The 55,628-nt window shown below is 50.4% G+C and carries 55 protein-coding genes, 16 tRNA genes and 1 rRNA gene (1 of these 72 cut by a window edge); 58 read left to right on the top strand and 14 right to left on the bottom strand.

From position 1 onward, the window contains the following. The 26 genes from ACR9FF_RS05745 to ACR9FF_RS05870 form a co-directional block, all read left to right on the top strand. A 23S ribosomal RNA gene (locus ACR9FF_RS05745) occupies nt 1-1,843 on the top strand (it extends 1,090 nt beyond the left edge of the window). A 125-nt stretch (nt 1,844-1,968) separates the two neighbouring features. Next, nucleotides 1,969-2,044, top strand: a tRNA-Asn gene (locus ACR9FF_RS05750). Between the two features lie 3 nt (nt 2,045-2,047). Further along, nucleotides 2,048-2,138: transfer RNA gene (locus tag ACR9FF_RS05755), tRNA-Ser, on the top strand. A gap of 39 nt (nt 2,139-2,177) precedes the next feature. Beyond that, nucleotides 2,178-2,252 (top strand) — tRNA-Glu (locus tag ACR9FF_RS05760). 80 nt (nt 2,253-2,332) lie between these two features. Beyond that, a tRNA-Val gene (locus ACR9FF_RS05765) sits at nt 2,333-2,408 on the top strand. Nucleotides 2,409-2,426: 18 nt separating this feature from the next. Then, a tRNA-Met gene (locus tag ACR9FF_RS05770) sits at nt 2,427-2,503 on the top strand. Between the two features lie 34 nt (nt 2,504-2,537). Next, nucleotides 2,538-2,614: transfer RNA gene (locus tag ACR9FF_RS05775), tRNA-Asp, on the top strand. A gap of 15 nt (nt 2,615-2,629) precedes the next feature. Further along, a tRNA-Phe gene (locus ACR9FF_RS05780) sits at nt 2,630-2,705 on the top strand. 26 nt (nt 2,706-2,731) lie between these two features. Continuing rightward, nucleotides 2,732-2,807, top strand: a tRNA-Thr gene (locus ACR9FF_RS05785). 7 nt (nt 2,808-2,814) lie between these two features. Continuing rightward, nucleotides 2,815-2,898 (top strand) — tRNA-Tyr (locus ACR9FF_RS05790). 3 nt (nt 2,899-2,901) lie between these two features. Next, nucleotides 2,902-2,975 (top strand) — tRNA-Trp (locus ACR9FF_RS05795). A 22-nt stretch (nt 2,976-2,997) separates the two neighbouring features. After that, nucleotides 2,998-3,073: transfer RNA gene (locus tag ACR9FF_RS05800), tRNA-His, on the top strand. A 29-nt stretch (nt 3,074-3,102) separates the two neighbouring features. Further along, nucleotides 3,103-3,177: transfer RNA gene (locus tag ACR9FF_RS05805), tRNA-Gln, on the top strand. A gap of 5 nt (nt 3,178-3,182) precedes the next feature. Further along, a tRNA-Gly gene (locus ACR9FF_RS05810) sits at nt 3,183-3,257 on the top strand. A 9-nt stretch (nt 3,258-3,266) separates the two neighbouring features. Beyond that, nucleotides 3,267-3,340 (top strand) — tRNA-Cys (locus ACR9FF_RS05815). Nucleotides 3,341-3,358: 18 nt separating this feature from the next. After that, nucleotides 3,359-3,435: transfer RNA gene (locus ACR9FF_RS05820), tRNA-Arg, on the top strand. A gap of 12 nt (nt 3,436-3,447) precedes the next feature. Further along, nucleotides 3,448-3,529: transfer RNA gene (locus tag ACR9FF_RS05825), tRNA-Leu, on the top strand. Nucleotides 3,530-3,695: 166 nt separating this feature from the next. Beyond that, complete coding sequence (locus ACR9FF_RS05830) at nt 3,696-5,156, top strand: spore germination protein (RefSeq protein WP_435169628.1); 1,461 nt, start codon at nt 3,696-3,698, stop codon at nt 5,154-5,156. Between the two features lie 33 nt (nt 5,157-5,189). Beyond that, entirely contained in the window at nt 5,190-6,392 is a 1,203-nt protein-coding gene (locus tag ACR9FF_RS05835) for a Ger(x)C family spore germination protein (protein ID WP_435169630.1), read from the top strand. 262 nt (nt 6,393-6,654) lie between these two features. Further along, entirely contained in the window at nt 6,655-7,758 is a 1,104-nt protein-coding gene (locus tag ACR9FF_RS05840) for a GerAB/ArcD/ProY family transporter (protein WP_435169632.1), read from the top strand. A 217-nt stretch (nt 7,759-7,975) separates the two neighbouring features. After that, on the top strand, nt 7,976-8,275 hold the full coding sequence (locus ACR9FF_RS05845) for a LiaF transmembrane domain-containing protein (RefSeq protein ID WP_127491065.1): 300 nt from the start codon (nt 7,976-7,978) through the stop codon (nt 8,273-8,275). A gap of 24 nt (nt 8,276-8,299) precedes the next feature. Continuing rightward, on the top strand, nt 8,300-8,986 hold the full coding sequence (locus ACR9FF_RS05850; protein WP_127491063.1) for a PspA/IM30 family protein: 687 nt from the start codon (nt 8,300-8,302) through the stop codon (nt 8,984-8,986). Beyond that, nucleotides 8,974-9,456, top strand: a complete 483-nt coding sequence (locus ACR9FF_RS05855) for a PspC domain-containing protein (protein ID WP_317981688.1) — start codon at nt 8,974-8,976, stop codon at nt 9,454-9,456. The genes ACR9FF_RS05850 and ACR9FF_RS05855 overlap by 13 nt, the downstream gene beginning before the upstream one ends. 2 nt (nt 9,457-9,458) lie before the next feature. Further along, on the top strand, nt 9,459-10,160 hold the full coding sequence (locus tag ACR9FF_RS05860) for a PspA/IM30 family protein (protein ID WP_127491059.1): 702 nt from the start codon (nt 9,459-9,461) through the stop codon (nt 10,158-10,160). 130 nt (nt 10,161-10,290) lie between these two features. Next, complete coding sequence (locus ACR9FF_RS05865; protein ID WP_127491057.1) at nt 10,291-11,304, top strand: sensor histidine kinase; 1,014 nt, start codon at nt 10,291-10,293, stop codon at nt 11,302-11,304. Nucleotides 11,305-11,309: 5 nt separating this feature from the next. Further along, on the top strand, nt 11,310-12,008 hold the full coding sequence (locus ACR9FF_RS05870) for a response regulator (protein WP_308443823.1): 699 nt from the start codon (nt 11,310-11,312) through the stop codon (nt 12,006-12,008). Between the two features lie 106 nt (nt 12,009-12,114). On the opposite strand, the gene ACR9FF_RS05875 is transcribed toward ACR9FF_RS05870, so the two are convergent. Both ACR9FF_RS05875 and ACR9FF_RS05880 read right to left on the bottom strand, forming a co-directional pair. After that, on the bottom strand, nt 12,115-12,780 hold the full coding sequence (locus ACR9FF_RS05875; RefSeq protein ID WP_435169636.1) for a hypothetical protein: 666 nt from the start codon (nt 12,778-12,780) through the stop codon (nt 12,115-12,117). A gap of 75 nt (nt 12,781-12,855) precedes the next feature. After that, nucleotides 12,856-13,239: a hypothetical protein gene (locus ACR9FF_RS05880; RefSeq protein WP_127491053.1), complete on the bottom strand. Its 384-nt coding sequence runs from the start codon at nt 13,237-13,239 to the stop codon at nt 12,856-12,858. A gap of 185 nt (nt 13,240-13,424) precedes the next feature. On the opposite strand from ACR9FF_RS05880, the gene ACR9FF_RS05885 reads away from it, so the two are divergent. From ACR9FF_RS05885 to ACR9FF_RS05900, 4 genes are all read left to right on the top strand, one after another. Next, nucleotides 13,425-14,102 (top strand): YwmB family TATA-box binding protein, encoded by a 678-nt coding sequence (locus ACR9FF_RS05885; protein WP_435169639.1) that lies wholly within the window; start codon nt 13,425-13,427, stop codon nt 14,100-14,102. 123 nt (nt 14,103-14,225) lie between these two features. Beyond that, the gene (gene zwf, locus ACR9FF_RS05890) at nt 14,226-15,770 is read left to right on the top strand and encodes a glucose-6-phosphate dehydrogenase (protein ID WP_435169641.1); all 1,545 of its coding nucleotides are present in this window, start codon (nt 14,226-14,228) and stop codon (nt 15,768-15,770) included. A gap of 39 nt (nt 15,771-15,809) precedes the next feature. Further along, entirely contained in the window at nt 15,810-16,436 is a 627-nt protein-coding gene (locus ACR9FF_RS05895) for a cyclase family protein (protein WP_435169643.1), read from the top strand. A 42-nt stretch (nt 16,437-16,478) separates the two neighbouring features. Then, nucleotides 16,479-18,068: a peptide chain release factor 3 gene (locus tag ACR9FF_RS05900; RefSeq protein WP_127491046.1), complete on the top strand. Its 1,590-nt coding sequence runs from the start codon at nt 16,479-16,481 to the stop codon at nt 18,066-18,068. Nucleotides 18,069-18,127: 59 nt separating this feature from the next. On the opposite strand, the gene ACR9FF_RS05905 is transcribed toward ACR9FF_RS05900, so the two are convergent. Both ACR9FF_RS05905 and ACR9FF_RS05910 read right to left on the bottom strand, forming a co-directional pair. Beyond that, on the bottom strand, nt 18,128-18,514 hold the full coding sequence (locus ACR9FF_RS05905; protein WP_435169645.1) for a TM2 domain-containing protein: 387 nt from the start codon (nt 18,512-18,514) through the stop codon (nt 18,128-18,130). A gap of 9 nt (nt 18,515-18,523) precedes the next feature. Then, nucleotides 18,524-18,865, bottom strand: coding sequence for a TM2 domain-containing protein (locus ACR9FF_RS05910; RefSeq protein WP_127491042.1), 342 nt, complete (start codon nt 18,863-18,865; stop codon nt 18,524-18,526). Between the two features lie 217 nt (nt 18,866-19,082). On the opposite strand from ACR9FF_RS05910, the gene ACR9FF_RS05915 reads away from it, so the two are divergent. The 5 genes from ACR9FF_RS05915 (at nt 19,083) to ACR9FF_RS05935 (ending at nt 24,430) form a co-directional block, all read left to right on the top strand. Beyond that, the gene (locus tag ACR9FF_RS05915; RefSeq protein WP_435172041.1) at nt 19,083-20,087 is read left to right on the top strand and encodes a LacI family DNA-binding transcriptional regulator; all 1,005 of its coding nucleotides are present in this window, start codon (nt 19,083-19,085) and stop codon (nt 20,085-20,087) included. Nucleotides 20,088-20,117: 30 nt separating this feature from the next. After that, entirely contained in the window at nt 20,118-21,287 is a 1,170-nt protein-coding gene (locus tag ACR9FF_RS05920; protein WP_127491037.1) for a Gfo/Idh/MocA family protein, read from the top strand. Nucleotides 21,288-21,317: 30 nt separating this feature from the next. Continuing rightward, nucleotides 21,318-22,019: a ThuA domain-containing protein gene (locus ACR9FF_RS05925; RefSeq protein ID WP_127491034.1), complete on the top strand. Its 702-nt coding sequence runs from the start codon at nt 21,318-21,320 to the stop codon at nt 22,017-22,019. Beyond that, complete coding sequence (locus ACR9FF_RS05930) at nt 22,006-23,106, top strand: Gfo/Idh/MocA family protein (RefSeq protein WP_435169648.1); 1,101 nt, start codon at nt 22,006-22,008, stop codon at nt 23,104-23,106. The genes ACR9FF_RS05925 and ACR9FF_RS05930 overlap by 14 nt, the downstream gene beginning before the upstream one ends. Before the next feature lie 124 nt (nt 23,107-23,230). Continuing rightward, the gene (locus ACR9FF_RS05935) at nt 23,231-24,430 is read left to right on the top strand and encodes an alpha-D-ribose 1-methylphosphonate 5-triphosphate diphosphatase (RefSeq protein WP_435169650.1); all 1,200 of its coding nucleotides are present in this window, start codon (nt 23,231-23,233) and stop codon (nt 24,428-24,430) included. Here the strand turns inward: ACR9FF_RS05935 and sspI are convergent. Next, a complete protein-coding gene (gene sspI, locus ACR9FF_RS05940; protein ID WP_174806517.1) occupies nt 24,427-24,654 on the bottom strand; it encodes a small acid-soluble spore protein SspI in 228 nt (75 codons plus the stop codon). The genes ACR9FF_RS05935 and sspI overlap by 4 nt on opposite strands. 155 nt (nt 24,655-24,809) lie before the next feature. Here sspI and ACR9FF_RS05945 point away from each other — a divergent pair, with 155 nt between their 5' ends. Both ACR9FF_RS05945 and ACR9FF_RS05950 read left to right on the top strand, forming a co-directional pair. Then, nucleotides 24,810-25,475, top strand: coding sequence for a potassium channel family protein (locus ACR9FF_RS05945; RefSeq protein WP_435169653.1), 666 nt, complete (start codon nt 24,810-24,812; stop codon nt 25,473-25,475). A gap of 8 nt (nt 25,476-25,483) precedes the next feature. Then, nucleotides 25,484-26,278 (top strand): TrmH family RNA methyltransferase, encoded by a 795-nt coding sequence (locus ACR9FF_RS05950; protein WP_435169655.1) that lies wholly within the window; start codon nt 25,484-25,486, stop codon nt 26,276-26,278. A gap of 84 nt (nt 26,279-26,362) precedes the next feature. Here ACR9FF_RS05950 and ACR9FF_RS05955 read toward each other — a convergent pair whose 3' ends face one another. Together ACR9FF_RS05955 and ACR9FF_RS05960 are read right to left on the bottom strand one after the other, a co-directional pair. Next, nucleotides 26,363-27,610, bottom strand: coding sequence for an MFS transporter (locus tag ACR9FF_RS05955; protein ID WP_435169657.1), 1,248 nt, complete (start codon nt 27,608-27,610; stop codon nt 26,363-26,365). Nucleotides 27,611-27,678: 68 nt separating this feature from the next. Next, nucleotides 27,679-28,818 (bottom strand): winged helix-turn-helix domain-containing protein, encoded by a 1,140-nt coding sequence (locus ACR9FF_RS05960; protein ID WP_435169659.1) that lies wholly within the window; start codon nt 28,816-28,818, stop codon nt 27,679-27,681. A 284-nt stretch (nt 28,819-29,102) separates the two neighbouring features. On the opposite strand from ACR9FF_RS05960, the gene ACR9FF_RS05965 reads away from it, so the two are divergent. The 7 genes from ACR9FF_RS05965 to ACR9FF_RS05995 all read left to right on the top strand — a co-directional run bounded on the left by ACR9FF_RS05965 (nt 29,103) and on the right by ACR9FF_RS05995 (nt 34,644). Further along, nucleotides 29,103-29,768: a Crp/Fnr family transcriptional regulator gene (locus tag ACR9FF_RS05965; RefSeq protein ID WP_127491020.1), complete on the top strand. Its 666-nt coding sequence runs from the start codon at nt 29,103-29,105 to the stop codon at nt 29,766-29,768. Between the two features lie 30 nt (nt 29,769-29,798). Then, nucleotides 29,799-30,638: an ABC transporter ATP-binding protein gene (locus ACR9FF_RS05970; protein WP_435169662.1), complete on the top strand. Its 840-nt coding sequence runs from the start codon at nt 29,799-29,801 to the stop codon at nt 30,636-30,638. Continuing rightward, nucleotides 30,571-31,335 carry an ABC transporter permease gene (locus ACR9FF_RS05975; RefSeq protein ID WP_201006031.1) on the top strand — a complete coding sequence of 255 codons (765 nt, stop codon included), beginning with the start codon at nt 30,571-30,573 and terminating at the stop codon, nt 31,333-31,335. The genes ACR9FF_RS05970 and ACR9FF_RS05975 overlap by 68 nt, the downstream gene beginning before the upstream one ends. Nucleotides 31,336-31,366: 31 nt before the next feature. Beyond that, on the top strand, nt 31,367-32,428 hold the full coding sequence (locus ACR9FF_RS05980) for an ABC transporter substrate-binding protein (RefSeq protein ID WP_435169664.1): 1,062 nt from the start codon (nt 31,367-31,369) through the stop codon (nt 32,426-32,428). A 22-nt stretch (nt 32,429-32,450) separates the two neighbouring features. Continuing rightward, a complete protein-coding gene (locus tag ACR9FF_RS05985) occupies nt 32,451-33,368 on the top strand; it encodes an MBL fold metallo-hydrolase (RefSeq protein WP_201006033.1) in 918 nt (305 codons plus the stop codon). Nucleotides 33,369-33,447: 79 nt separating this feature from the next. Continuing rightward, complete coding sequence (locus ACR9FF_RS05990) at nt 33,448-33,672, top strand: alpha/beta-type small acid-soluble spore protein (protein ID WP_015842751.1); 225 nt, start codon at nt 33,448-33,450, stop codon at nt 33,670-33,672. A 96-nt stretch (nt 33,673-33,768) separates the two neighbouring features. Continuing rightward, a complete protein-coding gene (locus ACR9FF_RS05995; RefSeq protein ID WP_435169667.1) occupies nt 33,769-34,644 on the top strand; it encodes an ATP-dependent DNA ligase in 876 nt (291 codons plus the stop codon). Between the two features lie 62 nt (nt 34,645-34,706). Here ACR9FF_RS05995 and ACR9FF_RS06000 read toward each other — a convergent pair whose 3' ends face one another. Continuing rightward, nucleotides 34,707-35,786: a copper resistance D family protein gene (locus tag ACR9FF_RS06000; protein ID WP_435169669.1), complete on the bottom strand. Its 1,080-nt coding sequence runs from the start codon at nt 35,784-35,786 to the stop codon at nt 34,707-34,709. Nucleotides 35,787-35,947: 161 nt separating this feature from the next. Between ACR9FF_RS06000 and ACR9FF_RS06005 the strand changes: the two genes are divergently transcribed. From ACR9FF_RS06005 to ACR9FF_RS06030, 6 genes are all read left to right on the top strand, one after another. Further along, nucleotides 35,948-36,316, top strand: coding sequence for an ArsR/SmtB family transcription factor (locus ACR9FF_RS06005; protein WP_435169671.1), 369 nt, complete (start codon nt 35,948-35,950; stop codon nt 36,314-36,316). A 45-nt stretch (nt 36,317-36,361) separates the two neighbouring features. Further along, entirely contained in the window at nt 36,362-36,568 is a 207-nt protein-coding gene (locus ACR9FF_RS06010) for a hypothetical protein (protein WP_435169673.1), read from the top strand. A 230-nt stretch (nt 36,569-36,798) separates the two neighbouring features. Beyond that, nucleotides 36,799-37,725, top strand: a complete 927-nt coding sequence (gene trxB, locus ACR9FF_RS06015) for a thioredoxin-disulfide reductase (protein ID WP_435172043.1) — start codon at nt 36,799-36,801, stop codon at nt 37,723-37,725. 60 nt (nt 37,726-37,785) lie between these two features. Beyond that, a complete protein-coding gene (gene tpx / locus ACR9FF_RS06020) occupies nt 37,786-38,307 on the top strand; it encodes a thiol peroxidase (RefSeq protein ID WP_201006043.1) in 522 nt (173 codons plus the stop codon). A gap of 135 nt (nt 38,308-38,442) precedes the next feature. Next, nucleotides 38,443-38,901 carry a MarR family winged helix-turn-helix transcriptional regulator gene (locus ACR9FF_RS06025; protein WP_201006046.1) on the top strand — a complete coding sequence of 153 codons (459 nt, stop codon included), beginning with the start codon at nt 38,443-38,445 and terminating at the stop codon, nt 38,899-38,901. Nucleotides 38,902-39,045: 144 nt separating this feature from the next. Beyond that, nucleotides 39,046-39,552 (top strand): AAA family ATPase, encoded by a 507-nt coding sequence (locus ACR9FF_RS06030; protein WP_435169676.1) that lies wholly within the window; start codon nt 39,046-39,048, stop codon nt 39,550-39,552. A gap of 38 nt (nt 39,553-39,590) precedes the next feature. On the opposite strand, the gene ACR9FF_RS06035 is transcribed toward ACR9FF_RS06030, so the two are convergent. From ACR9FF_RS06035 to ACR9FF_RS06045, 3 genes are all read right to left on the bottom strand, one after another. Next, nucleotides 39,591-40,238, bottom strand: a complete 648-nt coding sequence (locus tag ACR9FF_RS06035) for a glycosyltransferase (RefSeq protein ID WP_435169678.1) — start codon at nt 40,236-40,238, stop codon at nt 39,591-39,593. Between the two features lie 146 nt (nt 40,239-40,384). Beyond that, complete coding sequence (locus ACR9FF_RS06040; RefSeq protein ID WP_435169680.1) at nt 40,385-41,053, bottom strand: S-layer homology domain-containing protein; 669 nt, start codon at nt 41,051-41,053, stop codon at nt 40,385-40,387. A 138-nt stretch (nt 41,054-41,191) separates the two neighbouring features. Continuing rightward, nucleotides 41,192-41,761: a TetR/AcrR family transcriptional regulator gene (locus ACR9FF_RS06045; RefSeq protein ID WP_201006054.1), complete on the bottom strand. Its 570-nt coding sequence runs from the start codon at nt 41,759-41,761 to the stop codon at nt 41,192-41,194. A 165-nt stretch (nt 41,762-41,926) separates the two neighbouring features. Here ACR9FF_RS06045 and lpdA point away from each other — a divergent pair, with 165 nt between their 5' ends. Further along, nucleotides 41,927-43,309: a dihydrolipoyl dehydrogenase gene (lpdA, locus tag ACR9FF_RS06050; RefSeq protein WP_435169682.1), complete on the top strand. Its 1,383-nt coding sequence runs from the start codon at nt 41,927-41,929 to the stop codon at nt 43,307-43,309. 122 nt (nt 43,310-43,431) lie between these two features. On the opposite strand, the gene ACR9FF_RS06055 is transcribed toward lpdA, so the two are convergent. After that, nucleotides 43,432-44,316, bottom strand: a complete 885-nt coding sequence (locus ACR9FF_RS06055; RefSeq protein WP_435169684.1) for an AraC family transcriptional regulator — start codon at nt 44,314-44,316, stop codon at nt 43,432-43,434. Nucleotides 44,317-44,464: 148 nt separating this feature from the next. On the opposite strand from ACR9FF_RS06055, the gene ACR9FF_RS06060 reads away from it, so the two are divergent. From ACR9FF_RS06060 to ACR9FF_RS06080, 5 genes are all read left to right on the top strand, one after another. Then, on the top strand, nt 44,465-45,379 hold the full coding sequence (locus ACR9FF_RS06060) for a DMT family transporter (RefSeq protein WP_435169686.1): 915 nt from the start codon (nt 44,465-44,467) through the stop codon (nt 45,377-45,379). Nucleotides 45,380-45,491: 112 nt separating this feature from the next. Further along, entirely contained in the window at nt 45,492-46,010 is a 519-nt protein-coding gene (locus ACR9FF_RS06065; RefSeq protein ID WP_435169688.1) for a GNAT family N-acetyltransferase, read from the top strand. Between the two features lie 165 nt (nt 46,011-46,175). Then, a complete protein-coding gene (gene glgP, locus ACR9FF_RS06070) occupies nt 46,176-48,347 on the top strand; it encodes an alpha-glucan family phosphorylase (protein WP_435169690.1) in 2,172 nt (723 codons plus the stop codon). Nucleotides 48,348-48,510: 163 nt separating this feature from the next. Continuing rightward, nucleotides 48,511-49,443 (top strand): glycoside hydrolase family 43 protein, encoded by a 933-nt coding sequence (locus ACR9FF_RS06075; protein ID WP_435169692.1) that lies wholly within the window; start codon nt 48,511-48,513, stop codon nt 49,441-49,443. Nucleotides 49,444-49,633: 190 nt separating this feature from the next. Further along, entirely contained in the window at nt 49,634-50,125 is a 492-nt protein-coding gene (locus ACR9FF_RS06080; protein WP_435169694.1) for a hypothetical protein, read from the top strand. A 42-nt stretch (nt 50,126-50,167) separates the two neighbouring features. On the opposite strand, the gene ACR9FF_RS06085 is transcribed toward ACR9FF_RS06080, so the two are convergent. After that, nucleotides 50,168-50,644: a DUF2663 family protein gene (locus ACR9FF_RS06085; protein WP_127490972.1), complete on the bottom strand. Its 477-nt coding sequence runs from the start codon at nt 50,642-50,644 to the stop codon at nt 50,168-50,170. An 80-nt stretch (nt 50,645-50,724) separates the two neighbouring features. Here ACR9FF_RS06085 and ACR9FF_RS06090 point away from each other — a divergent pair, with 80 nt between their 5' ends. Continuing rightward, on the top strand, nt 50,725-50,958 hold the full coding sequence (locus ACR9FF_RS06090) for an HPr family phosphocarrier protein (protein WP_015842777.1): 234 nt from the start codon (nt 50,725-50,727) through the stop codon (nt 50,956-50,958). Nucleotides 50,959-51,136: 178 nt separating this feature from the next. After that, the gene (locus ACR9FF_RS06095; protein ID WP_248758138.1) at nt 51,137-52,768 is read left to right on the top strand and encodes a response regulator transcription factor; all 1,632 of its coding nucleotides are present in this window, start codon (nt 51,137-51,139) and stop codon (nt 52,766-52,768) included. A 71-nt stretch (nt 52,769-52,839) separates the two neighbouring features. Here ACR9FF_RS06095 and ACR9FF_RS06100 read toward each other — a convergent pair whose 3' ends face one another. Continuing rightward, a complete protein-coding gene (locus ACR9FF_RS06100) occupies nt 52,840-55,572 on the bottom strand; it encodes an alpha-mannosidase (protein ID WP_435169696.1) in 2,733 nt (910 codons plus the stop codon). Between the last annotated feature and the right edge of the window lie 56 nt (nt 55,573-55,628).

The following is a 55,628-nucleotide window of genomic DNA, read 5'->3' on the forward strand; positions in this document are numbered from 1 at the left end:
TGCAAAGACAACCAGGATGTTGGCTTAGAAGCAGCCACCATTTAAAGAGTGCGTAATAGCTCACTGGTCGAGTGACTCTGCGCCGAAAATGTAACGGGGCTAAACACACCACCGAAGCTATGGCATGTACCGTATGGTACTTGGGTAGGGGAGCGTTGAATGCGGATTGAAGTCAGACCGGAAGGACTGGTGGACTGCATTCAAGTGAGAATGCCGGTATGAGTAACGAAAAGACAAGTGAGAATCTTGTCCGCCGAAAGCCTAAGGGTTCCTGAGGAAGGCTCGTCCACTCAGGGTAAGTCGGGACCTAACGCGAGGCCGAAAGGCGTAGTGGAAGGACAACAGGTTGAAATTCCTGTACCACCGTAAACCGTTATGAGCAATGGGGTGACACAGAAGGGCAGTGACGCAGGCTGATGGAATAGCCTGTCCAAGCAGTGAGGCAGAGTTGTAGGCAAATCCGCAACTCGCGTAAGCTAGGCTGTGATGGGGAGCGAAAATTGCAGTAGCGAAGGTCATGTACTCCGGCTGTCAAGAAAAGCCTCTAGCCAGGTGAAGGTGCCCGTACCGCAAACCGACACAGGTAGGCGAGCAGAGCATGCTAAGGCGCGCGGAAGAACTCTCGTTAAGGAACTCGGCAAAATGACCCCGTAACTTCGGGAGAAGGGGTGCCTCGGTAGGGTGAATAGCCCGAGGGGGCCGCAGTGAAAAGGCCCAAGCGACTGTTTAGCAAAAACACAGGTCTGTGCGAAGCCGTAAGGCGAAGTATACGGGCTGACGCCTGCCCGGTGCTGGAAGGTTAAGGGGAGCGGTTAGGAGCAATCCGAAGCTGTGAACCGAAGCCCCAGTAAACGGCGGCCGTAACTATAACGGTCCTAAGGTAGCGAAATTCCTTGTCAGGTAAATTCTGACCCGCACGAATGGCGTAACGACTTGGGCGCTGTCTCAACGAGAGATCCGGTGAAATTTTAATACCTGTGAAGATGCAGGTTACCCGCGACAAGACGGAAAGACCCCATGGAGCTTTACTGCAGCTTGATATTGGACTTTGGTACGATCTGTACAGGATAGGTGGGAGCCTGAGAAGCATGAGCGCCAGCTTGTGTGGAGGCGACGTTGGGATACCACCCTGATCGTATCGGAGTTCTAACCTGCTACCCTGAATCGGGTAGAGGGACCGTGTCAGGTGGGCAGTTTGACTGGGGCGGTCGCCTCCTAAAATGTAACGGAGGCGCCCAAAGGTTCCCTCAGAATGGTTGGAAATCATTCGGAGAGTGCAAAGGCATAAGGGAGCTTGACTGCGAGACCAACAAGTCGAGCAGGGACGAAAGTCGGGCTTAGTGATCCGGTGGTACCGAATGGAAGGGCCATCGCTCAACGGATAAAAGCTACCCTGGGGATAACAGGCTTATCTCCCCCAAGAGTCCACATCGACGGGGAGGTTTGGCACCTCGATGTCGGCTCATCGCATCCTGGGGCTGAAGTAGGTCCCAAGGGTTGGGCTGTTCGCCCATTAAAGCGGTACGCGAGCTGGGTTCAGAACGTCGTGAGACAGTTCGGTCCCTATCTGTCGCGGGCGCAGGAAATTTGAGAGGAGCTGTCCTTAGTACGAGAGGACCGGGATGGACGTACCGCTGGTGTACCAGTTGTTCCGCCAGGAGCACCGCTGGGTAGCCAAGTACGGACGGGATAAGCGCTGAAAGCATCTAAGCGTGAAGCCCCCCTCAAGATGAGATTTCCCAATTAGTAAGACCCCTTGAAGACGACGAGGTTGATAGGTTCGGGGTGGAAGCACAGCAATGTGTGGAGCTGACGAATACTAATCGGTCGAGGGCTTATCCTAAACAACCCCCAAAAAGTGAAGTTAAGCGTTGCAGCTTATTCCGATTACTTTTCGGGGACCCCGCAAGAAACTTAAGGAATTCATAATTTCGCATCCAGTTTTCAAGGCGCAAGCTTTGAATGTATTCCCTGATAGCTCAGTTGGTAGAGCACTCGACTGTTAATCGAGTTGTCACAGGTTCGAGTCCTGTTCGGGGAGCCATATAGAGAGGTGTCCGAGTGGTCGAAGGAGCACGATTGGAAATCGTGTAGGCTCTAACCGGGTCTCGAGGGTTCGAATCCCTTCCTCTCTGCCATAATATTTCTTACATAGCTGATTGCTACGTAATAAGCAAGGCCCGTTGGTCAAGGGGTTAAGACACCTCCCTTTCACGGAGGTAACAGGGGTTCGAATCCCCTACGGGTCACCATCTTTACAAAAAAGAAACAAAAAAGTTCTTGCCAAGCCGACTTGAATGTGATATATTATAAAAGTCGCTCGAGAGAATATGGAGGCTTAGCTCAGCTGGGAGAGCATCTGCCTTACAAGCAGAGGGTCGGGGGTTCGATCCCCTCAGCCTCCACCATATATGTTTTAAAAATGACGCGGGGTGGAGCAGCTCGGTAGCTCGTCGGGCTCATAACCCGAAGGCCGCAGGTTCAAATCCTGCCCCCGCAACCAAAACTTTATCTTCGGTTTTTACCGAGAACGATGTGGAGCTGTGGTGTAGAGGCCTAACATGCCTGCCTGTCACGCAGGAGACCGCGGGTTCGAATCCCGTCAGCTCCGCCATTTAATCAAACATCAGGCTCGGTAGCTCAGTTGGTAGAGCAGAGGACTGAAAATCCTCGTGTCGGCGGTTCGATTCCGTCCCGAGCCACCATGTTAGATGGTTGGAAAAGTTAATATGCCGGTGTAGCTCAGTTGGTAGAGCAACTGACTTGTAATCAGTAGGTCGTGGGTTCGACTCCTATCGCCGGCACCATTTTTACGGAGGGTTAGCGAAGTGGCCAAACGCGGGAGACTGTAAATCTCTTCCTAACGGTTCGGTGGTTCGAATCCATCACCCTCCACCATTTAGGGGCATAGTTTAAAGGTAGAACAAAGGTCTCCAAAACCTTTGGTGTGGGTTCAATTCCTGCTGCCCCTGCCAGATAATTTTTATAGTGAGTATGGCGGTCGTGGCGAAGGGGTTAACGCACCGGTCTGTGGCTCCGGCATTCGTGGGTTCAAGTCCCATCGATCGCCCCATTTTCACTAAAGTTTAAAAAGTTTTCTGTTGGGGATTAGCCAAGCGGTAAGGCAACGGACTTTGACTCCGTCACTCCAAGGTTCGAATCCTTGATCCCCAGCCATTTATGCGGAAGTGGCTCAGCGGTAGAGCATCGCCTTGCCAAGGCGAGGGTCGCGGGTTCGATTCCCGTCTTCCGCTCCATAATTAGGTGGCGCCATAGCCAAGTGGTAAGGCAGAGCTCTGCAAAAGCTTTACCCCCAGTTCGAGTCTGGGTGGCGCCTCCACAATTATTTCAATAAAATGTGCCCTTAGCTCAGCTGGATAGAGCGTTTGACTACGAATCAAAAGGTCAGGAGTTCGAATCTCTTAGGGCACGCCATATTTATCAAATGCCGGTGTGGCGGAATGGCAGACGCGCGCGACTCAAAATCGTGAGGGAAACCGTGGAGGTTCGAGTCCTCTCACCGGCACCAATATTGAAATGATTGCGCTGATTGTACTTTGTACGGTCAGCGTTTTTTGCATGTTTATATACTTTACGAGCACCTGGCGGACTAACCTCCGACGGGTGCTTTTTGTTTATATCGATTGGCGTATGACCATACTGATAATTATCAAATACGGGTGATGTGATGCAGCATGAGTCAGATCGATATTACAACGATTAAAGAAAAACTCGGTAACAGTAACGATATTATTTTTAAAGAATTCCAAATTGAATATGGTGGCAATTCTCGAACAGTGAATTTGTTTTATGCGGATGGACTAGTAAACACGGACTCTGTTCAGGATTTTATATTGGAGACTCTGATGGTGGAGTTTCCGAATCTTAATACGAATCAGCATCCTTTTCTGGACTTGCTGACCGCGGGAGAAATAGAAGAAGTGACATCGACGGATACGATGTACTATAACCTGTTTTCCGGCCATGTCATTCTTATATGGGACAGCAATAAAATATTGTCCATTGCTATGAATGGAATTAAAGACCGTGCGGTTTCAGAGGCCATGACGGAAACGGTAAGCCGCGGCCCCAAAGAGTCGTTTACGGAATCCATTCGCACAAATACGGCACTGGTCAGAAGGAAAATTAAGAATCCCGATTTGTGGCTTGAAAATATGAGAATCGGGAAAATGACCCAGACTAGTGTTTCCATAATGTATATAAAAGGTATTGTGAGCGATAAGATCTTGGAAGAGGTTCGTAACCGATTATCCAGAATAGATATTGACGGGATTCTGGAAAGCGGCTATATCGAAGAGCTGATTCAGGATTCCGCTTATAGTCCATTTCCGACCATGTACAATTCTGAACGGCCGGATGTTATCGCTGCGGAACTGCTGGAAGGCAAAGTGGCGATATTGGTGGATGGAACGCCTCATGTGCTTGTGGTTCCCGCTTTGTTCATTTCCTTCATGCATTCTGCGGAGGATTACTATCAACGCGCCGATATCAGCTCGCTGATCAGGATTCTCCGCTTTGTAGGCATCTTTATCGCTCTGTTAGGGCCATCGCTTTATATAGCCATCACGACCTTTCATCAGGAAATGCTCCCTACTCAGCTGCTCATTGGACTTGCGGCCCAACGGGAAGGGATACCTTTTCCCGCATTTATCGAGGCGTTGATTATGGAGATTACGTTCGAGATCCTGCGTGAAGCCGGGGTTCGGATGCCTAGAACAATGGGTCAGGCTATTTCGATTGTCGGCACCTTGGTTATCGGACAGGCAGCTGTGGATGCGGGGATTGTTTCCGCTGCGATGGTAATAGTGGTATCCATCACGGCTATATCAAGCTTTGTTGTGCCAGCCATGAATATGTCCATTTCCATCCGCATGATCCGATTCGCGTTAATGGGGCTGGCTGCGTCCTTTGGTTTATACGGGATAATTCTAGGCATTTTTGCGCTCGTGCTTCATTTATGCAGTCTCCGTACCTTCGGAGTACCGTATATGAGTCCATTTGGACCGTTTATTGCCGAGGATACGAAGGATACCTTATTCCGGCTACCGCACTGGGCCATGCGGAAACGGCTGCGTCTAATTAGTCAGAATAATATTACCCGAGGCAATAACAAGCTTCCCGGGCCGAAGCGGTAATCGAGAATAAAGGCAACGAGATGAGGAATTGCGATGATGATGCGGAGAATATTAGTTCCCTTATTGTTTGTTTTAATAGTGATGACGCTGACTGGCTGCTGGAATCGCCGCGAGCTTAATGATCTGGCGATTGCCGTGGCAATCGGAATCGATAAGGATGGGGAGAATCAATATCAGGTGTCAGTTCAGGTCGTTGACCCGGGAGAGGTTGCCGCAAACAACAGAACGATGACGCGGACTCCCGTTACGTTTTACCAAGCGAGGGGACGAACCATATTTGAAGCCATACGCAAAATGACTACGGTATCGCCGAGACCTATATATTCTGCCCACCTTCGGATGTTAGTCATCGGCGAGGAGTTAGCCAAAGAAGGGATTGCGGATGCTCTTGAATACATGTCCAGATATTATGAGCATCGCACCGATTTCTACATCACCATTGCAAGAGAGACTACCGCAGCAAGCACGCTGAAAATATTAACCCATTTGGAAGCTATCCCTGCCAATCAGATGTATTCTTCTTTGCTTAACTCGCAGAAGCAATGGGCGCCAACCGCATCGATAACGCTGGATCAGCTCATTATGGATATCGTTAGAAAAGGCAAACAACCGGTTGTCACCGGACTCCGCCTGAGAGGTGACCGCGAAAAAGGCGAAAGCAGGGAGAATGTTGAAAAAATTGCTTCACCCGCACACCTGCAGTATTCGGGCATGGCTGTTTTTAACGAGGATAAGCTTGTTGGATGGTTGAATGAAGGAGAAAGCAGAGGCTACTCTTTTATTCACAACGATGTACATAATACGGTCGGGGTTCTTAAGTGTCCCGAGGGCGGGAGAATGACAATTGAGGTCATTCGTTCGAAAACGACAACCAAAGCCAGGTTTGTAAACGGAGAACCGGAAATACATATAGGGATTCGTACCGAGGGCAGCATTGGCGAAGTGTTGTGTAAAATCGATCTGACTCAAAAATCGTCTATTTATGAGTTGGAGCACGAAAGCGCGGAAGCGATACGGGGGTTTGTACAGAAAACAATCCATCAGGTTCAGGAAAAATACAAAGTGGATATATTTGGCTTTGGAGATGTCGTTCATCGCGCGAATCCTTCCTATTGGAAAAGTGTTGAGAATAATTGGGATGCCGTCTTTCAGAAGATGCCGGTCAAGTTAGACGTTGTGGTAAATATCCGGCAGACCGGTACGGTTAGTAACTCGTTTATGCAAGAAATGAAGTAAGAAGGAATTAGCAACTATGATGAAATATATATGGCTATTCGCAGCCGCAGCTGTAATTATTCTGATTGAAGTGCCGTCATTGAGGAAGAGAAAGCTGAGGAAGGATCTTTGGGTATTCTTTTGCCTGCTGGGGTTAGGTATCTTACTGGTGATTATGAGGTTCCTCAATTTACATATTCCTAATCCGGTAAATGGGCTCGATTATATGCTGCGGCCGCTGGCCGAGGCGATTTTTCAAAATTTAAGCGGGAGGTGATGAAGGATGCTCGAGAAGGGAAAAATAAGTCACCGGCAGCTGACCGTTCTTACGCTTCTGTATACGATTGGCACCTCCATCCTGATCGTTCCTTCCATTATGGCCGTATTCTCCAAACAAGACGGCTGGATTGCATGCCTTATAGGAACAGCGGCCAATCTTCTAACCATATTGATTTATAGCGCGCTGGCCGGCCGCTATCCCACATTAACGCTTGCGGAGTTTAGCGAGAAGATATTGGGGAAGTGGCTAGGAAAGGTTATTTCGTTGTTTTTCCTTTCTTTTATCTTTTTGTTGTCTTCTTTCCTGCTTCGCGTCGTAGGGAATTTCATGACGACCCATATTATGCCGAATACGCCAATCGAAATAACGATTATTTTATTCATGGCTGTGGTGGTTTACGCGGTTCGGCTTGGTATTGAAACAACGGCTAGGGCAGCGGAGATTTTCTTGCCGTTTGTAATCGCATTGTTTCTATTCCTTACTTTCTTCCTGTTGCCCCAGATTAGAATAGATCGGGCTGAGCCTGTTTTCGAGAATGGAATAAAACCAATCCTGCTAGGCGCGTTTTATTATTTTAATCTTCAAGAACAGGTTATTCTCATGATGCTGGTTCCTTATACGAACAGGCCGAAAAAAGCAAGAAGCGCCTTGCTGGCGGGAACCTTGCTCGGCAGCGTGGTTATTATCGTTAGCGTACTGCTGTCGACGCTGGTACTGGGTACCGAATTCACGCAGAGGAATATGTATGCCAGCTATACCCTGGCGAAGCAAATCAGCGTGGGGAACTTTCTGCAGAGAGTCGAGGCCATGCTGGCAATTATATGGTTGATCACGATTTTTTTCAAAACGGTGGTTTGCATGTACGCCGTAACGCTTGGGACAGCCCAGACGCTGAGGTTGAAGGAATACCGTACGCTGACCTTGCCATTTGCCCTGCTGCTTGTTTTCTTGTCTCTCCTTGTCTACGACAATATCGTTAGCTTTATTGCGTTTACGCCTAAGGTTTTCTCCGTGTATGCGACTATCTTTATGGTCCTTATCCCGGCAGGACTATTAGGCATAGATGCGCTGCGTTCCAGCATGAAAGGGAACCAAACCTCATCATGAAGGTGCTGACTCTTGCATAGGGTAAAGCACCTTTTTTGCGTAATAGGACAGGATTCGACCCTTAAGGCGGAAGAGCGACTCGACCTAGGTCTAGCATAGAAACCGTCGTTGGTCCGTTTTAGAAAGTATGGATTCGATCTACAATAGGAACATAAGCAAGAGAGATTCACAAGAAGAGAAAAAACAAAGCAATCTTTGAGAGGCGGTGGAAGAAGCAATGGATGGTAAAAAAGCGTTAGGCTTATTGCTTGCAGTTGCAGGCGGCATCATGGTACTTAAATTCTTCGGCATCCATCTTGGTGCACTGGTGGGTACCCTGTTCGCAATCGTATTAATCGGACTTGGGGTAGTTGCCTGGAGAAGCAATAAAAAGATCATCGGCGGAATCGTTGGCGCAATCGGTATTTTGATGCTGCTGCCGGCATTGTCGAAACTGATTATGCTGGGTATCGCGGTTGTGCTGATCCTGTTCGGTATTTCGATGGTGAAAAAAAATAACAACAATCGACATTTCTAATAAAAAAAGTTGGGAGGGCCATACATGAGCATTATGCGGCGAGTGCGCGACATTACAGTGGCAAGTTTAAATGAAAGACTGGAGAAAGCAGAAGATCCGGTTCGCCTGATTGACCAGTTCCTCTGGTCGACGCGCGAAGAGATTATTCAAGCGGAACGGCTGCACCAGCAATATCTAGGACATAGCAATCATCTCAAAGCGCAATGGCTGCAAGCAGAGCAGCAGAAGGAAAAACGCGAGCAGCAAGCATTGACCGCGCTGAAAGCCGGCGAGGAGCAGCTTGCGCGAATCGCTCTTCACGAGAAGACAACCAGCGAAGAGCGCTCGAATCAATACCGAGAACTGTATGAACAAAGCCGTCAGAATACGGTGGATCTTGAAGATCAGCTTCGCGAAATGCGCAGCGAGTACCAGCTTGTCTATGACAAACGCGAATATTACGCGGCAAGAATGGAGTCGCTCAGACTTCAGCAGCGCATGAATGCGCGGTATACGGAGGGCGGCCAGGCGGGCGGCGTTCAGCCGGGCTCGATGTTCCGCAGATTGGAAGACCGGATCGGCGATATGGAGATGGAAGCAAAAAGTCTGCATGATCTTCGCCGGATGGGCAAAGAGTTCATCAGCGAAGCAGGCAACCAGGTGCAATCCGTAATCGAACGCGAGCTGCAGCAATTAAAGAAGAAACTTGAGAAGGAAGGATGGTCGTCTTGAAAAAACTGTACCGCTCCACCCGCGACAAGAAGCTGTTTGGTCTTTGCGGCGGACTCGCGGAAATGATCAATGTCGATGCGACACTTATCCGTATCCTGCTCATCGTCGTTACCATCTTTACAAGCGGATTCGCAATTCCTGTCTATATCATTGCCGGCCTTATCGTTCCTAAGGAACCAACGTTTTATAACGGTCACGGCTTTGGACCCGGCGGGTTTGGAGGCGGCTACGGCGGCAGCGGGTACGGCAACGGTTATAACGGCGGCCAAGGCGGCTTCGGTTCCTCCTTCGGCGGTCCTTACAAAAACCCGCCGCAAGGACAATGGGATAACTTCTCGCAAGCACGTCCAAGCCAGCAAGCTTCGTCGCAATTCGATAGCATGATGGATGATCTTGAAAAAAAAGCACTTCGTAAAGAAATCGAAGAATTACGCGCCAAATTGGCTAAATATGAGAAGGGAGAGATTTAACAATGGGAATCTTTAAAAGAATGAAGGATCTGACTAAGGCATCGGTGAATGAGGTATTGGATAAAATGGAAGATCCGGTAGTCATGCTGAATCAATATCTGCGCGACATGGAATCGGAAATTCATCAAGCGGAAGTAACGGTAGCGAAACAAATGGCGAACGAACGCCGTCTGAAACAACGTCTGGATGAAGCGGTACGCAGCATTGCCGACCGCGAGTCGAAGGCAGAAGCAGCGCTTCGCGCCGGCCAGGAAGAGTTCGCTCGCAAGCTGCTCGAAGAGAAGCTTTATTTCGACCAGAAGGTGAACGAATACAGCGATCTTCATGCGCAAGCGAAAACGCAAGCCGAAGAGCTGATGCAGCAATTGCACGGCATGAAGGATGAGTTCTACCAGCTTCGCAATAAACGCAATGAGCTGGCATCCCGCGCTCAAATCGCTAAAGCGCAAAAGCAAATGGCTCAAATTTCTTCGAACCATACGATCGACAGCGGTACGGCTTCGAGAGGCTTCTACCGTATGGAAGAGAAAATCATGCAGCTTGAAGCGGAAGCGGATGTTCTTCGCACTCCTTACTCGGCAGCATACAGCGGTACAAGCAACAACACAGGCTCCTTTAGCGCCGCCGATATGGAGAAAAAGCTGAAGGTTGACGAGCAGCTTGAAGCTTTGAAAAGCAAGCTGAACAAACCGGAAGAAGTATAATCAACCAGAAGTATGCAATAACGGGAGAGCGGACCGGGTAACCGCAATTTCATTAAGCTTTAGCTTAATGAAATTGCCGGGGGGATCGGTCTGCTCTTCCCTGCGTACGTATTTGAAGGAGTGGACCTGGATGGCTGAAGGACAAGCGAATGAGCACCATCGTGCGGAGAGGCCCAATAAAGAAGCAAGACGCAAAAATGTGACCGAGACCGTATTATGGCTCATTATTATCGTGAGTCTTGTCATCATTGTGCTGCAAGCGATTGGTTACGTGCGACTGTATACTTTCCAAGGCAAGTGGGCTATCTTAGGACTTACCGTAATCGGAGCAGCAATGGCGGCAGCAGCGATCGTTGGTTTTCTGCAGAATTCCAAGCTTAAGCAGGCCGTTGAACGGCTCAGCGAGCAGCAACGCAGACGCAGCTATCGGGTAACGCTGAATTCGGCGGAGGAGGAAGGCGGTGTTCCGGTGTCCGAACAGGAGCAAAGCGATGCGATCTGGACGGAGAAGGTCAAGTTCTCGGCTGTTATCGAGGAACGCCAGCGGCTTGCAAGAGAGCTGCATGACGCGGTCAGTCAGCAGCTGTTCGCGATCTCGATGACGGCGACGGCTGTCAGCCGTACGATTGAGCGGGACTGGGAGCGGGCGAAGAGACAGGTACAGCTCATCGAAGAGATGGCTTCCGTAGCGCAATCCGAGATGCGCGCCCTGCTGCTGCATTTAAGACCCGTTCATCTGGACGGCAAAAATCTGGCTGCCGCATTAACAGCGCTGGTGGACGAGCTTAAGCAGAAGGTTCCGATGACGATTGATTTGGACGTTGATGACTCGATTACGATGAAGCCCGGGGCCGAGGACCATTTGTTCCGGATCGCTCAAGAAGCCTTGTCGAATACCCTTCGGCACGCAAAAGCGGAAAGTATGGAAATTAAGCTGCATCGGAAAGGCCCCGAAGTACGTATGTTATTAAAAGATACCGGCATCGGGTTCGACCTGGAAGCGAAGAAGCAAACCTCTTACGGATTATTAACGATGGAAGAGCGTGTGAATGAGCTTGGCGGCTATTTACATATGATCTCGAGACCGGGAGAGGGAACAAGCATCGATATCCGGGTTCCGATTGACGGCGAGATAGAGAAATAAGGACCATGTACATGTTGAAGGAAGCGGTGAATAAGGTGGAACCGATCGAGCAACTGAATGAACGGATTAAAGTATTGTTAGTGGATGATCATGAAATGGTGCGTATCGGGCTTGCTGCGGTGCTCGATACGGAAGAAGGTATCGAAGTCGTAGGGGAAGCTAGCAACGGTTATGACGGAATTCGTCTGGCTCAGGCCTACAAGCCTGACATTGTGCTTATGGATCTTGTTATGGACGGCATGGATGGCGTGGAAACAACGCAAAAGCTGCTTGAGCTGTATCCGGAGTGCAAGGTTATCGTATTAACCAGCTTTATCGATGATAGCAAGCTGTATCCGGTTATTGAAGCGGGGGCGTTCAGCTACCTGCTCAAGACGGCCAGAGCAACGGAGATTGCGGATGCGATTCGCGCAGCGGCACGCGGACAGTCGGTATTGGAATCGCAGGTTGCCGCCAAGATGATGAACCGTCTCCGCAAGCCGAAGCAGCCGGTACAGGCCGCGCTTCATGATGATTTGACGGAGCGAGAGATGGACGTGCTGAAGCGGGTAGCGCAAGGAATGTCCAATCAGGAAATAGCGGACGAGCTGTTTATCGGCGTAAAGACCGTGAAATTCCACATTACGAACATCTTTAACAAGCTTGACGTCGAGGACCGTACGCAAGCGGCGATTTATGCGCATAAGCAAGGGATTGCGGAGTAGAATGCATGGTTTTTATCAGATTGGGGCTGGCCTGAAGTTGAACTTTAGGAGAGCCCCTTTTTTCGTCTTACTGCTGGAGGGAGAGACCTGTTTTTGTTAAAATAAGTTAAAGGCGGCGGTTAAGAAGCATTCCGCTAGCAGGAAAAGGCCAATACGTTGCCATGGTATTGTAATAACAGCTATAGGGCTGCAGAAGCGGCATATCCTTGCGCAGCAAATCCAGCACTCTTGCAGAAAGAGGTTCTTCCAGCGCTTTGTGAAGAGAGGTGATCCAGCCTCTTGGCCCCGTAAGCAGCTGAACGGAGGATTCGACCTTGCAGGGGTCGGGGAGCTGGATCTGCCAGGTACCGTTCACAAGCATCAGTCCATATTCAACCGCAGCAGGATGGGACATTGCTTGCTCGATAGAAAGCTTAAGCCGTGGATGAAGGAAGGGTTCAGCCTCTTCGAGGAAAGCAAGCAGTCCGTTTACGGCTGCTGCTACCTTCAGTAGTTCTTCCTCAATGACGGGCAACGTTGGATTTTGTTTGATTTTACGGGCAGAGAGCCGGATCATCAGCTGGGCTTGTCTGCTGTGCAGAAGCCATCCTGCCGCCGTTTCGGCAGCATGACGGTAAGGGACGCCCCAATCGAAGCTGTCAAATAGAGCGGATCCGGGAGGCAGCCTTATCGGCTCTTCTTCACGGAATGTACTTTTGCCGTAAGGGCGAACCGGGGAAACGGCTTGAAGCCGATCGGCTAGCCTGGCAGGGGTTATAGACAACATTGGCATTTAGACTGCCTCCTTTTGCGTCTGGTATGACCAGCATAGTATGCTTTTGCGGCAAAGGCTGGCGAATGGTGTCTGTCAGAACAAAAGAAATAAGAAGGCAACAAGCGCAAAATCAAGCGTGATCAAATCGCGGAACGGATAGTATGGGCGAGGCTCGTAGTAGTAAGGGTCAAACGGATAGGATTGCGTTTGGACGGGTTGTTCCGGCTTGCTTGATTTGGCTTGCTGCTGGAATTTGGATTTCGAGTTTTTTTTGCTCTTTTTCGAAGAAGATTTATCCGGAACAGCCTCCGGTTCATCCGCATCGGAAACGTTAGGATCTCCATTAAGCGTAAGCTTTCCGCCCTTGCATTTGCTCAGCCTGCCGATATGCCTCGATCCATCTTTCATAATGATATACACGGGCATTCCGCAATATCTCGACACGATATCTTCCTCGAGAGGATAAATCTGTTCCATTCAAGCTCCTCCTTATGTTTACTTGCATTAGGCTTTGCAACCAGTGTATTCACCCAGAGGCGAATAGGTATGGTTAAACACCTAGCAGTAATAAACGGTCAAGGGAGGTTATTGTCATCGCAGCGAATCGATTTGTTCAAACGACAGCCGAGCAGTCCAACCGGCGGAAAGCACGGCGAGCGGTTATGTTGGCTGCCGCTGTACTGGCGGTCGGCATCATCTGGGCAGTCTTCAATAGGGATGAGCTCCGTTCCGACGAGAATCCGGGAATCGTTGCCCATGATCTCGCTCTGTTATGGCAGTGGACGGACAAGCTCTACAGCAAAGGCGCGGCGAATGCGGAATGGACAATAAGATGGGACCTTGAAGGGGAAGCAGCTGACCTGGAGCGAGCGGAACAACAGCTTCAGGCGGATGAAAAAGGGCAGAAGCAGGGAACACTGTCCATATTCCCGCTAAACTCGGATCATCAGGCGTTGCTTGTATTTACGACCGGCCAAAAGGCGGACAAAGAGCAGCTGCTTGCCGTTGTAAACCGTACGGAAGCCATCTTAAAGAAAGAGGGCGTTTCCTACTCCGGAGGTATGACGGTTCGGGGCAAGACGGAATATAATAACGCAGCGGAACGTCTGGCCCAAGCCACGGGCGGCAAGCGGGTTGACCGGTATAAGGACGAGAGCGGAACGGTCAGCGAAGCCTACTACTCGGAAAAGCTGTTCTCTTCGGTGGAAGCGGGAGCGGGGAAGAAGGCGAATCTGCAAATTGCCGAGCATCGGGAAACGGAGTCCGGGACGTTGTCTCTGATCGTCGGAACCCCGCTAATTACGGGAGATTACACCGTTTCCGAAGCAGGAAACGATTAGAAGAAATATGATGGCCAATTAGTTTTTTTTATGATTGGATGAATAGCAGTTTAAGGATTAATATGCTAAACTACATAAATAAAAATAAAAAAATATATGGAAAGAATGAGGGAACTAACTGAAATGAACGTTGAATCATCAAATGCGCAAGGCGCTATTTATTATATCTTCGGGGCGACAGGCGATTTGGCGAAGCGCAAGTTGTTTCCTGCCTTGTTCAGCTTATATAAAGAAGGAAAGCTGTCTGAAAATTTCGCCGTTGTAGGCCTCGCACGCAGAGAGCGTACTAACGAGCAGTTCCGCGCCGACCTGTATGAGTCGATCGTGGAATTCTGCCGTTACAAAGCAGATGACGTAGAGCTCTGGAACCGTTTTGCGGAGCACTTCGAATATTTGCCGCTTGATATTAACAATGTGGAAGCATTCCGCGGTCTGGCTACTCTGTCCGATCAACTGGATGCCAAATTCAATATTCCGGGCAACCGTCTGTTCTATCTGGCGCTTGCACCGTCGCTGTTCGGACCGGTATCGTTCAGCCTGCGCGACGGCGGACTGCTCGAATCCAAGGGCTGGCACCGCGTCGTAATCGAGAAGCCGTTCGGCTATGATCTGGAATCGGCCCAAAAGCTGAATGACCAAATCACGCAAGTTTTCAAAGAAGAAGAAATTTACCGCATTGACCACTACCTCGGCAAAGAGATGGTTCAAAATATTCAAGTGATCCGTTTCGCGAATGCGTTTTTTGAGCCGCTCTGGAACAATAACCATATCGCAAACGTGCAAATCACGCTCTCCGAAACGGTTGGCGTGGAAGAGCGCGGCGGTTATTACGACAAGTCTGGCGCCCTTCGCGACATGGGCCAAAACCATATGCTTCAAATGCTGACGATGATCGCAATGGAGCCGCCTAGCCGTCTGCATGGCGAAGATATCCGCGACGAGAAGGTTAAGGTGCTTCGCTCCCTTCGTCCGTACAAATCGAGCGACGAAGTGCGCAACCTGGTTGTACGCGGCCAATACAGCGAAGGCTCCCTCAATGGAAAAGAGCTTCCCGGTTACCGCCAAGAGGACTCGGTAGGCGAGAACTCTACAACGGAAACTTATTTTGCTGCCAAGCTGGCGGTTGACAACTTCCGCTGGGCGGGAGTACCGTTCTACATCCGTACAGGCAAACGCCTTCCGGTAAAAACAACGGAAGTGGTTATCGAGTTCAAATCGATGCCGCAAAACGTATTGTTCGCGCAGCGTCATGACCTGCAGCCGAACCTGCTCGTTATTCGCGTTAACCCGATGGAAGGCATCTATATTAAAGTAAATGCCAAAACGCCGGGCGAAGACAATTCGGTACAGCCCGTAAACATGGAATTCTGCCAAAGCTGCCAAATCGGCATCAATACGCCGGAAGCTTACGAGCGCCTGATCCATGATGCGGTTCGCGGCGATTCGACGTACTTCACCCGTTGGGATGAAGTGGCGCAAGCATGGGAATTCGTTGACCGCATTGCGGCTGCATGGCGCGAAGATTCGGCTGATCTGCAGCACTATCCTGCAGGCTCGTGGGGCCCGGAGAAAGCTGAAAAGCTGCTGGCGCAAGACGGCTTCAAATGGTGGCCGGTTAACGGGCAAGAAGAAGACAATGTGATTTGGGTATCGAATAGCGGCAAGTAATTTATTTCAAGCACACCGCTAACGGAGGGATATGCCTTTATGTTTAAGGTTTACGATATTTCGATGACAATCGAAAAGGGCATGCCGGTATGGGGCAACCATGACGACAAGCAGCCCGAAATCAACTCCCAGCCTACCTCTCCAGACGGCGTTAACGAATCGCGCATCGATATGGATGTCCATTGCGGCACCCATGTCGATGCGCCTCTGCATATGTTGCCGGAGGATGGCTCAACAATCGAAACAATTGGTCTCGAGGAGCTCGTCGGGAATGCCCGGGTTCTGGACTTCACGGACGTGAACGACAGTATCACGAGAGAAGACCTTGAGAAGCATGGCCTGCAAAAGGGCGAGTTCATTCTCGTAAAAACGAAGAACTCATTTACGGATTCCTTTGAATCCGATTTCGTATTCTTGCGGGAGGATGGCGCCCGTTACCTCGTTGAGGTAGGGGTTCGCGGGATTGGTACGGACGGACTTGGGATTGAACGCTCCCAGGCGGAGTATCCAACCCACCGGACATTGTTCCGCAACAATGTCATTATTGTAGAAGGGCTTCGCCTGAAGGAAGTGCCCCCTGGCTCTTATTTCATGGTGATTGCGCCTTTGAAATTGACCGGTATCGAAGCGGCGCCGGCACGCGCGCTGCTGATCGGGAATGGATAAAGGAGCGTTGCCTCGCGGCAACGCTATGAAGGGAAGGCAAGCATGAGCCAAACGTTAAGCAATGAAATTACACAGGAAGTAGATAAGCGCCGTACCTTTGCGATTATCTCTCACCCTGACGCCGGTAAAACCACATTAACGGAGAAGCTCCTCTTATTCGGGGGAGCTATTCGTCTTGCAGGGTCGGTAAAAGCCCGCAAAGCGAGCCGCCACGCTACATCCGACTGGATGGAAATCGAGAAGCAGCGCGGTATCTCCGTTACGTCCAGCGTGATGCAGTTCGATTACCTCGGACATCGGGTTAACATTCTGGATACGCCCGGTCACCAGGATTTCTCCGAAGATACGTACCGTACGCTGACTGCAGCGGATAGTGCGGTCATGCTGATCGACGTTGCGAAAGGCGTCGAGGCGCAGACGATCAAGCTGTTCCAGGTCTGCCGCAAACGCGGTATTCCGATCTTCACCTTTATTAACAAGCTGGACCGCGAAGGCCAAAGCCCATTCGAGCTGATGGAAGAGCTGGAGCGGGTTCTCGGCATTCGTTCGGTGCCAATGAACTGGCCAATCGGCATGGGCCGCGAGCTATGCGGCGTATACGACCGGATGAAAAATCAGGTTGAGCTGTTCCAAGGCAATGACCACAGCACGATCGAGGTTCGCAAAGTCGATGATTACAATGATCCGGTTATTCGAGAAATGGCTGGAGACTACCTGCATGATCAGCTTATACAGGATTTGGAGCTGCTTGACGTAGCGGGCGATCCGTTTGATTTCGATAAAGTGCGGGCAGGCGAATTGACACCGATCTTCTTCGGAAGCGCCGTGAACAACTTCGGCGTTCAAACCTTCCTGGAGAACTTCCTGGAGCTTGCTCCAAAGCCTGCTCCGCGGATGAGCACCAGCGGTTCGGTTGACCCGACAAACGAGAAGTTCTCCGGTTACGTGTTCAAAATCCAAGCCAACATGAACCCGGCGCACCGCGACCGTATCGCTTTCCTTCGGATTTGCTCCGGTCGTTTCGAGCGCGGCATGAGCGTCCGCCATGTCCGCGCGGGCAAAGACATTAAGCTGTCCCAGCCGCAGCAATTCCTGGCGCAGGACCGCGATATTGTCGAGACGGCTTATCCGGGCGATATTATCGGTCTGTTCGACCCGGGTATTTTCCGGATTGGCGATTCCTTATCGCAAGGCTCCGAGGTCGTATTCGACGAGCTTCCTACGTTCTCTCCGGAGATCTTCGCCAAGGTTACCGTGAAGAACGCTTTGAAGCATAAGCAGTATCAGAAGGGGATAGACCAACTGACGGAGGAAGGCACCATTCAGGTGTTCTACTCGGCAAGCGGCTTTGCTGACGAAACGATTCTTGGCGTAGTCGGCCACCTGCAGTTTGAGGTATTCGAGTACCGGATGAAGGGCGAATACGGCGTTGATATTCAGCTGCACCGCATGCCGTTCCAATTCGCGCGCTGGATCATTGACGATAAGATCGATCCTTCGAAGTTCCGGATCAACTCTACCCTTGTGAAGGACAAAAAGGGCAATTACGTTGTTCTCTTCGAGAATGAATATGCGATGCGCACCGCGATGGATAAGAATCCAACCATGAAATTCCTGGAGACTGCTCCATAAAGCGTAAAACGAATAAGAAAATCCCCTGATCGGATGAGATCAGGGGATTTTTTGCATTGCTATTGCCGGTATTGAATAATTTGCTCAATCAAATCCCGTTCGACTTCCTTGTTGTACGCTTTGACCATGCGGGAGATTAAGAAGAGATCCACGATAACCCAGATGAACAAGGCGGCAGCAGGAAGAGCGAATAGGATGGTGCTGATAATTAGCAAAGCCTTTTGTTCAGCTGCGGAAGCAATACTGAGTAATATATAGGCTAGAGTTGCGATGAGGAAAAGAATCAGCTGGATAATGGCCGTTTTCTTGCGCTTCAGATAAAAGCGGTGTACGCCGAGGTGACCGCCAAGAAGCATCAGATAAGCGATAGCCGCCGATTTTTCGCTACTCCGCATCTCGGAGTTGAATACCATCAGTTCATTCAGCGTGAGGTCTTGCCGATTCATGATGACCTCCTAGAATGAGCCACCGTGAAAATGCTTGTGAGCCATAATTTCGTCAATCAGCTGGCCCTCGACTGCGCGGTTGCGGTCTCTCACCCATGTGTGCAGGAGGAAAGCATCCACGATCCACCAGATGGAAGTCACAATCACGCCGATAACGGAAATGGAAAGAATAAGCTGTGCAATCGCGGAGCCTGTACGCCCGAGATAGAAGCGGTGACCGCCAAACATGCCGAGGAAATACCAGAGAACGTAAGCGATGACCATATTCTTGCCACGATCCTTCACCTCTTGCTCCAGCAGAAGTAGCTCCCTGGCGTCTAGTTGGCTTTTTTGCGCGATGTTAAATGACATGTACTGCTCCCCTTTATCTAAATTGTAGTCTACCAGCTAAAGTATAGGGGTTATGTAAAAATCATACAACCCAAATTTTCATAATATTAATGGAAATCTTTATTGGCTTATCCGGTTGACGGAATAGCGCTTTCATGACATAATGTACGCGTGTACATTACAGCTAAACAGCAGCAAAAGACTTAAGTAATAAATGCAATAACAGGAGGCGCCGACTATCAGCAGGAAAGAAGTAGCGAAGCTGGCCGGTGTATCGGAAGCAACGGTATCCCGGGTACTTAACAATGTAGGGCCTATTAAGGAAGAGACACGAATTCGCGTGCTAGAGGCGGCCAAAGAGCTGGGGTATGTGCCTAATGCGCTTGCCCAGCGATTTGCCAGGAGGAAAAGCGGAAACGTTGGCGTCATTCTGCCGTTTGTGCCGAAGGTTCATCTGTTCTCGACCTATTACTTTGCGGAAATATTAAGCGGGATCGGCGAGGCGGCGAAGGCCTGCAACTATGATCTGCTGCTAATCTTCCGGGAGCCGGACAGTCCGCGTGATTACGCAAAGCTGTTCCGGACGCAGAAGGTGGATGCCTGTATCGTGCTGGGCGCTCAAAATGTTGCCGAGGAACGTGCCGCGCTAGCCGAGCTTCAGGAGGAAGGTTATCCATTCTGCCTCGTGAACCAGCGGTTTGACGAGGAAGGATACCTGACCGTCGATGCGGACCATGAGTCGGGAAGCTACGAGGCGGTTCAGCATCTGATTGCAAACGGCTTCAAGCAGATTGCCTTCCTGAACGGTCCGGATGCTTTCTCGAGCAGCGGGGACAGGCTTGCCGGCTATAAGCGCGCGCTGGAGGAATCGGGGATCCGGCACGAGGATGAACGGATATTCACCGGTAATTACAGCAGGAAGAGCGGGTATGAAGCGGCCTCACGGCTATCCGAGGGAATCAGGAGCAAGCGGATTGACGCTGTATTCGCGGCTAATGACCGGATGGCGATTGGTTTGATGGACGGTCTTCGGGAGTACGGCATTGAAGCGGGCAAGGATATCGGCCTGATCGGTTACGATGATTCGGACAGCTCCAGAATCGTAACGCCGAAGCTGTCGACGGTATCGGTTCCTTTTTACGAGATGGGACGACGAGCTGCCATGAAACTGCTGGCAGCGGAAACCGAAGAGCCAGGGAATACGATTCTTCCCGTTCAACTCATTAAGCGAGAAACAACCTAAAATAAGTTATCGAGAGGCGGTAGTTTAAGAATGAGCAAACTTCGTGTCGGAATGGTTGGTTATAAATTTATGGGTAAGGCACACAGCAACGCGTACCGCGCGCTGCCGATGTTTTTCCCGGAAACCGCTGTACTGCCGGAAATGACCGCGATTTGCGGCCGTGATCCGGTAGGTCTCGAGAAGGCGCGGACACAATTCGGCTGGCAGAGCGGCGAGACGGATTGGCGCAAGCTGGTCGCGCGCGAGGATATTGATCTGATCGACATTAATGCGCCAAGCGACGCTCATAAGGAGATTACGATTGCGGCCGCCGAAGCGGGCAAGCATCTGTTCTGTGAGAAGCCGCTTGCGCTGACGCTGGAGGATGCGAACGAAATGCTGGCTGCTGCCGAGAAAGCAGGCGTGAAGCATATGGTTGGCTTTAACTACCGCTTTGCTCCGGCTGTCCAGTTGGCGAAGAAGCTGATCTCGGAAGGCCGTATCGGTAAAATCCATCATTTCCGCGCCGTTTTCCTGCAGGACTGGATTCTTGATCCGGAGTTCCCGCTGGTATGGCGCCTGAAGAAGGAAATCGCCGGTTCCGGCTCGCATGGCGACCTTGGCGCGCACTTGATCGATATGGCCCGTTTCCTCGTTGGCGAGTTCCAGGAAGTTATCGGGATGGAAGAGACCTTCGTCAAGGAACGTCCGGTTTCCGAATCGATGACGGGTCTTAGCGCAACAAAAAGCGGCGCGGACGCGCCGCGCGGGGAAGTAACGGTTGACGATGCAACGCTGTTCCTGACAAGGTTCGAGAATGGCGCGCTTGGCAGCTTCGAAGCTACGCGCTTTGCTGCAGGACACCGTTGCACGAATGCGTTCGAGATTAACGGCAGCAAAGGCAGCATCAAATTCGACTTTGAACGGATGAACGAGCTTGAAGTTTACTTCACGGAGGATGCCGACGATGTGCAAGGCTTCCGCCGCGTACTCGCAACCGATGCTTCCCATGCTTACATGGATGCCTGGTGGCCGGCCGGTCACACCATCGGATACGAGCATACGTTCACTCATGAGGTGCATGAGCTGATGACGGCAATCGCGGAAGACCGCCAGCCGGTGCCGAACTTCCATGACGGCGTGAGATGCCAAGAAGTGCTTGTTGCGGTGGAACGTTCGATTGCGGAACGTCGCTGGGTTGCTTTGAAAGAGTTCCAATAATTCTGCGGGCAGAGGAGACTAACGAAGACGATGAGAAAAGCACTAATCGTATGGGGCGGCTGGGACGGTCATCAGCCGAAGGAAGTTGCGGGTATTTTTGAAGACGTGCTGGTGAAGGAAGGCTACGAGGTTGAAGTGTCGGATACGCTGGACGCGTTTGCGGACGGGGAAAAACTGAAGGGCCTCGATCTAATCGTACCAATCTGGACGATGGATAAGATTAAGCCGGAGTATGTGCAAAACGTATCGGAAGCCGTTCAAAGCGGGGTTGGCCTTGCCGGCTGTCATGGCGGCATGTGCGACGCTTTCCGGGAAAACGTGGACTGGCAGTTCATGACCGGCGGCCAATGGGTAGCGCATCCGGGCAATGACGGTACCGATTACGTCGTAAACATCAAGCATAGCTCCAGCCCGTTGACGGAAGGCATCGAGGACTTTGAAGTCAGCTCGGAGCAGTATTACCTGCATGTCGATCCGGCTGTTGAAGTACTCGCAACAACCCGTTTCCCGGTGACCGAAGGGCCGCACTCCCTGAACAAGGCGGTTGATATGCCGGTAGCCTGGACGAAGCGCTGGGGCGTTGGACGCGTCTATTATAACTCGCTTGGCCATCAAGCCAACATTATCGATATTCCCGTAGTCAAAGAAATGATGCGCCGGGGCTTCAACTGGTGCGCGGAAGGCAAAACGGCAGCGGTAAACGGAGGGACTCACGCTCATGCAAAAGCTTAAGGTCGGCGTTATCGGAACAGGCAATATCAGCAGCGCGTATTTGAACAACGGCAAGAAATTCGATTCGATGGAAATTGTCGCTTGCGCGGATTTGGACGTAGACCGGGCGAAGGCAAAAGCCGAGGAATTCGGCATCCGGGGCTGCTCGGTGGAAGAGCTGCTCGCCGATCCGGAAATCGGTATGGTCATCAACCTGACGATTCCGCAGGCGCATGCGGCGGTATGCCTGCAGGCGCTTGAAGCCGGCAAGCATGTATACGTAGAGAAGCCATTCGCGGTTACCCGCGAAGAAGCGCAAGCCGTGCTAGAGCTTGCGACACGCAAAGGGCTGCTTGTGGGCAGCGCGCCGGATACGTTCCTTGGCGGCGGTATTCAAACGAGCATCAAGCTGATCGAAGACGGCTGGATCGGTACGCCAATCGGCGCAACGGCCTTTATGATGTCGGGCGGTCATGAGACTTGGCATCCGGCACCGGAGTTTTATTATCAGAAAGGCGGCGGCCCGATGTTCGATATGGGGCCGTACTATCTGACGGCTATGGTAGCCATGCTTGGACCTATCAGCCGCGTAACCGGCATGGCCCGCGCTTCGTTCCCGGAACGGACGATTACAAGCCAGCCGAAGTTCGGTCAAAAAATTCAGGTTGAGGTTCCGACGCATGTCGCCGGCATTATCGAGTTTGCATCCGGTCCAATTGGAACGATTCTGCAAACCTTTGACGTAAGAGGCGGCTCCACCTTGCCTCGAATCGAGGTATACGGATCGGCGGGAACGCTGCTTGTTCCGGATCCGAATACGTTTGGCGGTCCTATCCAGTTCAAACGCGCGGGCTCGCATGAGTGGTCTGAGATTCCGCTCGTGTATCCGAACACGGATAACGTACGCGGTCTAGGCGCTGCCGATCTTGCGAAAGCGGCGCTTACCGGACGCAAGGCGCGTCCAAGCGGCGAGCTTGCTTATCACGTGCTGGAAGCGATGCATGGCTTCTTCGATGCGGCCGAGCAAGGCGCGCATTATACCATGAAGAGCAGCTGCGAGAAACCAGCGCCGTTTACGCTTGGTCTTCAACCGAACAGCTTGGACTAATTTGTCAAATATAGCCATTCTAGGTCGGCGGGTATCCCGCCGGCTTTTTTTCGATTAAACCCTCTTATGGCCGGAGTTAAATTATGGTATCTTTTGGGTAGAAGCCTGAAAGGGGTTATGCCTGATGACTGCTCAAACGATGAATCGCTCGCTCATCCGTAATGGGGTTGTTGTGCTTGAAGACCAGCTTGTCGCTGCAACGATCGCCGTCAAGGACGGTATCATTGACGCGCTTCTGACTGATGAAGAGGCTATTCGTCAGTATGAGAATAGCTGCGGAGATGAGGCTATGAATCGGATTGATGCAGCAGGGCGATATATTCTCCCCGGATTAATTGATATTCATAACGACGCGATAGAGAAAGAAGTGCAGCCACGGCCCAACACTTTATTTCCGCTTGCGATGTCGTTCCTGGAGTTCGAACGCAAAATGCCGCTTCACGGCATTACAACGATGTACCATTCTTTGTCGCTTGGCGTTGGCTTAAGCTTGCGGGGGGATCATCTGTTGACCGGGATGGTTGAGTGTATTGACCAGTACAGGAGAGAGCGCTCGGTTATCCGGAACCGAATCCATTTGCGTTACGAAGTCTCTTACTTGGCGGGGTATCCAATCGTTGAGCAGTATATCAAAGACCGGAAGATAGACTATTTGTCCTTTATGGATCATTCCCCGGGTCAGGGACAATACAGGGCGCCGGGATCTTTTGAACGATATGTCATGAAAAATCAAGGGGTTGGCATCGAGGAAGTACAGGTTATCGTCGAAGAGCTGCTTATGCGCAGAAACCAGATCGATTGGGAGAATCTCCGCGAGCTCAGCCGTTTGGCTGGACAGCAGGGTATTCGGCTTGCTTCCCATGACGATGATTCGGTTGAGCAGGTGGAGCGTTCGAGGGGATTTGGCGTTTCGGTAACGGAATTCCCCATTAACATGGAAACCGCCCAATATGCCGCAAGATCGGGTCTATTCGTATGCGTAGGCGCGCCGAATCTCGTTAGGGGAGGATCCCATGATCATAACCTGCGCGCATTGGATGTTATCAAGGAAGGCGAAGCAACTATTATATGCTCCGATTATCATCCGTCCTCATTATTAAAGGCTATCTTTATGCTTGCAGAGCAGGAAGTGCTGGATTTGCCGGCGGCTGTTCGTTTGGGGACTCTTTACCCGGCGCAGGCGCTTGGCATTGCCGATCAATACGGCTCGATTGCGCCGGGTAAAGCCGCAGATTTAATTCTTGTTGATCAATACCAAGGCCATCCTTGGGTTACGCATACCATTGTCGGCGGTAAAACCGTCTATACAGCGGATGCGCGTTAGGTCGCAGCAGGCTTCATTTGCTGAAGCTTCGCATGCAGGGCATCAACAAGCTTTGACTGCTCCTCGGCGGATATCTCTTTCCAGATCAGCTCGAATAATACGCCAAGTCCGGGGAGCGTTTTTTCCTCATTGCCGACGGAGTCCTCGATAACGTCCTTCATTTGTTCTTTTGTGTTGTTTCTGACGTTGTTGATAATGGCTTGACGCAAATCCAGATTAATCAATCGGATTCCCTCCAAGTCTTCATGAAATCGTGCTTCATTACTGTTTCCGAATCGGGCGATTTTCATCCGGGCACGGTGGATATGCTATAATAATCAGGATTAGGCAATGTCGTAAACGCATCTTGCATGCTTCGAAGGGAGTAGGATGAAACGAAATGGCCAAGAAACAATTTGCAGTTATCGGGATGGGGCGATTCGGCTCCAGTATCGCCAGTTCGCTAACGGAAATGGGCTTTGAGGTGCTGGCTATCGATTCGAGCGAAGACAAAATCCAGGACACCATTAATAAAGTTACCCATGCCGTATCGGCGGATTCAACGGATGAAGAGGCGCTTCGTTCCCTTGGCATCCGCAACTTCGATGTTGTCGTGGTGGCCATCGGGGAAGATATTCAGGCAAGTATTCTCACTACGCTAATCCTGAAGGATCTCGGCGTAAAAATGATTGTCGTCAAAGCACAAAACGAATTGCACGGCAAAGTATTAACCAAGATCGGTGCGGATAAAGTGGTTTATCCGGAGCGGGATATGGGAATGCGCGTCGCTCATCATTTGATTTCCCCTAATATCCTGGAGTATATCGAGATCTCGGAGGATCACAGCATTATTGATCTGAGAGCGCCGGAAGCGATGATCGGGAAAAGCCTCAAGCAGCTGGACATCCGGGCGAAATTTAAATGCAACGTAATGGCGATCAAGACGAATGGACAAATGAACATCGCTCCTTATCCGGATGATCTAATCCGTCCGGAGGATGTCCTTGTTATCGTTGGAAGAAACGCGGATTTATCCAATTTGGAAATAGCTTATTCGGAAGGCTGATCGGAATTATGAATCATTTATTATTAACCTCTATCCAAAATGAACGAGTGAAGCAGTGGGCTTCCTTGCTGGATAAAAAATATCGGGACCGGACAGGCCTATTCATTATTGAAGGCGTCCATCTGGTGCAGGAAGCCTTCAAGTCCTCCGCTGCCGTGCAATGCGTCGTATATAATACGGAGCGCGGCATTCCGCAAGAGCTGGAGCAGCATGCCCGGGAGGGCGGATCGGAATGGGTGCAGGCAACAACGCAAGTCATGGCGAAATGCACGGGAACCGATACGCCGCCGCCGGTATTCGCCGTACTGGAGAAGCTGAAGCGGGACGATACCGCTTTGTTCCGGAATAACAGCCTTGTTGTTGTCCTTGACGGGGTACGCGATCCGGGTAACGTTGGCACGATTATCCGCAGCGCGGATGCGGTTGGCGCGGATGCGGTTGTGCTGGGCAAAGGCAGCGTGGATCTGTATAATCCGAAGACGGTGCGTTCCACGATGGGCTCGCTATTCCATCTGCCGATTATTGAAGCGGATCTCGCGGAGCTGCTGCCCGAGGCGCAAAGCAAAGGAATCAAGCTTGTCGGGACAAGCCTGCAGGCGACGCACACTTGCTATACATATGACTGGACGGCAGGCACCTGGCTTCTGATGGGCAATGAATCGGAAGGACTGTCCGATGCGGTACGGAAGACGGTTGACGAATCGGTTATTATTCCGATGCAGGGCGAAGCGGAATCGCTGAACGTCGCGATGGCTGCAACCGTGCTGTTGTACGAGGCTTTGAGACAGCGGAAATATAAATAGGTTATGAACATTCGAATTCGATAACGAGCAAGGAGGAGCTTCGTCCCTTATAAACCGGGCGAGGCTCCTCCTTGCTCGTTTTTGTTAAGCGTTGCTTGAAATCTCAGGCTTCATCGTATCTTTGTTCGACTTTCCCCACATCTGCCGACGCAGCACAATCCCGGCGACACCGATTATCCCCACCGCCAGCCCGACAAGCAAGAACGTGCGGCTTGCTCCCATTAGACCGATCAGCGCGCCGCCGCTAAGCGGAGCAATAACGAAGATGACGCTGTTCAGGGAGTCAAATATGCCGCTGACACGGCCAACGGCATCGGGCGGCGTTTCCTTCTGCAGAATGTAGTTCATTCCCGAGGAGGTGAAGCCGGTACCGATCCCTCCGATAAAAAATACGAGCAGCATAATCCACAGCGGACTGTCTTGCCGGAAAGCGCCGGCTGCCGCGAACATCAGGCCGATCAACGCCACGCCTCCACCAAGCAACCTGCCATACGCCGTAAGCTCCTGGTATCGGCGAAGCCACGTCACACTCGCAAGTCCGCCGGCGCCGATTGCCGTTACGAGCCAGCCCATCAAATCGGGCTGTTCCGGGGCAATCTCGCGGAAGAGGACGGCAAATTGGGCATCAATCATTTGGATGCCGGCCAGCCCGATTAAGCTGAAGAGAAGACTGATACGCAAGATGCGGCTGTGCCATAGAAGGCGCCAACCATCGCGCCATTCGCCCCGCAGGCTCCCTTTCTTCCCGGTTGCGGAGGCGGCAGCCGGCACGCGCCCATCGACGGCGGGGACAAGAAGGAGCAAGAAGGCGGACACCACGTAGCAGACCGCGTTCACCGCCATGCTGACGGAAGGGGAAAATGCGGACGCTGCGGAGGCGCCAAGCAGAGGCCCTAGTATTTTGGACAGCTGGAAGATCGCTCCGTTAAGAGAGGTAGCCTGCAAGAGCTGATCCGGCGCAACAACGGCCCGAGTCATCGACTGTTGTGCGGGAAAGTGGAAGACGCGGGCGGTCGAGCGAATTGCGATTAATCCGAGAAGAACTCCCGCGTTAGGGGCGAAGATAAGCAGGACGGTTAATCCCGAGCGCAGGAGATCGGTGGCGATCATCAGGTTACGTTTGTTCCAGCGGTCCGCCAAAATTCCTGCCAGCTGGCTGAACGCAATGCCCGGCACGGCAAAACATAGAGGCAGCAGCGCGATCGTCATCGCGTCCGCCTTCCAAATGAAGCCGAGAAGAATCATGACGGCCATGAAGTCGAAATAATCGCCAAAAGCCGAAAGGCCGTAGGCGGCGAACATTTTTGCAAATGAGCGGTTTTTTCTTAACATTGGTAGGCTATCCCCCGTGAATGGAATCGTAATGATTCCAATGGTACCAGGGGAATGTCAGAGAATGATCAGAGATGCTTTTTAAGCAACTGCTCTGTTTGAGGCAGCAGCTCTTCAAAGCGATAACGAACAGCAAGCTGGTCCCATTGCCGTTGATAAGCTAGCCGATACGTTTCATCGCATTGGTGGATCGCGAGAAATCGCAGCAATGTACTTAAGCTAAAAAGAAGATGGGGGAGGAACTCCGTATGGCGGAGTGTCTCGAGCCCTTCATCCAGCGCAAGTCTCGCGGCGGGAATGCTGCTTCGCCGGTATAGGAGCATTGCCATGGCCACGAGATAAGCTCCCCGCTCGCGCTTGATCGGATGGCGCAGCAGCAGCTCGTCGCATTCGCGCAGCTTGGCATCCGCAGCCTCGAGCTTCCCCGTCCATATCGCCAGATACGTCTCCTTCAGCAGAAAGAGTGCCGTGAAGCTAGGGGAGTCGAGCCCTTCAATCTCCTGCCTGATTGTTTCAAGACCCTCCCGGGCAAGATCCGGCTTTCCGACTTCCGTATAGAGGAGAACGAGGCTGAGCTGCAAGTCATACCGCCATGCCAGTGCATTGGCGTTGTCTTGGGCAAGAAGCTTTTCGATATAAGGGAGCGTAGCTGCAGGCTCCGGTTGAATGATGGAGTGGATATACACCGCATACGTCAGCTTCTGCCAGAGGAAAATCCCGTCCGCTGTCAGGAGCCATTCGAAATCGCCGCGAATAAAACGCAGATAGGCGTCATTATAAGGGTCGCCTGGCAGGCTTAATACTTCACGGTTCTCCGATAGCAGCTGCATGGCCGCTCCCATGCCAAGGCTGTGATACCTGGAGAATAATCGCTTCACGTCCACCGCGAACTGTTCGTCAAAGCTTAGCGGGTTAACGTTCGACTCCGGAGCGCGGCGCACGAGCTTGTAGCCCTGGCCCCGGACGGTTTCCACGCGGACCAGATGGCTCCAGCCGGCTAATTTTCTTCGAACGCGGTAGATGTGGTCGTCTACGGTCCGGTCGGTGGGGGCTTCCATCGGCCAAACGGCATCAAGCAAGGCCTCGCGAGTGAACGAACGTCCGGCATGCTCGTAAAGAAAGCGAAAGAGCGCAAACTCCTTCGGCAAGAAACTTACGCGTTCGCCCGCGTACGCGACTTGATAAGTATCCGGATTGAAATGAATCATGCGAAACTCCCTGCCCTTTCCCCTTTGCGCTTGCAATACTTCTTTTCTTGATGATGGCATGGCGGATCGGAGAAAGCAAGCGAACAACTTGATCTGCCAAACCTATTTCAGACTTTTTCCGAAGTCTTTTACTCCCGTCTGGTTTTCTAAAATTTTGTTCGTTTTGTCGGATACCCGACATTTTTATAACAGGGAAATGTGTTATTATCCGTATATCACATGCGAAAAGTCGGATTAATTCTCATGCCTGATTCTTAAAGCTCGAATTCGAGGTGAATACGAATATGGATGAAATCGTCGCTGGCAAGGATTATCAGGAGAAGGACGACGTCAAGCAAACAATCCTGAGCGTGTTCCGCGAATACGGAACGGAGCGGACCTACCGCAAGCAAGAATTTATATTTCAGGAGCACGATCCGCCTTCGGCTGCTCATTACGTGGCATCGGGCCTTGTCAAAATCTCGCAAACCTCACAGGAGGGGCAAGGCATTACCTTATTCCTTCGTTACCCCGGCGAGATGTTCGGCAACGCGGAGCTGCTTACCCAGCTTGACCGCAGGCGTTACGCCCAGTGCTTGGCGGAAAGTCAAATCATGACGCTGGAATCGCAGTTGTATCAGGATCTGGCTCGATCCAATGCTTCGTTCGCTTATGCGCTGGCCGTGATTACCGCGCGAAGGCTGCTGCAGACGCAAAATATGGTGGAAACGCTGATCAGTCGTCCGGTCGCTTGGCGGTTAGCTTGGTTCCTGATGCAAATGGGCAGGGAGCGCGAGGATCGGATTGAGGTGCAGCTTCAATTGAGCCACGAGGAAATTTCCTATGTGATCGGCTGCAGCAGGCAGACGGTAACCGAGATTTTGAACAAATGGCGGGACAGACAGCTCATTACTTACAGCAAAAAGAACATTATTATTCATCATCCAAGCCGATTCTTCTCGGTAATTTGATCTTAAACGGCTTGGAAGGAAGGGACCGGCATGATTGAAATTGAGAAGGTCAGTAAAGCATTCGAACAGAAGCAAAAAAAATCCTACCAGGTTCTCGATGACGTATCGTTCACGATTAAACAAGGGGAATTCGTCTCCCTGCTTGGTCCTTCTGGCTGCGGGAAATCGACGCTTCTAAATTTGATTGCCGGCTTCGAGAAGAGCTACTCCGGCACGATTCGAGTCAACGGAGAGCCTGTCAAGGGACCGGGTGCCGGCAAGGTCGTCGTGTTTCAGGAGCACGGCCTATTCCCGTGGATGAACGTTCTGGACAACGTGGCGTTTGGCTTGAAGCAGCAAGGCATACCCAAGAAAAAAAGATACGAGCGGGCTTTGGAGGGCATCAAATCGGTGCATCTCAGCAAATTCATAGACCGCTACCCGCATGAATTGTCAGGGGGCATGAAGCAGCGAGTTGCCATTGCGAGAGCGCTCGTTATGGAGCCGGACATCTTGCTGATGGATGAGCCGTTTGCGGCGCTTGACGAACAAACAAGGTATATTCTGCAAAAGGATCTGGAGGACATCTGGCTGAAAACGCGCAAAACCGTGCTGTTCATCACGCATAACATCAGGGAAGCCGTACTCTTGTCCGACCGCGTTCTCGTTATGGCGACGCAGCCCGGCCGGATCAAGAAGGAATTTGTTATTCAGGCGGCACGGCCGCATCAGGCGGTCGATCCGTTGATTCATCATTACGAGAACAAAATCATGGAGACGCTCACCGAGGAGTTGGAGAAGGTTGTAAGAGAGGAGATGGGCCATGACTATCGCTTGGAGAAGAACGCTGTTCCTAGTCTTCCTGATCGCGATTTGGGAATTGGGATATAGGGTTTTCGATTGGGGCTGGAAATTTCCTTCTCCGCTCCAGACGGCGGAAGCCTTTGTTGACGGGTTTGCGAACGGCCATCTATTCGGCTCGATTCTAGCCAGTATGCGAAGGCTGCTTATCTCCTTCGTCATCTCCATTCTCCTCGGCACCGGGCTTGGTTTCCTGTTCGCTCGCTTTCGGTTCCTGGACGAAACCTTCGGCTTCCTTGTAGTCGCCCTGCAGACCGTACCAAGCATTGCCTGGCTGCCCTTCGCCATCATTTGGTTTGGACTAAACGACACCTCGGTCATTTTCATTACGGCCATTGGCGCAACCTGGACGATGTCGATGGCGAGCCGAACCGGCATTGCTCAAATTTCGAAAATTCATTTGCGGGCCGCCCGGATGATGGGCACAGGCAATGGACTGAAGCTGTTCTATCAAGTAATGCTGCCGGCCGCTTTTCCCCATTTAATTACGGGTGTTCGCGTGGCATGGGCATTCGCCTGGCGCGCCCTGACGGCTGGGGAGCTGATCGGACGTGGACTAGGTCTCGGCCAGACCCTTCAAGACAGCCGGGACATCGGGGATACGGCAACCCTTCTATGCGTCGTCATTATCATAGCGCTTATTGGAACGATCTCCGACCATTTTTGTTTTAAGCGGCTGGAGGATGGCATTATGGTGCGCTTCGGTCTGCACGCGGCCAAAAATTAAAACATGATTTTTATGAATACGGGGGAGAACGATGAAGATTAGAATTGGTTTGAAACCAGGCACAAAAAGCATTCTGCTGGGAGCCGTGTTCCTGCTGACGAGCATGCTGGCTGCCTGCGGCTCGAACGGCGGCCATGCTGCTTCTTCGGAGGGACAAGTTACCGTAAAAATCGGCCTTTTAAAAAACGTAACGCACGCTCCGGGCTTTGTGGCCCTTAAGAACGGGTATTTCCAGGATCAATTCGGCAAAAACGCGAACATTGAAGTTACGGCCTTTGACAATGGCTCCGACTTCTCCACGGCTATCGCTACGAATCAGATCGATCTAGGCTACGTTGGGCCTGGCCCGGCTATCAATCAATATTTGAAAAGCAAAAACTTCCGAATCATCTCGGGCTCTAACAATGGCGGTGCGGTATTGATCGCGGGCAAGGACGCCGGCATCAAATCCGTTAAGGATCTTACCGGCAAGACGGTGTCGATTCCGACCAAAGGCAGCACGAACGAAATTTCCCTGCGCCTTCTGCTGCAGCAGGAAGGGCTCAAGGTTGCGACGGACAAATCAGGCGTTCAGATCATCACGCGCGCTCCTGCCGATACGCTTGTCGCCATGCGGCAAAAGGAGGTTGACGCGACTCTTATTCCGGAGCCATGGGGTACGCAGATGGTCGAAGAGGGAACCGGCGTGGTGCTGGTGGATTGGGATAAAATCCCTCCAAACGACGGCGATTATCCGCTCACCATCTTGATGGCCAGCGATAAATTTCTGAAGGAACATCGGGATTTGGCCAAGGGCGCCATTAAGGCCAATAAGCAGGGAATCGACTTTATTAACGAACACCCGGACAAAGCCTATACGCTTATTAGCGACGAGCTGAAAGAGCTAAGCGGAAAAGGCATGGATGCGAAGCTGATCAAGGCGGCGCTTGACCATTTGCATTTGACCGAGAACGTGGATCTGAACGTCATCAAGACGATGGCCAAGGTTTCGTTTGACGCGGGCTATTTGAAAGGCATAAAGGACGAGAGTCAGGTGGATCTGTCCCAATTCTACGATCCTTCTCTGCTGGATGAAGGGAAGCAAGGGAAGTAACGAAATAAGTGGAGGTATCGGTATGTTGATTCAAACGCAAGACAATATCGTTTCCGATTATCATGAGCGCATGAAGGTCGTACTACTCGGAACGGGGACGCCGCGCGCATTCGGAAACCGGGCTAAATCCTCCGTTGCGATTCTGGCAGGCAGCAAAGTTTTCGTTGTGGATTGCGGGGGGGCCGTCGTGGACCAGCTGATCAGAGCCGGCATCATGCCGCAGCGCGTATCGGATGTGTTGTTCACTCATCATCACAGCGACCATAACTCGGGCTTCTTCGACTTATTCATCTCCAGCTGGCGAACGCATGTCGTGCCGGGACGCGTGTTCGAAGGCAGGTCGGTGCCGATGAGCGTGTATGGACCAACGACAACGCGCGAGATTATCGGGAAGATGCGAGAATCCTTCGATTTCGACGCAAACCTGCGGATCCACTACAACTTGTCCGCGGAAGACGCTTCCAGGATTGAATATTTTGAAAACAATGAAGGTGTCGTCTACGACAAGGAAGGTATTCGGATTACCGCATTCGAAGTGGATCATAGGCCCGTCTATCCCGCGATTGCATACAAGATTGAGTATAATGGCAAAGCGGTAGTTATCTCGGGCGACACGATCCCTGTCGTGAATATGATCAAGTATAGCAAAGGAGCCGATCTGCTTATTCACGAGTCTTACAATAAAACGTGGCTTGACGCTCTGATTGCGGAATTCCCGGAACAGGCACAGTCCTTAAGCAATCCGGCTAAGTATCATTCCACCACCTTGGAGGTGGCGGAGCTGGCAAGGCAGGCGGGCGTGCCCCATCTTGTGTTGACGCATCATATCCCGGCGCCTTTCCCAACGGAGGAAGCGGAAGCGGAATATACGCAGGGAATGCGGCAGATCTACCAAGGAACAATTACCATGGGCCGTGATTTGATGGCGTTTGAGTTATAAAAAAAATTTTTTATTCCAGGCGTATAATTTTCCAGTCATTCCACAAAATAACCTCACATCCAAGAAGGAGTTGACTATTATGGCTAACCAATCCAACAATTTAGTTGTACCGCAAGCGAAAGAAGCTTTGAACCGCATGAAGTACGAAATCGCTACTGAGCATGGCATTCCGCTCTCCGAAGGTTACAACGGCAATCTGATGACTCGCGAAGCGGGCACGATTGGCGGCAACATTACGAGACGCCTTGTTCAAATGGCAGAACAGTCTTTAAGCGGAGCACAATTCTCCAATACAAGAAGATAGCAAGCAAAACAGTCATTCCCCTCCATCTTGCACATCACTTACCATCGGCTAGCGATCATGACGATGTTATAATGGTGAGATGAGAGGGGAATGTTTATGTTTATCTCGCCTATGCAGCCTATGAAAGCTGAGGAACCCTTCAACTCAGAGGAATATTTATTTGAACCCAAATTGAATGGTCATCGTCTAATCGTTTCGTTTATTAACGGACAAGTGAATATGTACACCAGGAACAACAATGAAGTTGGAAGACAGTACCCCGAGCTGTTTAACGTTCCCGTTGACAGCGGAATAGATGTCGTTTTCGATGGAGAAGTTGTAAGATTGCGGGACGACGGAACGAATGATTTCGAAGAACTTATCCAAAGATACCGAATGGGCAAAGCAACAAAGATAAAAGAAGCCTCCAGAACTCATCCCGTGCAATATTACGTCTTCGACATCTTGTATCTGAACGGAAAAAGCTTGGCGCATCTGCCTCTTGTCAAACGGAAAGAGCTTCTTGCCCAGATTCTTAAACCAAGCGGGTATTATCATGTAACCATGTCCATTGAGCAAGAGGGAAAAGCCTTGTTTAAAGTAATGGAAGATAAAGGTCTGGAAGGCATTGTAGCAAAGAAAAAGAACTCTAAGTATGTGAGCAGAAGATCCGAGAATTGGCTCAAGGTCATCAACTATCATTACCTTGAGGTTTCCATCTGCGCCTACAGACGCAAACAATTCGGCTGGCTTGTCGAGCATGAGGGAAGAACAGTCGGCTGCATCGAATGGACGATTCCGATGGAGGACAGGAAAGCTTTTTACCAACGTGCTGAATCCCTTATTACCGGACAAGACAAACATTTTGTCTATGTAAAACCTATACTTAAAGTCATCGTAAGGTTCCGTGACTGGACTTCAAATCATATGCTTCGGACCCCCGAATACGTGGGATTTAGCGGAGAAAAAGCCTCTAAGATGATGATATCTTAGAGGCTTTGCATTATTCCGGACGTGATTTCATTAATTCGGCCCTAGCCTCGGCTAAAAAATTTCTAACTCACGGATTGAAGCAAGCCTAAGAAAGGAAATATTACAGCAGCCGCCGTGCAGGCAGTGAATAACCCCATTTTGTTTTTTCTGTAGGCAGCAAATAAAAGAAAGAACGAGATAAGGCCCATTGCCATGCAAAGGGCGCCAGCCATATTCCACTGCCATTGAAGCGATAAGTCATTTAGATCAGCGTGCAGCAATTTGAACAAAGTCGATGGCACGGGTTCCTCCGATTCTGTCTCGTGAGGTGGCTCCTGGTTCCCCATGAATGCCGTAGTGATTAGAATAAATAAAGCAATCAAACTTTCCGCTTTAAGCCAGGATTGCAATCTACGTTCATTCTGGCCGTTAGCATATATTTTGGTTAGAAATCCATTCATGAATGCTAACAAGATAAGAGGAATGAACAATAAATGCTTCAATAGGAGTGCCTCTCCATAATTTATTCCCCATGAGCTGATATACCCAACCTCGATGATGATTGACATCATTACAAAACCAGCGATTACGATTAGCGCCATACAAGCGATCGACAACGGCGTGTACCAGCGGGTAAAGGCTTTCCAATTCCAGCTTCCTTTTCGAAACCAAGCGACAAGAATAAGAATGCCAAGCCAGACAGAGACAGCACCAACATGTATGGTTTGAGCTGGGAGTCCCCATGTCTTGGAGAGTGCGGCGGGATGACTCGCATATCCATGGACCAGAACCAAACAAGCCCAAATACCGGCTGCGACCCCTTTCAAAGATTTATGCTTTAAGCCATTAAAAGAAATAACCATAAATAAAGCGCTGCCAAGAATAAAACTCATGATCCATGCCCGTCCGAAAGAGTAGTCGTTCAAAACGATCAGGAGAACTTCGGCGAAAGACATTTGCGGGGCAAAATCCATTAAAATAACGGATGTTCTTACGATTGAAGCAAAAGAGAATACCGGAATTCCGATAGCGGCTAACTGGATCATGCGAGCTGGCACATGGACTTCCGGTTTGAATCGGCTGGGGATAAACTCGAGTGCCAGATTGCCTGCGGTGATGGCAAACGAGAGGTAAAGAAGAGTTTCAAAAAAGTAAATATACAAAGAATCAACTCCAAGGTAGGATTGGACAACTGGATCTATCTTATCATGAATTAATAATTGAAAATATGTTCATGCGTAACTCATGACCGCTCCATAGTTAACTTATATCATCTATGTTATAATGATCATCACGTTACAAGACAAATAACGGCGAGGTACTTATGACGGATAAAACATTAGTTGATGCTTGTGATGAGACTTGCAACGGAACAGCGGTTGATATCACTAAAATACAAGAAAAACTGTTGCCTGAATCTGCAGCAATGGATTTAGCTGATTTATTTAAGGCATTAGGGGATCCGACCCGGGTTAAAATTATCCATACCTTATTACAGTCCGAACTATGCGTTCATGATTTATGCGAGGTGCTGGGAATGGGGCAGTCGGCCATTTCCCATCAATTGCGCTCCTTGCGCAATATGCGGATTGTGAAGCGACGCAAAGTGGGAAAGACCGTGTTCTATTCGCTTGATGACGAACATGTTGAGCAAATTTTCGTTCAAACGCTGCAGCATTTGAAACATGATTGAAAGTAAAGAGTGTGATTACACAATGGACGCCAAAGTCTCGGATATTTGGATGATATTATTCTCGTTCCATTCGGTGTTTACATAGCTCTCCGGTTATTTCCAAAAGAAGTGCTTGAGGAATACCGAGCCAAGGCAGAGGAACAAAGAAAATTAGGCAAACCAAAAAATTGGATTACAGGCACATTTATTATTGCCGTTTGGATTGCATTAGCGGTGCTGTGCGGCTGGTACATCATTCGGCTTGTTAAATAGTCACCTCAGCAGTCTTCATAAACTAAAAAAACCGCCGAATTTACGGCGGTTTTTTTAGTTTATGCAACCATACCGATAAGTGAAATGGCGAGCGACAGCGTTAAATAACTGCAGTTATTTAGATTGTTTAAAATTAATTTGTTGACAAACTAATTTGCGGCGAGTATGATTGGTTCATAAAGATTGTATGCAAATTAATTGTTTGCAAATGAAATTGAGGGGGAAACATGATGCATCAACAAACGGTTATTATCGGAACGGGTCCTGCGGGATTAACGGCAGCCATTTACTTGGCTAGGGCGAATCTGACTCCGCTTGTTATTGAAGGAACGCAGCCTGGCGGACAATTAACAACAACGACGGAGGTCGAGAACTTCCCCGGTTTTCCCGATGGAATCACGGGACCGGAGCTTATGGACAATATGCGCAAGCAAGCCGAGCGATTCGGCACGAGATTTCAATCCGGCTTCGTAACCCGCGTGGATGCGTCGAAACGTCCTTTCACGTTATACCTGGAAGGCGGCACCGAAATAACGGCGGACGCGGTAATCCTATCGACCGGTGCTTCCGCGAAAATGGTCGGTATACCCGGCGAAGTCGAAAATATCGGCCAAGGGGTTAGCACATGCGCAACCTGCGACGGATTCTTTTTCCGCAACAAAAAAATTATCGTGATCGGCGGCGGCGACACCGCGATGGAGGAGGCGTTGTTCTTAACCCGATTCGCTTCCGAGGTCCGCGTTGTGCATCGCAGAGAGGAGCTTCGGGCTTCCCAGATCATGCAGGATCGCGCGCGCGGAAATGCCAAAATCTCTTGGAGCCTTAACGCGGCACCGCTGGAAGTATTGTCCGGCGACAAAGGAGTGACCGGTCTCAAAGTTCGCAACAACGCGACGGGAGAGGAAGAAGTGCTGGAAACCGACGGAATCTTCCTTGCGATCGGGCATCATCCGAACACCGGGTTCTTAGGCGGCCAGATCCAAACCGACGAGCAAGGCTATGTGGAAGTTGTTCCGGGAACTTCCCGCACGAACGTTCCCGGCGTATTCGCTTGCGGAGACGTCATGGATCCGATCTACCGTCAGGCGATCACGTCGGCGGGCAGCGGCGCCAAAGCGGCATTGGATTGCGAAAGCTTCTTGTTCGAGCAGCACTAATTCGAATCGATTTTATAACAGCGCATTATAAAACTAATCATTTAATGGAGGTTATTTATCATGACACAAGAACGTACAGGTAAAGCAACAGTAGGCGGACAACCGATTACGCTGGTAGGCCCGGAGTTGAAAGTCGGTGACAAGGCCCCGGCTTTCACCATCAACAAAGATCTAATGACCGAAGCAAGCCTTTCCGACTATACAGGCCAGATCAAGCTTATTTCCGTCGTGCCTTCGCTGGACACCGACGTATGCGACGCGCAAACGCGCCGCTTCAATCAAGAGGCGTCGAAGCTGGGTGATGGCGTGGTCGTATTGACGATCTCTGTTGATTTGCCATTCGCGCAAAGCCGGTTCTGCGCGACAGCCGGCATCGAGCGCGTCATCACCTTGTCGGATTATAAACACCGCAGCTTCGGCGAGGCATATGGCGTGTTGATTAAAGAACTGCAGCTGGATCAACGAGCGATCTTTATCGTCGACGCCAACGATACCATCCGATACGTCGAATATTTGGGCGAGATGTCCGATCATCCGAATTACGAAGCCGCCTTGGCTGCCTTGCGCGAGCTCGCGGAGTAAGCGGCCCCTTAGCCTGAGGATGAAGAGCCCTTTGACCAGCTTTCGCTCAAAGGGCTTTCTTTAGCTGCATTGTTTTTTTAGAAAAAGGATTGTAATATGAAGGGCAGCGAAGAAACGTCAAAGGAGGGATGATCGATGAATCAAGATAAACAGGGGCCTCATGTACCACTGGATGCTCATTTGTGTTTTTCGTTATATGCGTGCTCGAGAGCTATTTTTCGCATGTACCGGCCGCTCTTGGACGATTTGGACTTAACCTACCCTCAATACCTGGTCTTGCTTGCATTATGGGAGCATGAGACGATGTCGGTCAAAGATATCAGCGAGCAGTTGGTCCTGGATTCCGGTACGCTGACGCCGATGCTGAAGAGAATGGAAGCCGCGGGACTTGTCCGGCGGGAACGATCGAAGGAAGACGAGCGGGTCCTGCATATCCGGATTACCGACAAAGGTATTGCGCTCAAAGATCAATCGATGTGCGTGCCGAAGTCGCTTCTTGAAGCAAGCGGGATGAGCGAAGCGGAGATCGGCGTATTGAACGGAACCATTCAGAAGCTGCTTAATCAAATTAATGAAAATTCTTCAGCAAAATAAAATCCCTCGCGGAAGACAACGCAGTCAGGTTTCAATATGGCCTGAATGCCGGCTTGTCGACCGGAGGGATTAAGTTATTTTACGGAGTTGCTTTTCGGAATAGAAGTAAAAATCAACTATCGGGTTGCGAGGGAGGCGGATGAAATGCTCTATATATTTAGCGGGCTGCCGGGTACCGGGAAGTCAACTTTATCCTCGGCTTTGGCTGGGGAGTTACGGGGTGTGTATCTCCGGGTTGATGCGGTGGAGCAGGCGATGAAGGAGGCCGGAATGTTGGTCGATGGACCTGAGGGTTACATGGTATGTTACGCGATTGCATCGCAGAATCTCAGGTTAGGTCTTGACGTGATAGCGGATACGGTTAATCCCATTCCAATCACGCGCGAGGCTTGGCGCAACGTGGCGGAATCGCTTGAAGTCCCGTTTGTGGAAATCGAAGTGGTATGCTCTGACGAACGCGAGCATAGGCATCGGGTCGAAACACGCAAAGCCGATATTTCCGGCTTTGTTCTACCTACGTGGGAGCAGGTCAGGAACAGGCATTACGACCCTTGGGACCGAGATCGCATCGTTATCGACACCGCTCGTCAAACGGTGGCCGAAAGCTTGAGGGCTTTATATGAACAGTTGAACAACAGCCGGTCAATATGACCGGCTGTTGCAGTAGCAATATAAAGGAAAATGCAAGGTTAAAACTTATTAGGGAATTGCTTGATAACGCCTTCCGTCAGCATGTCCGCCAGATGGATCATGTGCGTCTCATTCTTATCGGTCGCCGCAATATCTGCCTTCCAATCTCCCTTAATACAGTCCAGTACGATTTCCGTAATAAGCTGAAGGTGAGTGTACATCATATCTTGCACTGCTTTAAACGGCCAGTTCGGATTTGCAGAGCTTAAAAATGTGGCAATATCGTCCGCGTTTTTATGCCAATCCGCTTCTAACTTCTTTACTTCGTCTTGGTTGTTCGCTTTGGCAGCCGCTACGATTTTTCCCGCTATCACGATATGCTCTCTCAGTAAATCAGCAAGCTTATTTCCGGCAGTCTCCCCATAGTAGGGTTTTATCACGTTGCCTATGTCTTGCTGGTTTCTTAAGAGTCGGTCTAAAACGTCTTGCTGATCGTAACGATTCGACAGCGCGCTTACAATATAGCTTCTCGTCCAAATGGTATGGTCGATCCAAACCCTCTGCATATCCGTTTTCAATTGTACCATCTGGGGAGTTATGCATCCCGCCTTTTGTTCCTTAGCCGCCTGAGCGGATAAACCTGCCGGGTTCATGGCAATAACGAGCCCAAAGGTTAAAAGCAATGCCAGCATCCATTTGATTTTCACGTTTATCTGCTCCTTGTGCATTTTAAATCATTTAACCTGTATTATTATGGATATTTTAACCACTATTATGCACAAGGTCATTCGCAAAAAATACCGTAACGCAAAAACAGCTGGCCACATGGGCCAGCTGTTTTTTTTTACAATTATTATTTAGCCGATGGAGCCGGGGCTTCACCGATATAGGCGAGTGCATTGTAGATGAGTACGGCTGCATCCGCGCGAGTAATATCATCCGTAGGGTTAAAGTTTCCGTCCTGGTCAAGCTCAGCGATTTTCAGAACAAGCGCTCTTTGGACGGAACCATCGTACGAGATGGATACCTCGTCTTGATCGTTGAACTCCACCGGAGCAATCTTAATCATCGGCAGATTGCTGTGCTGCTCAATAGCAAGGATAAGCTGGTGGGTGAACTCTTCTTTGGTCCATGTTTTGTTAGGATCCAGATCATTCGGCAAGCCAATGTTATTGTTAGCCGCAATGATAAGCGCATCCGCATACCAAGCATTATCGTCTGCTTTCGGAAAATAGTCCGTAGCGTGAGGCTCTTTGAAGAAACGAAGCGTATCGATGTTCAGATCAAGAGCATTAACAATAAGCTGAATGCCTTGTGCAGCCGTCAGCGTTGCGTTAGGGAAGTAGCGATCTTCGCCAACGCCTTGCACCAGGCCTTTATTTTGCAAAGCCGCAATTTTATCCTTAGCAGATACATTGGCAATATCCGAGAACGGATTTGTTGCCGCAAAGCTCTGTCCGGCAATGGACAGGGTAAGTACGGCTGTAGCTGCTAAAGTAACGAATTTGGATTTTTTCGTCATGCTGGAATCACCTCATCAAGTTTTTGGAACGTTCCTTCCTCATAGACGGGCTTTTCCATAAAAGGTTGCAACGATACTTACCTTTTTTTATAAACTTAACAATTCATTAATATAACGTCCTCGAGCAGCTTGAATGACTTATTGCAAGGCTGCCATTTCTTTGGCATATCGCTTGCTGGCCTCCAAAATATTCTGGCTTAATTCGGGATCGTTAACCGAACGGGCTAGTAACAAGGCGCCAACCATAGAGCTTACAATGGCCATGCTTTTTTCATTGTTTTTTCCGATCATTCCCGCTATGAAGCTGAAAAATCGGGTGACCTCCAAAGTAAACGCTTCTCTAATTTCTTCCGAAGAACGGGAGATTTCGCTGGACAGCGTAGGGAGGATGCAGCTGATTTCCCGTTGATCCCGATGCGTGGTGCTGAGGTAATAATCGATGACGGTTTGTAATTTGGCAGCCTCTTCTTTCCGAACCGTAGCTCCTTGAAGAAGATTAATCGTCTCTTCGATGGCTTTCCGGCAAGCTTCGGCCACGAGTTGATCTTTATTCGCGAAATGGGCATAGAAACCGCCATGCGTTAAGCCGGCCCCCTTCATGATTTGAGGAACGCTAACTTCCTTGATACCCTTCTGGCGGAATTCATTGGCGGCATTTTGTACGATTTTCTCGCGGATATTTAGTTTATGGGCTTTGGTATAGGGCATCCCAATCAACACTCCTGTAAATATGATGATCTTAATATTATTATAGCGATTATTAACGTTTATGCAATTTTAATTCGCCAGATAGACGAAATATTGACTCTATCTAAATATGATGATAATAATATATTACAGTCATCATATTTAGAGTTTGGGAGGTTATCGGAAATGGACAGACCAATAGAAGCAGATGTTTTAGTCATTGGCTCAGGGCCGGGAGGTTATGCGGCGGCTGTACGGTCAGCGCAGCTTGGAATGAAGACAATCGTGGTTGAACGCGGCCAAATAGGCGGTATATGCACGAATGTGGGCTGTATCCCTTCCAAAGCGTTAATCGCGGAGGCGCATCGCTATCATTCGCGCAGGTTATGGAGCCGTTCCAGCTCCGTGGATTCTTTTGAGGAGGCCCAGGCTTTTAAAGAAGCGATCGTTAACAAGCAATCCGGAGGCGTTCAATACCTCTTAAAGAGTGCCGGCGTAACGGTTCTGGAAGGTGAGGCGAGCTTTATCGATGAGCATACGGCCAGGATCGCACAATTGGAGACAGAGCAGGTAGTAGCTTTCAAGTACGCAATCTTGGCGACGGGCTCTCGTCCGATTGAGCTTCAGGCCATTCCCTTTGGCAACCGTGTCTTGTCTTCGACGGAAGCTTTGTCGCTTGCTGGCATACCGGAGAGCCTGATTGTGATCGGGGGCGGTTATATCGGGGTTGAATTGGGACAGATGTACGCGAAATTCGGCAGCAAGGTCACTATTTTGGAGGGGGGACAACAAGTCTTGCCAGGGTTCGAAGCAGATCTGGTTGCTCCGGTTATGAAGCAAATGAATGCCGACGGGATGACCATCGTAACCGAAGCCACTGCTGTTAGAGCGGAGCAGGATTCGGAAGGGATCACGCTTCATTACGTCAGAAATGACATCCGCCACTCCATTAGAGCCGATTATGCGCTGGTAACGGTCGGAAGAAGACCAAATACGGATGGAAGCCTAGAGCTTGACCGAATCGGATTGCGGACAACAAGCAAAGGATTATTAGAGACGGATAAGCAATGCAGAACCGAAGTTCCTCATGTTTTTGCAATCGGGGATATTACCGCAGGACCGGCCCTTGCCCATAAAGCTTCTTACGAAGCTATAGTTGCAGCCGAAGCTATTGCCGGATTGCCAACAATGGTTGATTACAAAGTGATCCCGCTTGTCGTATTCTCCGGGCCGGAGCTGGCAAGCGTCGGATTAAGCGAAACGGAGTGCAAAGCAAAGGCGATTCCGACGATTGCCGGAAGGTCTTCATTCGGCATAAACGGAAGGGCCTTGGCAGTCAGGGAGCCGGAAGGCTTCGTAAAAGTGATCGCCCATGCGGAAACGGGATTGATTATGGGAGCCCAAGTGGTAGGAGCAGAGGCTTCCACCCTCGTATCGGAGCTTAGCCTTGCCATCGAGATGGGAGCGACGGTCGAAGATCTGGCGTTAACCATCCATCCTCATCCTACATTGGGTGAAGTGATTATGGAGGCAGCGCAGAACGCCGTGAAGAGGTTGGTGAAAAAGTAACGTTATGCCGCGTCGCATCGGCTGCAGCCATTTTCGTTTTACCGAAGCCGAATTGGCCTACCTGACTTTGCAGGACGAATAGAGACAAGAAAACCGCCTAGCTTGGCGGTTTTCTTGTCTAACTATTCCGTTCTCATTTTACGAAACTCCTTGGGCGTAAGCTCGAGATCCTTTTTAAAAGCCTGGATAAAATGGTTCACGTGATTGAAGCCCACTCTGCTGGCTATTTCGGTTATCGTATATTCCGTCGATTGCAGCAGCTCGCAGCTTTTGTTAATCCGGTACTTAACCAGGTAGGAGTATGGGGTCATATGAATGCTGGTTTTGAAGCTGCGCGTACATTCCGACACGCTTAAATGCGCGGCATCGGCAATCTCCTTCAACGTTATCGGACTTGAATAGTTCTGATGGATAAAGCTAAGCATCAATTGCAGCCGCTCTTGCTTCAACCGGTTATGCTTGGAGGATTCTTCCGACGGCAGAGAGATATTCGAGATCAGAATTAACCATAGCTGAACGGTTTTGATCGACACCTCATACTGCCATCCCCAGCTTTTTTTAATTTCGAATTCCTTTTTCATGGACCAGAGAATGTTCAAAATCTGCTTCTGCCATTCCGTATCGCCTTTAATCTCGCAGGATAACAGATAGGAGTTGGTAAACGGAAGGACATAGTTTTTTTCCATGGCACTGTCGGAATAGAAGGCAAGCAGCTTCTCCGGGAAGTTAAAGCTGACATATTCGCCTTCGGCAGTCAGTTGAGTCACGATGTGAAGGACGCTTTTGTTGATGAATATAGCCTGCCCCGTATGCAAATGATAGTCGATTCCGTTAATCTGGATCGTTAAATTCCCTTTGGTCGCTAGCGTAATCTGCAATTCCTCATGCCAATGCAGATCGTTAAAGCCTCTGCCTTCGGGAATCGAGCGATGGATCGTATGCTTGTACATGATGTACGGAAAGGTCTCGTCCGGAAATTGTATGGCCTCGTATAATTGTTTCCCCACAGTCATGCTCCTTAGTTGACGATATATCGATATTAATGAAAGATATTATTACACAAAATAAACAACCGCGATGATATTATTATATCCAGCTTAGGCTTACCCTTACAATTCCCGTGCACGGGTAATTGTCTATTTGCTTGGAGGAACCATGCTTAAATTAACGAAAGCTTCTTTGCCCTCTCATCCGTTCGTATTGTTATTTATCAGTATTTTGTCTGTCTCGGTTTCATCGATCCTCATTAAATTCTCGGATACGCCAACTTCCGTGGCGGGGATGTACCGCTTGTTTATTACCGTTATCATCATGCTGCCTTTTGTGCCGTGGAGGCGGCTTCGCTCCATAAAGCTGAATAGGAAAGACTGGAGTATCGTGGTCCTGGCCGGCATATTGTTAGGCCTTCACTTTTTGTTCTGGATGGAATCCCTGGTGCATACCTCGGTCGCAAGCTCCATGGTCATCCTGGCCTTACAGCCCTTGTTTGTCATGATTGGTTCATACTTATTGTTTAAAGAACAGGCTAACGTACTTACGGTATCATGCTTGATTGCGGCGCTGTTCGGTTCCATCCTTATCGCATGGGGAGATATAGGCGTATCGAGAGAAGCGTTGATTGGGGACGGTTTATCGTTTATCGGCACGCTAGCCGTGTCCGGTTACTTGCTCGCGGGACAGAAGGTAAGCAGCAAAATCGATGCCAATATTTACAGCATTATCGTATTTTTCATCGGCGGTGTCGTGTTGCTTATCCATAATTTGCTGAACCGTTACTCTTTCACGGAGTATAACTCGTCCGATTGGATCTACTTCTTGCTGCTTTCCATTATCCCGACTATTTTTGGGCAATTCTTATTTAACGTGCTGTTAAAATCCATCGGGGCCACTACCGTATCGGTAGGCATTATTGGCGAACCGGTACTTGCTATTATTCTCGCTTATCTGCTGCTCGGAGAAAATATTTCTTTATTTCAGCTTGCAGGCGGCATGATCACTTTATTTGGCATGGGCATGTATTTCTGGGCGAAATCATTCAGCGGAGGGCGAAAAGTTGGCAGCCATGGATGAGTAGAGGATCATCTCACGGTTAATTTTTGTTGCAAATGCAACAAAAGTACGATAACATTTAGGATAACAAAAGGGCTGTAATAGGCCTTAGTCCTAAAGGAGCCATACTGAAATGACTGTCACAATCCATAAATGCGTCCGTGAGGATCTGCCGTTACTCCAACGGATAAGCATAGAAACCTTTAACGATACCTTTAAAGATCAGAATTCGCCCGAACAGATGCAGGCTTATTTGGAACGGGCCTTTAACACGGGGAAGCTGGAAGAGGAATTGTCCAATCCGTCTTCAGAATTTTATCTCATTTTTTGCGATGAAGAAGCCGCCGGTTATTTGAAGGTAAACGCAGACGATGCCCAGACGGAAGCGATGGGTGGCGAAGCGCTTGAGATCGAAAGGATTTATATACGTTCCGGCTTCCAGAGAAAGGGGCTGGGCAAGCATCTTTTTGACAAGGCATTGGAAATCGCTATTGGTCATGGCAAAAAGAAGCTCTGGCTTGGGGTTTGGGAGAAGAACGAAAACGCCATAACGTTTTATGAGAAGGCGGGATTCGTTCGGACGGGAGCCCACTCGTTTTATATGGGCGATGAGGAGCAGATTGATTTTATAATGAGCAAGACGTTGGCATAACCTTATTCACCAGAGCGGCTAATCCGGATGATTAGCTGCTTTTTTGTTGCGTTGCTCTCAACAAAATGTATAGGCACGAGTACCATAAATCGGCATATAGTAGTAAGGCATCAAGTTTTTAAAGGCGCTTTCATAGCGCAAATTGGCGAAAAACGAGGTGGAAACATGCAAAACAGCAAGATTGCGTATTTCTCGGCGGAGTTTGGACTTGATGAATCCTTACCGATTTATTCCGGTGGTCTTGGCATATTGGCTGGCGATCATATCAAGGCGGCAGCAGACTTGAATATTCCGCTTACGGGCGTAGGCATATTTTACGGTAAAGGTTATTTTCAGCAGCACATTGACGAAGGCGGCTCGCAGCATCATTGGTATCCCGAAGTCGACCTAGAGGCGAGTGTTTATCCGGTTGAGCTTGTGCGGGACGACAATGGCCATCCTGTCATGATCGAGGTTCCGCTGGAGGGCAGAAGGGTCTACGCAAAAGCGTTTTCCGTGCAGGTGGGCTCTGTCACCCTGTATTTGCTGAATACCGACGTTGAATCGAACAGCGATGCGGACCGCCGCTTGACTGATACGCTTTATCCCGGAGCACAAGATATTCGTATAAGCCAGGAGATTCTTCTCGGTATTGGCGGTACGAGATTGCTTACCGCGCTTGGCATCCAGCCGGAGGTCTGGCATATGAACGAAGGACATTGCACATTCCTGACCCTGGAGCGAATCCGCATGCTGTCCGCGGAAGGCGTGCCTTTCGAGACGGCGCTTGAAGTCGTTAAGGCAAGCACCGTCTTTACGACGCACACGCCGGTTCCGGCGGGGCACGATGTGTTCTCCATTGAGATGATGGACCGTTATTTTGGCGATTTTTACTGGCAGCTAGGAGCGGATAGGGAGCGGGTATTATCGCTTGGCAGCATGAACGGCGTGTTCAACATGACGCGCCTTGCCGTCAGCGCTTCGTCGAAGGTGAATGGAGTAAGCAAGCTGCACGGTGAAGTTACCCGGGAAATGTTTCACCGGTGGATGCCGTACATTCCGGCAAAGGATATTCCCGTCGATTCGGTAACGAACGGCATCCACACGGGGACATGGCTGGCTTCCGGCCTAAAAGAATTGTTCGACCGGCATCTCCCGTCCGACTGGTCCCTGAAAGCAGCGGAGCCGGAAGCATGGGCTGCCGTTCGGGAGATTCCAAGCATCGAGCTGTGGGAGGAGCATCAGAGGGCGAAAGGCAAGATGCTGCAAGCTTTCGGGCTGCCGATCTCCCCTTCGAACGGAGTGCCGTTAATTATTGGTTTTGCCAGACGGTTTGCCACGTACAAGCGGGCGCTGCTTATTTTTAACGACCCGGAGCGGATCGCGCGCATCCTGGGCAATCCTAATCGTCCGGTAGTTCTTGTATTCGCCGGCAAGGCGCATCCCTCGGATGGACCGGGGCAAGACTTAATTCGCAAAATCGTAGAGTTGTCTGAGGATGAAAGGTTTAAAAACCGTGTTTACATGATAGAGAACTACGCGATGGATAAAGCAAAGCTGCTTGTTCAAGGCGTGGATGTATGGCTCAATACGCCGCTCAAGCCAATGGAAGCCAGCGGTACAAGCGGGCAAAAGGCTGCCCTGAATGGCGTGCTGAACTGCAGCGTACTTGACGGCTGGTGGGTGGAAGGCTATAACGGGCGAAACGGCTGGGCGATCGAGAGTACGATCGATGGCGATCCTTGGCTGCAGGCGAAGCAGGATACCGAATCGCTTTACCGGCTGCTTGAGGAAGAGATTATTCCGCTGTACTACAAGCGGGGGGATCGGAATGTCCCCGAGGAATGGGTCAGCTTGATGAAGGAGTCGATCTGCTCGCTTGCACCGGTCTATAACACCCACAGAATGGTGACTGATTATTGGAATAAGATGTACGTTCCAACAAGCGCGAGAGGGAAGCGGTACGCTGCGGATAACTATGAGGTTGCGTCTAGGGTTGCGGCTTACAAGCAATTCATTCGCAGCAATTGGTCGGCCGTTCAGGTCAGGAACGTGAATATTCAAGAGGACAATGGCAGCAGGAACGGACTGAAAAAATTCCGTGCCGAAATTCAACTAGGCACCATATGGCGCGGGGACGTCCGCGTGGAGGCGGTTGGCTCCGATGGTCGTCGAGGTATCTGGAAGGTGAAGCTGGAGCCGGTACAGCAGCAGGAGAAGGGACTATACGTGTTTGAAGGAGCTTCCGCAGACATCCCGACAGATAACATCTGGAAGGCTGACGTCAACGTGCGGGTTACTCCAATCAGCCCGGATTTCGCTAACGAATTCGAGCTGGAGCTGGCTGCTTGGGGGTAAGAAGAGCAGGGGGACATTCTAAATAAAGCAAAAAGCCGGGTCTCATCCAGGGATTCGGTTTTTTGCGATTCTTAAAGGAAGTTGCGCTGCTCAGATGCTTTTCCGTTTATAATAATATCCAGTATAACAGATTAAAAACTTCATTCCTCGAGGTGACGAATTCATGTTGGATACTAGCAATGATCTTCAACCTTGGATTGTAAACCGGGCGGATCCTTATGTGCTTAAGCACACGGATGGTCTCTATTACTTTACCGCTTCCGTACCGGAGTATGACCGGCTTGTGCTGCGCAAAGCCGCTACGTTGGACGGGCTTGTTAACGCTCAGGAAACGGTCATTTGGCGGAAGCATGAAACAGGCGAGATGGGCAACCATATTTGGGCGCCCGAGCTTCATTTTATCGAGGGCAAGTGGTACGTCTATTTCGCGGCAGGCACGGCGGAGGATCAATGGGCGATTCGTCCGTATGTGCTGGAGTGCGGCGATGAAGATCCGATTACAGGCACATGGGTGGAAAAAGGCAAAATAAAGCTCGACTTCGAAAGCTTCTCCCTGGATGCGACAACGTTCGAGCATAACGGGGAACGGTATCTGATCTGGGCGCAGTATAAAGAGTCCGACAGCAATCTGTACATAGCCAAGCTCGCTAACCCGTGGACGATTATCGGGCCGCAAGTATTGATCTCCACGCCGGAATACGACTGGGAGATTCAAGGCTACCGGGTGAATGAGGGGCCGGCCGTATTGCTGCGCAACGGGCGGATTTTCGTAGCCTTTTCCGCAAGCGCGACCGATCACCGGTATTGCATGGGTTTATTGGAGGCGTCTCTGGATGCGGATCTGCTCGATCCGGGCAGCTGGACCAAGCATCCCAAGCCTGTGTTCGAGACCAATGAGGAGACGGAGAATTACGGACCGGGGCATAACAGCTTCACCGTCAGCGAGGACGGCTTGACCGATCTTATGGTATATCATGCGAGACCTTACAAAGAGCTTATCGGCAGTCCGCTTTCCGATCCTAACCGCCATGCCCGCATTCAGGCATTCAATTGGAAGGAAGACGGGACGCCCGACTTCGGGGTGCCGGGGAAATAATGCAAAAAGACGTATGGAGCGCCCATACGTCTTTTTTACAGAACACTAAGGTTGCCAAAGTTAGATTTATACCGTAATATTTTTTGTTGAAAAAGCTTCGGATGAACCCTCCTATGGAACTGCCAAAATACCTCGGCACTCCCGTTCGCAGCTTTTACACAAATTCCCCCCGAAAAAAGGAGTCCTCACCATGTCCACTCGTTTATTTCCTCATGCCTACCACTCTGCTATCCTGTCCACTGATCAATTTGTTTGTTACTCGTTTAGGTTTCTTGGCAGTTGGAAGCATGATTTTCGCTATCATGTGCATTCGTACCTGGAACTTATTACGAAGATTACTCAATTACCTCATTTAATCAATGATCTTTTTGCTGCTCAAATTTCCGGTGCAAACCGGGAACAGCTTGATTTGTTACGAAAGCTGGTTGAAGACAATCTTCAACTGGTCGAGGAAAGACTAGACAGAATATCATGCTTTCTTCCCGCTATTGACAGAGGATGGCAAACCGATCTGGAAGAGATATGGCGCTTATTTTACAAGGTGAATCAGGAGATGGTTCTTATTGTCGGAAGAAACATCCATTATTCTTTTGATCTGGATGAGAAGCTGCACATGCTCTATTCTTTAAAAGCTGACAGCTGCTATGATTATGAGGATTGGTACTCCGATTTATCCGAATAACCCTGCAAAAATCCCCCTGCCGCAAGCAACAGGGGGATTTATTTAACCTTTATAATCGATATTAATATCGTAGCTGTTCATCTCGATGGAGATTTCGCTTCTTGTCTCGAAGTTGATGCTCTTTAGCCAGGTTGTGTCGAATTTATCAACGGTCTCGATCCGAAGAGTCTCATACTTTTTCTTCGCTTTATCGATTTCCTTGGCCAGCCAGTACAGGTAAACAAAGCTGACGATAAAGACCGCGAGCAGGAAGATGAGGAAGGAACTGCTCATAATGCTCTCATACAATCTCGCAAAGCTGCCGTGAATGGTGCCGATATTGCGGAAGTAGACAATGCCAAACATCAAAAAACAAAACAAGCATAGCAGTGCACAAAAAACAGCTCTTGATTTGCAATTTTCCCACTTTCTCTTACGGTCGATGAGTGTCTCGAAAGTTTTCCTTGCATCGTTTGGTACGAGTTCACGCCAAGCCATGCCAGCCAGCCCCCTCCCTTCAAACTTACCTGTCCAATACATGTTATGCCTGTACGCATAAAGCAATGTCTGCCGGCAAACAACTAATAAGAAAAAATTGGATGACGAAAGGGGATTTCCCGATGATTACGCCCATTAAAGTAAGAGACGTGAAGGACATTGAACAAATCAACCATATCGTGTCGCGTTACGACTTCGATATCTGGATTCACGGCAAAAGCGGAATGGCCGACGCCAAGTCGATTCTTGGCCTGTTTGTACTAAAGCTTAACGAGCCGTTAACGCTTGTCATCCCGGATGACGTGAACTACAAGAAGCTTTTCAAAGAGCTGGAGCCGTTTCTCGTCATTGGTTAGAAAGAACGGTAAGCGCAGCAGCATTCCTCAACAATTTAATACATCCCCATAAAGTTTGCTTTTACCCCCGTGCAATCCAAAATCGGGTCGTTTAGTATGGAGGTAGGCTTATACAGGCGGACAGGATATAATGGTCGCATTGCAACATAGATCATAGATCATGGGGAAGGGTGAGCGGATGCTGCGTGTGTTAATCGTAGATGACGAGTTCGAGATTCGCGAAGGTTTACGTAACCGCTTTCCGTGGAGCACGTTTGGGATCGAAGAAGTTCTGGTTGCCGATGACGGCGACACGGCTCTAATGCTGGCGAAGGATGCACGTCCGGACCTCATCGTAACGGATATAAAAATGAACCGCATGTCCGGGCTGGAATTTCTGAACGCCTTGCAGCCGATGAAGGATTACGATCCGGAAGCCATTGTGGTGAGCGGTTATGACGATTTTGATCTGGTGAAGCAGGCGATGAAGACCGGAGCGATCGATTATGTTCTTAAACCAATCAATATAAGCGAGCTCGAGCAAATTGTCCGCAAAGCGGTCGAAAATATTCAGCGGAAGCGGCTCGAGCAGCATAATGAGCAGCAGCTGATGAACCAGGTAAAGTTCGCGATTCCGAAAATGCGCGAAGAGCTGCTTCGGGAGATGGTGGAGCAGGAGCATGACCCGTATAAGGAAACAAGACGGCGCCACCGGCTGACGACGTTAAACATGGAATGGATTACAGTGGAGCATATGACGGTCATGGTCATTGTCGCCGATGATCTGAAAGCCATTGAGAACCGGCGCGGGCAGGAGAAGGACCTGATTCTGTTCGGGATCGGCAATGTCGTGAATCAGACGCTGGAGGAGGATTATCCTTATCCGTACGCGATCTGCATGGACAGCTCTAACAGATGGCTAGTTTTGTTAAGCTGCCTGCGTTCGGAACAGGCCGAGCTGACTAGCGGAATCGCGCATCTATGCATCAAGCGAATCAATGATTTCGTGAAGGTGAAGGCAAGCGTTGGACTCCGGACGAACCCTTGTACCTTCGAGCATCTGCACGAGATGTATACGGAAGCGCTTAGCGTTCTCGAGCAGAAGGCCGTCTACGGCGGCAACCGCGTATTTACGCTGCAAGGCGGTTTTGAAGAAAGCGAGCAAGCCGATCTCAAGCTGGCAGAGCCGGAAGAAGTACTGGATCTGGTCAAGTTCGGATCGGATGAGGATATAACGGCAGCAATGGAACGGTTCGAATTAATGGTACAGGCGTGGCAGCTAACGCAGCTGCGGGATATTCAGCAGAGTATTTTCGAATGGCTGTTCGAGATTTTCAGGAAAGCGGCCGCCGCCGGAATTCCGAATAAAAAATGGGGCAGCAATCCCATTGCGCTTTGGGAGCAGCTGGAGCAATACGATACGCTGCAGTCGCTTAAGGAGCAGGCCGAACGATGCCTGAAGGAAATCGCGGCCGATTTCCGGAGTCTCTCCGCTACGCCAAGCCAGATTATATGCGAAGCGGAAAAAATATTGCAGCGGGATTACGCGGAAAGCTTAACGCTTCAAAGCGTGGCAAGCGCCGTACACGTTACTCCCGTATGGCTCAGCAAGCTGTTCAAGAAAGAGAAGCGGCAGACGTTCCTTGAATATTTGACCGATATCAGGATCGAGAAGGCGAAGGAGATGCTTGGCGACATCCAGTACAAGGTGTACCAAATCTCTTACCAGGTCGGTTATAAAGACCCTGTTCATTTCTCGAAGCTGTTCAAAAAGCAGGTTGGCTGCACGCCCAAAGAATACCGCAGGCAGCGCGGCATTATTGACGAGTAACGCATAAAGGCAGTATCCAAGGTGAATAACGCTTTCCCTTTGGAACTGCCTTTTGCTGTATCCGAACGATCTTAAGACTTGATGCCAACCGTTACGATTTTATAGCCTTCTACCGGAATGCTGCCGCCCTCCGTCTTGCTCGCGGCATCTTCCATAATGTTGCTTAAGTAAGTTTCCGTTGCCGAGTTCGGCAGGACGGCAAGCGCCGTTGGTTCACCCGACAGATTGTACCAGCGAGCCATCAGGTCGCCGCGCTCTTCGTTGATCTTCAGACTGGAGAAAGCAAGGCCGTCCCCGTTCCAAGCGAGGAATTGATCCGAGAGAGGAAGCTCTCCTTCCTGCAAGCGTGCGCCAACCGTCGTTAGCGGTACCGGGAACCGGTAAGCTTCGCGGTAGGCGTCAAAACGCTCGTTCACGCCGCCGTAAGGGATGATCATCCATTCGGCGACATTGGCGCCAAGGCATTGCGCATCCGGCGTATGGAACACGCCCCAGTCGCCTAGTTCGCCGACGCAGCGGAGCAGCGTCAGCGCAATCGTATTCCGGCCATCCTGCAGGATTTCGTATTCGTTCAAGCCTTTGCCGGCAGTGGTCAGCCCTCTCTCTTTATCGTGAACGTCGATGAACGTCTGCAAATGCTGGCAGTTGCTCGGGTTCTCCCATACCGCGGACGGAACTGTCTGGCGCTCGGCAACTTCGAAGATCGAATCGGCAAAATGAGTAGAGCCTTCGACATCGGAAGGCAATAGTACCCGCAGCCGGTGATCCTTGGATTCGTTGTTGATTGTTGCCTGGACGCGTACTCCCTTGCCGTTGCGGTCCAGACTAAGCTTGGTGACGATAACGAGCGGGGCCAGCTCGGCGGAGCGTCCGGCTTTCCGGTTGCGGAATTCAACCATCGTGCCGATCTCTTGGGCTAACCGTTCGTCAGCGCTTGCCGGGATGGCGAGCGAATGGATGATTTCGATCGACGCTCGGTACGGAGTGTCCTCCACGACGCGAATAGCGGCTTTAAGCCCTTTGGTTGTAATAGCTTTGTCGAGAGCAGGCTGTTTGAAAATATATTCGTTGCCGATATCGCCAACATCCTCGTAAACGCCCAGTCCGCTGAAGGTCTGGCCGCTGGTTTTGTGATAGACGGCATAGCTTCCGTCATCTTCTACGGTCAGCTTCAGGTGGCGGTTCTCGATAACGCGGCCGCCGCTAAGGAGAGTCTTCTCTTCAGCCGTACCCGCTTTGCCGGCAACGGCGTTGCCTTGGCTTGGAATCCAGGCGAACGTCTGATACCCGAGCTGAGGAAGATTCTCCGCCTCAAAGGTTAAACGAACGGCGCGAGCCATATAGGGCTGGCGGAATTTATCGCTTGGCAGCTCATAGCCGAAGCGTACGCCCAGATCTTCCGCGGAATGCGAAATCGCCTGGCCTTTTGCGTTGATTAGATAACCTTCGCCCTGCGTACGCGCTTTTACCTCGGCGGCAATCGCTACCGGATCCTCGCTTTGGTCGAAGAACCGGTGGGAGAATTCCAGCTCCAGCGTTACAACGGATGAGCCTTCGTAGCCGCTTGTGTTAAAGACGGCAAAAGGCACGGCTTCCGCGCTGTACGCTGCAAAGGAGGAGGTATCGATCCTGGAGCCGATGAACGTGACGCTTTCTTCCGTCAGCCGCTTGCCAACCTCCATGCTTTTGGCGAAGCGCGTCTTCATCTCGTCGTAGACCTCATCGACGCTGCAGCCGCAGATGCTGTCATGCGGATGGTTCTGCATCAAGGTTTTCCAAGCATACTGCATCAGGCCATGCGGGTAAGGCTTGCCAAGCTGATGCGCGGCTGCGGCAAGCGGTTCGGCTACTTTTTCGAGCAGCGTCTGATTTTGCTGATTCAACTGTTTAATATAGACGCGGGCGGAAGCGGTATTCACGAGGGAATACCAGCCGTCGGTCTGCTGGCCGCGAAGCTCGCCGCGCGTGACGCTAAGCGTATCCGGCCGTTCAGTCTCAACCGCCCGCACGTAATCATCGAAGTTGGAATGAACAAATTCATAATCCGGGTATAGCTCCCTTGCCACGCGCAGAGCCTCGGACAGATTGGTCTGTACCGGCTGATGGTCGCAGCCGTTCATCAATAGCAAATGCCGGGTGGACGCGAACAACTCGGCGCGGGCCAGGCGGTGCTCCCAATAAGGCTTGGCCTGATCCGGATCAACCGGAATTTCCATGCCGTTGTTATACCAGTTGGCAAACAGGATACCCAGCACGCTGGAGCCGTCGGGCGACTGCCAGACAAGCTCGGAGAACGGCGATTCCAATCCCGAGTCATCCACCCGGTTATTAAATCCGGTCGCTTTGACGCCACGGCCAAAGACAGCCGTATCAATGCCGGCCTGCTTCAGAAGCTGCGCGGCTTGACCCATATTGCCGAAGGAATCGGGGAAATAGCCAAGCTTCGAGATCGGCCCGAATTTCGCCGCATCGCGGTGACCGATCTGAAGATTGCGTACATTCGCTTCGCTGCTCGTGAGAAATTCGTCCTGCAGAATATACCAAGGACCAAGGGAGAGCTTGCCCTCATCGCATAGCTTCTGGATCTGCTCCCGTTTCTCCGGGTACACCTGCAAATAATCGTCGAGAACAATCGTCTGCCCGTCGAGATAGAAGCTTCGGAATTCCGGATCGGATTCGAAGGTCCGGAGCAGCGTATCCATCGTCTCGATCAGCTTGACGTGATGGGCTTCGTACGGCATATACCATTCCCGGTCCCAGTGGGTATGAGAGATGACATGAACAACGCGTTTGGAAGACGGCATGATGGTTCCTCTTTTCTCTTTTTCGTAGAAGGTTAGTCATTACGCAACTAGTGTAA

The sequence above is a fragment of the Paenibacillus glycanilyticus genome, assembly GCF_051200795.1.
GTDB lineage: Bacteria > Bacillota > Bacilli > Paenibacillales > Paenibacillaceae > Pristimantibacillus > Pristimantibacillus glycanilyticus.

What these genes read in the sequence shown, in the direction of transcription:
- ACR9FF_RS05830 (WP_435169628.1), top strand. Translation starts at nt 3,696, where the DNA reads ATGAGTCAGATCGATATTACAACGATTAAAGAAAAACTCGGTAACAGT.
- ACR9FF_RS05835 (WP_435169630.1), top strand. Translation starts at nt 5,190, where the DNA reads ATGATGATGCGGAGAATATTAGTTCCCTTATTGTTTGTTTTAATAGTG.
- ACR9FF_RS05840 (WP_435169632.1), top strand. Translation starts at nt 6,655, where the DNA reads ATGCTCGAGAAGGGAAAAATAAGTCACCGGCAGCTGACCGTTCTTACG.
- ACR9FF_RS05845 (WP_127491065.1), top strand. Translation starts at nt 7,976, where the DNA reads ATGGATGGTAAAAAAGCGTTAGGCTTATTGCTTGCAGTTGCAGGCGGC.
- ACR9FF_RS05850 (WP_127491063.1), top strand. Translation starts at nt 8,300, where the DNA reads ATGAGCATTATGCGGCGAGTGCGCGACATTACAGTGGCAAGTTTAAAT.
- ACR9FF_RS05855 (WP_317981688.1), top strand. Translation starts at nt 8,974, where the DNA reads ATGGTCGTCTTGAAAAAACTGTACCGCTCCACCCGCGACAAGAAGCTG.
- ACR9FF_RS05860 (WP_127491059.1), top strand. Translation starts at nt 9,459, where the DNA reads ATGGGAATCTTTAAAAGAATGAAGGATCTGACTAAGGCATCGGTGAAT.
- ACR9FF_RS05865 (WP_127491057.1), top strand. Translation starts at nt 10,291, where the DNA reads ATGGCTGAAGGACAAGCGAATGAGCACCATCGTGCGGAGAGGCCCAAT.
- ACR9FF_RS05870 (WP_308443823.1), top strand. Translation starts at nt 11,310, where the DNA reads ATGTACATGTTGAAGGAAGCGGTGAATAAGGTGGAACCGATCGAGCAA.
- ACR9FF_RS05875 (WP_435169636.1), bottom strand. Translation starts at nt 12,780, where the DNA reads ATGCCAATGTTGTCTATAACCCCTGCCAGGCTAGCCGATCGGCTTCAA.
- ACR9FF_RS05880 (WP_127491053.1), bottom strand. Translation starts at nt 13,239, where the DNA reads ATGGAACAGATTTATCCTCTCGAGGAAGATATCGTGTCGAGATATTGC.
- ACR9FF_RS05885 (WP_435169639.1), top strand. Translation starts at nt 13,425, where the DNA reads ATGTTGGCTGCCGCTGTACTGGCGGTCGGCATCATCTGGGCAGTCTTC.
- zwf (WP_435169641.1), top strand. Translation starts at nt 14,226, where the DNA reads ATGAACGTTGAATCATCAAATGCGCAAGGCGCTATTTATTATATCTTC.
- ACR9FF_RS05895 (WP_435169643.1), top strand. Translation starts at nt 15,810, where the DNA reads ATGTTTAAGGTTTACGATATTTCGATGACAATCGAAAAGGGCATGCCG.
- ACR9FF_RS05900 (WP_127491046.1), top strand. Translation starts at nt 16,479, where the DNA reads ATGAGCCAAACGTTAAGCAATGAAATTACACAGGAAGTAGATAAGCGC.
- ACR9FF_RS05905 (WP_435169645.1), bottom strand. Translation starts at nt 18,514, where the DNA reads ATGAATCGGCAAGACCTCACGCTGAATGAACTGATGGTATTCAACTCC.
- ACR9FF_RS05910 (WP_127491042.1), bottom strand. Translation starts at nt 18,865, where the DNA reads ATGTCATTTAACATCGCGCAAAAAAGCCAACTAGACGCCAGGGAGCTA.
- ACR9FF_RS05920 (WP_127491037.1), top strand. Translation starts at nt 20,118, where the DNA reads ATGAGCAAACTTCGTGTCGGAATGGTTGGTTATAAATTTATGGGTAAG.
- ACR9FF_RS05925 (WP_127491034.1), top strand. Translation starts at nt 21,318, where the DNA reads ATGAGAAAAGCACTAATCGTATGGGGCGGCTGGGACGGTCATCAGCCG.
- ACR9FF_RS05930 (WP_435169648.1), top strand. Translation starts at nt 22,006, where the DNA reads ATGCAAAAGCTTAAGGTCGGCGTTATCGGAACAGGCAATATCAGCAGC.
- ACR9FF_RS05935 (WP_435169650.1), top strand. Translation starts at nt 23,231, where the DNA reads ATGACTGCTCAAACGATGAATCGCTCGCTCATCCGTAATGGGGTTGTT.
- ACR9FF_RS05945 (WP_435169653.1), top strand. Translation starts at nt 24,810, where the DNA reads ATGGCCAAGAAACAATTTGCAGTTATCGGGATGGGGCGATTCGGCTCC.
- ACR9FF_RS05950 (WP_435169655.1), top strand. Translation starts at nt 25,484, where the DNA reads ATGAATCATTTATTATTAACCTCTATCCAAAATGAACGAGTGAAGCAG.
- ACR9FF_RS05955 (WP_435169657.1), bottom strand. Translation starts at nt 27,610, where the DNA reads ATGTTAAGAAAAAACCGCTCATTTGCAAAAATGTTCGCCGCCTACGGC.
- ACR9FF_RS05960 (WP_435169659.1), bottom strand. Translation starts at nt 28,818, where the DNA reads ATGATTCATTTCAATCCGGATACTTATCAAGTCGCGTACGCGGGCGAA.
- ACR9FF_RS05965 (WP_127491020.1), top strand. Translation starts at nt 29,103, where the DNA reads ATGGATGAAATCGTCGCTGGCAAGGATTATCAGGAGAAGGACGACGTC.
- ACR9FF_RS05970 (WP_435169662.1), top strand. Translation starts at nt 29,799, where the DNA reads ATGATTGAAATTGAGAAGGTCAGTAAAGCATTCGAACAGAAGCAAAAA.
- ACR9FF_RS05975 (WP_201006031.1), top strand. Translation starts at nt 30,571, where the DNA reads ATGACTATCGCTTGGAGAAGAACGCTGTTCCTAGTCTTCCTGATCGCG.
- ACR9FF_RS05980 (WP_435169664.1), top strand. Translation starts at nt 31,367, where the DNA reads ATGAAGATTAGAATTGGTTTGAAACCAGGCACAAAAAGCATTCTGCTG.
- ACR9FF_RS05985 (WP_201006033.1), top strand. Translation starts at nt 32,451, where the DNA reads ATGTTGATTCAAACGCAAGACAATATCGTTTCCGATTATCATGAGCGC.
- ACR9FF_RS05990 (WP_015842751.1), top strand. Translation starts at nt 33,448, where the DNA reads ATGGCTAACCAATCCAACAATTTAGTTGTACCGCAAGCGAAAGAAGCT.
- ACR9FF_RS05995 (WP_435169667.1), top strand. Translation starts at nt 33,769, where the DNA reads ATGTTTATCTCGCCTATGCAGCCTATGAAAGCTGAGGAACCCTTCAAC.
- ACR9FF_RS06005 (WP_435169671.1), top strand. Translation starts at nt 35,948, where the DNA reads ATGACGGATAAAACATTAGTTGATGCTTGTGATGAGACTTGCAACGGA.
- trxB (WP_435172043.1), top strand. Translation starts at nt 36,799, where the DNA reads ATGCATCAACAAACGGTTATTATCGGAACGGGTCCTGCGGGATTAACG.
- tpx (WP_201006043.1), top strand. Translation starts at nt 37,786, where the DNA reads ATGACACAAGAACGTACAGGTAAAGCAACAGTAGGCGGACAACCGATT.
- ACR9FF_RS06025 (WP_201006046.1), top strand. Translation starts at nt 38,443, where the DNA reads ATGAATCAAGATAAACAGGGGCCTCATGTACCACTGGATGCTCATTTG.
- ACR9FF_RS06030 (WP_435169676.1), top strand. Translation starts at nt 39,046, where the DNA reads ATGCTCTATATATTTAGCGGGCTGCCGGGTACCGGGAAGTCAACTTTA.
- ACR9FF_RS06040 (WP_435169680.1), bottom strand. Translation starts at nt 41,053, where the DNA reads ATGACGAAAAAATCCAAATTCGTTACTTTAGCAGCTACAGCCGTACTT.
- ACR9FF_RS06045 (WP_201006054.1), bottom strand. Translation starts at nt 41,761, where the DNA reads ATGCCCTATACCAAAGCCCATAAACTAAATATCCGCGAGAAAATCGTA.
- lpdA (WP_435169682.1), top strand. Translation starts at nt 41,927, where the DNA reads ATGGACAGACCAATAGAAGCAGATGTTTTAGTCATTGGCTCAGGGCCG.
- ACR9FF_RS06060 (WP_435169686.1), top strand. Translation starts at nt 44,465, where the DNA reads ATGCTTAAATTAACGAAAGCTTCTTTGCCCTCTCATCCGTTCGTATTG.
- ACR9FF_RS06065 (WP_435169688.1), top strand. Translation starts at nt 45,492, where the DNA reads ATGACTGTCACAATCCATAAATGCGTCCGTGAGGATCTGCCGTTACTC.
- glgP (WP_435169690.1), top strand. Translation starts at nt 46,176, where the DNA reads ATGCAAAACAGCAAGATTGCGTATTTCTCGGCGGAGTTTGGACTTGAT.
- ACR9FF_RS06075 (WP_435169692.1), top strand. Translation starts at nt 48,511, where the DNA reads ATGTTGGATACTAGCAATGATCTTCAACCTTGGATTGTAAACCGGGCG.
- ACR9FF_RS06080 (WP_435169694.1), top strand. Translation starts at nt 49,634, where the DNA reads ATGTCCACTCGTTTATTTCCTCATGCCTACCACTCTGCTATCCTGTCC.
- ACR9FF_RS06085 (WP_127490972.1), bottom strand. Translation starts at nt 50,644, where the DNA reads ATGTATTGGACAGGTAAGTTTGAAGGGAGGGGGCTGGCTGGCATGGCT.
- ACR9FF_RS06090 (WP_015842777.1), top strand. Translation starts at nt 50,725, where the DNA reads ATGATTACGCCCATTAAAGTAAGAGACGTGAAGGACATTGAACAAATC.
- ACR9FF_RS06095 (WP_248758138.1), top strand. Translation starts at nt 51,137, where the DNA reads ATGCTGCGTGTGTTAATCGTAGATGACGAGTTCGAGATTCGCGAAGGT.
- ACR9FF_RS06100 (WP_435169696.1), bottom strand. Translation starts at nt 55,572, where the DNA reads ATGCCGTCTTCCAAACGCGTTGTTCATGTCATCTCTCATACCCACTGG.